The following is a 56,415-nucleotide window of genomic DNA, read 5'->3' on the forward strand; positions in this document are numbered from 1 at the left end:
CGCGAGCAGGCTCGCTCCTACAGGTAGTCTGTGGTGGATGGAAATGGTGCGCACGACATCAAACCCTTGTGGGAGCGGGCTTGCTCGCGAAGACGATTCCCCATTCAACATTGATATCGACTGACCCACCGCCTTCGCGAGCAGGCTCGCTCCTACAGGTAGTCTGTGGTGGATGGAAATGGTGCGCACGACATCAAACCCTTGTGGGAGCGGGCTTGCTCGCGAAGACGATTCCCCATTCAACATTGATATCGACTGGCCCAGCGCTTTCGCGAGCAAGCTCGCTCCCACAGGTAATCGGTGGTGGATGGAAATGGTGCGCACGACACCAAACCCTTGTGGGAGCGGGCTTGCTCGCGAAGACGATTCCCCATTCAACATTGATATCGACTGACCCACCGCCTTCGCGAGCAAGCTCGTTCCCACAGGGGATCAATCCGTGCGCGTCTGCCTCAGCTCTTCAATCGTGTCGATCAGCGCGTCATACGACACCGGTTTGCCCAGGTGCCGATCGAAACCGGATTTACGGGTTTTCTCGATGTCGCTTTCAGCGCCGTAACCGGTCAAGGCAATCGCCGGGACCTGCTTGATATGCGGCAGTTCACGCAAGGCGCGCATCAGGTCATGGCCGCTCATGCCAGGCATTCCCACATCGGACACCACCACGTCGTATCGACCGGTATGGGCGGCTTCCAGTGCCTGGCGCGGCTCCGTGAAGTCGATGACCTGGGCGTCTTCCATTTCCAGCAGCGTTTTCAGGGTGTCCAGCACGTCCCGCGAGTCATCCACCAGCAACACCGTGAGGCCGGCCAGACGTCCGGACTGTTCACCGGCCTGCCTCGATATTGCCGCTTTGTCATGGGGGTAGCTCAAGGGCAGCAGGACGGTGAAGGTGCAGCCCTGGCCCAGTCCCGCAGATTTGACCTCGACACTGCCACCGTGCGCCTCCGCCAACTGCCGCACCAGCGACAGGCCAATGCCCAAACCATCACGTTGGTGGGTAGAGTGCTGGTTGGCAGCCTGACCGAACAGGTCGAACACTTCATGCAGGCTCTCGGCACTCAGGCCAACGCCGCTGTCATGTACATCAAGCCGGGCCATGCCGCCATCACGGGTGCCGATCAACTGAATCTGGCCACCGGCAGGGGTGAACTTCAGCGCATTGTTCACCAGGTTCCAGATGATTTGTTCCACCCGGGTCGGATCGGCATCGATCACCAGTGCCGGCTGCCCGGCGTCGGGCAGTTGCAAAGTGACGTCTACGCTTGTGTAGTCGTTAGTCACCAGGCCATGGATATCGTGCAGCATCCTGTTCAAGTCCACGTCACTACGCTTGAGGCGGAGCTTGCCGGTACGCACCCGGGCGACGTCAAGCAAATCATCAATGATGCGGGCCTGACTGCTGACGGCGTCACAGATGGCTTTAACCGCTTTTGCCGCAGGTCCCGTGGAGACGATCAGCGGCAAGCGACGCAGCAGTTCGGCGTTGAGTTGAATCAGGTTCAGCGGGTGCTTGAGTTCATGGGACATCACCGCGAAGAACCCATCTTTCAAGTGACTGCTGCTCTTGATTTCGGACAATTCCTGGTTTTGTGCCTCGTGCAGGCGTATGCGCTCTTGACCCTGGCGCAGTTCTTCTTCGGCGGCGCGGCGCTTGGTGATGTCGATGAATGTCAGCACCGTGCCGTCGATGTGATTTTCGCTGGAGCGGTAGGGCAGGATGCGGGCGATGTACCAGCGGTTGTCGGTGCTGCTGACTTCACGCTCGATCATGTTCAAGGACTCGAACACCAGCGCCGCATCAGCGGCCAGGCCTTCGTAGTCCAGGCGATGGGTGATGTCGAGCAGCGAGCGTCCGGTGTCCACGGGCAACATGCTGAAGATATCGGTGGCCCGGGGTGTGAACCACTTGATGCGCAGGTTGCTGTCGATAAACACCGTGGCGATGTCGGTGGAGGCAATCAGGTTGGTCAGGTAGTCGTTGATCTTGTCAGTTTCTTCGACTTTGGTTTTCAGCTCGAAGTTGACGGTCAGCAACTCTTCGTTGATCGACTGTAGCTCTTCCTTACTGGTTTCCAGTTCTTCGGTGGCCGAACGCAGTTCTTCGTTGATCGCCTGCATTTCCTCGTTGGAAGCCTTGAGCTCTTCGCTGGAGACTTCCGAATGTTCGATGGTGTCCTGCAACTGCAACTTGGTCCGCTGCAGCTCCCGCTCAAGGTTGGATAACACCTGGTTTTCGGACTGCAGCACGGCGCCGGTCGCGGCGTCCGAAGGGTCGACTTCGAGCTCCTCGAAAATCACCAGGACAAACTCGCTGTCCGATTCTTCGTCGCGGTAAGGGTGGGTCACAAGGTCGACTTTATAGCTGCGATCCTCGCGTTTGATCACCACCGCCCGGGATTTCACCACTTGGCTGCTTTGTTGCGCCTGGAACAGCGTCGTGCGCGCTTCCAGGCGCAGCTCCGGAACAATCAGCGTCAGCAAATTGCGTGACAGCTCGCCGCCGACATGCCTCAGGTAACGGCCCGAGCTTTCGCTCATGTGCAGAATGTCGGCGTTGGCGTCGACGATCATGCTTGGCGGTGCGGAGTGTTCCAAGGCCCGCTGATGGATGTCGGCAAACGACAGTTTGCGCGGCGTACTGCTTTGCGGGGCCTGACGGGAAATGTCGGTTCGCACATAGCCTCCACGGGGCATCGTAGGGGGACGGCGGCTATTGGCGGCACCGGTCTTGGCCCGGAAGATCCGGTTGCGCTTGTCCACTGGGGCAAACAGGTCGTGGCAAGCGTCCGCACTCTCGGAGGTGCCCAGAAACAGGAAACCGCCAGGACGCAGGGCAAAGTGGAACATCTGCAGGATTTCGCGCTGGACTTCGCGATCGAGGTAGATCAGCAGGTTGCGACAGACAATCAGGTCCATGTGCGAGAACGGAGGATCGGACAATAGGCTGTGCTTGGCGAACAAGACCTTTTCACGAAGCTCTTTGCGAATCCGATAGTGCTGGTCTTCTTTGGTGAAGTAATGGCGCAGCCGCGTTGGTGGCACATCCGTGATGATGGCTTGCGGGTACAGTCCGCTGCGACCGACGCTGATGGCGCGCTCGTCGATGTCGGTGGCGAACAATTGCAACGTGGCCTGGCTGGACTCCAGTTGCATCTGATCACTGAGCAGCATGGCCAGGCTGTAGACTTCTTCGCCAGTGGAGCAGCCCGCCGACCAGACGCGGATTTCTTCTTTGTCCGGCTGTGTCGAAACTGCGGCGGTGACCAATTGCGGCACCACGTCCCGCTCAAGTGCTTCAAAAGCCTCGCGGTCGCGGAAAAAATTGGTCACGCCGATCAGCATATCGGCCAGTAACGCCTTGGTTTCTTCGGGGCTGTTTTGCAGGTAGTGGTAATAGGCGTTCAGGTCGGGCTGCGCCGTAACCTGCATGCGTCTTTCGATGCGGCGCAACACGGTGGCGCGCTTGTAATGCTTGAAGTCATGGCCGGTGCCGGCACGCAACTGGATCAGGATGCTGTGCAGCAATTGTTCGGCGGTCGCGGCGTCACGCTCGGTGACCGACGCGAAGGTTTGCAGGTCTGGATCATTGGCCGTGGGCAGGGTGATGGACTTCGCATTGCGCCACAACTCCAGCAGCTTTTGCGGCATTTCCACTACTGGCAAAACCAGGTCGACCATCTGCGTTTCGATGGCCGCCCTGGGCATGCCATCGAACTCGGCGTCTTCCGGTGCCTGGGCCAAGGTGACGCCGCCCTGTTCCTTGATCCGCGACAAACCCACCGCCCCATCCGAACCGGTGCCGGATAACACCAGGCAAAAGGCTCGCTCACGGTGCACGTCCGCCAGGTTACGGAAGAACAGATCGATGGCCGAGGTTCGACCCAGGCGCGGGTCGGATGCGCTGACCTCAAGGTAACCGTCGTTCATGGTCAGCCGATGGGCCGGAGAAATCACATACACGTGATTGCGTTCAATGGGCACCGTCTCGGTGACCTGCAGAACCGGCATGTGCGTCGATTCCTGGATGATCTTGTCGGCGATGCTTTCGTGATCCGGCGACAGGTGAAGAATGATCACGAACGCCATGCCGTTGTCCTGGGGCATGTTGTCGAAAAACAACTTGATCGCTTGCAGCCCACCGGCGGACGCGCCAATACCCACCACACCAAAATCGAGTGGGTGAAAGGGATGCTGCGGTGAATCAGCAACGGTGGACTTTGGGTCGGATGAAGTTGTCATGCATGTGCCTTAGAAAGCGACGTCCTGACGCCGCTACAAAATAAATAGGCTTGTGCCTGCTTCGTGAATCAATGGCAGGACGATCTTATGTGCTGCAGTCGCGATCAATTACTTGTATTAAATCAACGCGAACCGGATGGCGGAGAAATTTAGCATTCTATACGGGATACGGGTGGACGTTTCTTCGGGGGGACTGAGTTGACCAATCCATGCGCCCAAGTGCGCGGGCTCAGTCTGTTAAGCTTAGTCGATTATCAAGGGGGCAGCGGCGACGGGGGAAGGTTCCCGGTCGCGCTGATAAAAGACCCGGTGTACACCGAACCTGTGGGGAGGGAGCTTGCTCGCGCTGGGTCGCGAAGCAGCCCTAAAACCATGCACCGCGGTGTACCAGACAAACCGCATGTGATGGTTTAACGACTGCTTCGCAGCCGAGCGGGGGCAAGCCCCCTCGCCACAGGGGATCGGGTCAATGCCCACCCACCACCATATGCGTGAACGGCGCCACATACGCCTGCAACGTCACCAACCCACCGACCAGTATCGCCAGCACGATGGAGTGGAAAAACACATAGCGCAGAATCTCCCCTTCATGGCCGTACCAGCGAGTGGCGGTGGAGGCGACCACGATCGACTGGGCGTCGACCATTTTGCCCATGACCCCGCCGGAACTGTTGGCGGCAGCCATCAAGACCGGGCTGATGCCCAGTTGTTCGGAGGTCACTCGTTGCAAGCCACCGAACAGCACGTTGGAGGCAGTGTCCGAGCCGGTCAACGCCACGCCGAGCCAGCCGAGCAGAGTGCCGAACATCGGGTAGAAAATCCCCGTGGCGGCGAAGGCCAGGCCCATGGTCGCATCCAGTCCCGAGTAGCGGGTGAGGTAGCCCAGGGCGAGCATCGCCGCGATGGTGATCAGCGAAAAACGTACCACCCACAGGGTTCGCAGGTATTGGCGCGCCAGTTGCGGAATCGAATAACCCATCAGCAGACCACCCAGGATCGCCGCGAAAAAGATGCCGCTGCCGGTAGCGGTGAACCAGGTGAACTTGTAGATGGCCTCTTCAGTTTTCGGCGCCGGTACCACGGGCGGCACTTTCTCGACTTGCTGGTGCAGGGTGGTGAAGGTCACGGCCGGGGAGAAGATCGGATTCGCCTCACGCAACGGTTTGCCTTGCGGGTCGAGTGTGGCGGAATGAGTTTGCGGATCGACCACGGCGCGGGTATCGAACAGGTTCTTGAAACCTTGAGTGCCCCAGGCAAACACGAAAACCGTGAGGATGATCCACGGCATCCACGCGCGCATGACCGCCGGTTTGGCATCGCTGGCGAAGGTCGCACTGGCCTCGGTTTTTTGTTCATGCTCGGCATCGATTTTCGAGTTGTCGACGCGCCCCGACAGGGCGGCGGAGGTGTACACATTCGCAGGCTTCCACACCTTGAGGAAACCGGTCAGGCAGGCCATGGAAATCAGCGCGGCGATCACGTCCACCAGCATCGGCCCGTGGTAGTTGGACACGACGAACTGCGGCACCGCAAAGCTGACTCCCGCTACCAGAATCGGTGGCCAGATTTCCAGCATCTTGCGCCAGCCGGCGAACGCCCAGATCAACCAGAACGGCACCAGTACCGAGAAAAATGGCAGTTGCCGGCCGACCATCATCGACAGCTCCATTTCATCCAGCCCGGTGACCTTGGCCAGGGTGATGATCGGTGTGCCGAGGGCGCCGAATGCCACCGGTGCGGTGTTGGCGATCAACGCCAGGCCCGAGGCGGCCAGGGGCGAAAAGCCCAGGCCAATCAGAATCGCCCCGGTCACCGCTACCGGCGTGCCGAACCCGGCCGCGCCTTCAAAGAACGCACCAAAGCAGAAGGCGATCAGTAGCAATTGCAGGCGCCGGTCGTCGGTGATGCGCGCCAGGGAATCCTGCAGCACTTTGAACGAACCATTCTCGGTGGTCAGCCGGTGCAGGAAAATGATGTTGAGCACGATCCAGCCGATCGGCAGCAACCCGTTGGCCGCGCCAAACAACGCCGCCGTGCCCGCCATGTTTGCCGGCATGCCAAAGGCGAAGATAGCGATCAGCAAGGCAGAGGCCAGGGCCAGCAGCGCCGCCAAGTGTGCCTTGATATGAAAAAACGCCAGGGATGCCAGCATCACCACCACCGGCGTTGCCGCCAATGCAGTCGAGATCACCGGGTTGCCGAACGGGTCGTAGATTTGCTGCCAGACCATGTTCCACCTCTGCTTTTTATTGTTGGAAGCGCAGGTCCTTTGCGGGGTAGGTGGTTGGAGTATAGGTGGCATTTGGCCGCTGTCCTGACGCAGGGCGGTCGTCATCCCTGAACTAACATAAGCAGCGGGATTCGAACATTCACGATAAGAGGAATGCAGCTATGACCGAGCGCCATATGGTCCACACGGAAACCCTGTCGAATGGCTGCAAGATCGAGGTCAAGGCCAGGATCCTGCGGGACGGTTCGCTGGAGATGTTTATCGGCGTCTACGCGCCGGACGGCACGGCCATTGTGGAAGACCACGCGCCGAAGCCACACCTGCTGGATATGGAAGATGCGTTTGACTGGGCCATCGAGAAGGCCAGGACCATCGGGAACAGCCAGAAAACGTTGTAGTGCGCAAAGTTGATCGCGAGATTACACCGTCACGACTTGCCGCTTGAGTTTCAAATAAAGCGTCATCGCATGGTTGACGTTGGTCGTCGTCTTCGTAGGGGTGTGTTTTTTCGGCACCGCGTTGCGAGTGACGGCCGCGGTGATTAGCGTTTTTTCAGCCGAAGAATGGCTCTGTTAAATGAGCTGAAAGTGGATCTGGATGTGGAGCCATTCAGGCCATAGGATTCACCCATGCCCAGATCAACTGGCCCGTTGTCAGACCCCGATCAAAAATCCGAGAGCGTTTTCCTTAACCGAAAACGGATCACCATGAAGTTAATCCTTAGTTATTCGGCTGCCTGGAAATCGGCCGCCGTTATGCTGTCGGCTGCACTTTTATCCGCTTGCGAACCGCCCACCCGCGCGGACTTCATCAAGTACCCGTCGTTGCGGCAGAAATGGTCGATGATCTGTGATACCCGCAGTAATGCAGCCGAAGTCAACGCCGAGGGCTGCGACAACTTGCGTCAGTGGCAGAGCGCCAATCAACAACCTGGGTTGATGAATCAAAACCTGGGCAAGTGAGTATCCGGATGGACGCATTAGTGGCCCTTTAGTAGCATCGGCCACTTTCATCGCGCATGCGCTTCAAGGACGACCCATGTCAGCTTTCCCTGCGCACTTGTGGCGAGCGTTCGCCCTGTGCGTTTTGCTCAGCGGTTGCAGCATCAATGGCAGCTATCCCGAGGTCGATGATCCCGACCCCGCCAAGCTGCGATTTGTCGCCAATGTCGACAACGCCACCCTCGACTTCTTTAACGCCGGGCACTGCCAGGGCTACACCACTGGTTTGCTCAACAATCTGTTCGCCCGCGACTCCTCGCGGCGGGTGGGGATGAGCTTCGCGCCGCCAACCGATGCCCGGGGCTACCTGGAAATCAAACTCAAGCCAGAGCAGGAAGCCTACCTGCAGGTATGCGGCGCGCAGGCCTTCAATCTGATGCCCGCGCGCGGTGCCGAATATGAGCTGACGGTCGATTCGGTGAAGTCCCGGTGCGTGGTGTCCTTGCAACAGGTTGAGCGGGTGGATGGCAAAACGCGGCGTACGTCGTTACCCCTGGAGGACCGGGGCTTGAGGGCTTGCATGGGAACATCGGCGGTGTTCCCGGTGGTGCCGGTGTTATTGCCCGATACGCCCGAGCGTTTGGCGATGATTGGTCGCATCATCGATGCCAGCATCACCCCGGATATGAAAGGTGACTCGGTCGAGGTAGCTCGCAAGCGTATGACGCCAGAGCAGCTGGAGGCGGCGATCAGCGCTCGCAAGGCAAAGCTGTGGTTCACCTTTCCGGAGGATTATTGGGCCCTGTACCGCCGCAATCTCATGAACTACGACCATGAGTTGAGCCAGGTCCACGGGCAGGTGTTGGTGCTCTATCGGGAGGAATTTGGTTTGCGCTTGCGGCAACTCGACAATCAGACGCTCCAAGCGTGGTCGGGCCCGGTCGCTCAGGCACAGGTCGGTGCCATGCGCGAGTTTTACCTCAGCACCGACAAGAAACTGGCATGGGAGGCGTTCACTCGTTTGATCCCGCCGATGGCGAAAATGGACGACCAATACGGTGTCTGCCTGCGTTCGGTGACGTGCTGGAAATGGCTATTGCACTAGAACGTAAACGCCCGTGAGGAACGTGGTGCGTGCTGCGCCAACTCAACGTCGAGCAAATGCTCGACGAGCACATCATTCAAAAACCGGAACTGGTCGTTAAGCCCGACCACTTCGTTGCTGAAGTGGTTGGTGGCGGCCGGCATCAGCAAGTCTTCGAACTGTTTGTCGAACACCAGCGCGATCTCTTTGCGCGAGACCACCTGTTGCGAATAGTAGTTGCTGCCGAACACCGGGAAACTCACGGCCAGGTTAACGATGCGGATCATGACGGGTGCTCCTCGGTGTGGCCGATGTCCAGGAAGAAACGGGAAAACAGGGTCAGCGTGACGGCGGTCAGGGCCAGGCAGGTCAAGAGATGGATCAACATGATGTGCCCCTCCGATGCGGGGTTTGCGTTGGGTATGGGCAGATCGTGCACCGGTCGGTTTTTTCGCGGAAGGCATTCGTTACGATGGTGAATATCGATGTGAATGATGGTGAAGGTTTTTTCATCGTTCTGGCGCCGCCCTTGTAGGCGCCAGGCTTGCCCGCGAAGACGACCTCAAGATCACCTCACTCTCCAGACGAACGGACAAAACCCTCAACCTATACTCAACTCAATAGCTTTATGAGCACCGGGCATTTCGCTCGGGAGCGACTCCAGGACACCGCGATCTTGAACCTGCGTTCGCTGATCGTCGTCGTGATGATGGTATTGGCGGGATGCGTCACGTCTGCGCGTGCCCCGGTGGTGGCGCCAGTGGTGGTGGTTTCGCCGAGCACCTGGCAGCAGGTGGACCGGGAGATTGTCGCCGCGTCGCAATCGGCCACCGAGCAGACCAAAATCTACGCGCACGGCGCCATGGATTATTGGCGAACGCGGGTCTATCAACTGACCGAAGAGAACTTTATTCCCTGGTTCAGCAGTTACTGGACCCAGGAATGGCTGTCCATGAAGGTCAGTTGGTACACGCTCAGTGCTCAGGGCGAGCAAGATGCCTCGGCCAAGCGCCTGGCGGCTTATCTGCTGGAGCAATACCAGAAACGCGTGCTGGCACCCGTCGCAGTAGAGATCGATCCCGATGCGATTCTCGGTCTGGCCACGGCGTTCTACGTGGACATACTTCAGGAAGAACTGCAGAAAATCTCCCAGCGCCACGGCGTGCCGATGGCGCAGCTCAACGGGCGTATCCAGAAAATCCCGGCGATTGCCCTGGGGCCGCCACCAGCCCGGGACGCTTCGCTTTACCAAGTGGTGCATTCCGAGCCACTGAACGCGTTGCCGGCCTACGCGGCACTGATCGACAAAATCCACCAGGCGGGGGGTGACAAGGGCGTTAGTTCGACCGACACCGCCATGGCGCCGGTGGCCAAGCGCGCCAGTCAACGAATGGAAGCCGAGATGCCCACCCGCGGCGCCGCCAGTGCCGTGGCCGCGGCGGCGGGCAAACTGGCCGGGGGCTTGATTACGGTCGGGGTGGCGGGGATTCGCGCAATCATCCAGGCCAGCGACCGGCCGGACAGCGAAGCGCTGATCCGCAGCAGCCTGGGCAATACCTTCGACAAGGCCTGGACAAAACTGCTACAGAACCCAACTACCGGGGTGATGGCGGGCACACTGTACATGGCCGCGCAAATCGAGGGCAGCCTGGTGGGGAGCGCTGAAGTACCGTCGGTCAGTTCGGGCAGCGGCGCTGTCGATTGGAGCCCGGGCGGATCGACTACTCCACAGATCGACCCCTGACCGATGCCGTTCAGGATGAACACAGCCCCTGTGGCGAGGGAGCTTGCTGTGGCGAGGGGGCTTGCCCCCGTTGGGTTGCGAAGCGGCCCCAAAGCCTTCCGCAGAGGTGTGTCAGACACACCGAGTTTGCGGATTTTACGACTGCTTCGCAGCCGAACGGGGGCAAGCCCCCTCGCCACAGGTTTTGTGTTCGTCTGGTATTGGCCTTTAGCCCATGAAGGAGAACCACCATGTCTTACATCGATGGCTTAGTCGCCGCAGTCCCCACCGCCAACCGCGAAAAATTCATCAAGCACGCCGAGATCGCCGCCAGCATCTTCAAAGAGGCCGGCGCCCTGAGCATCACCGAATGCTGGGGCGATGACGTGCCCGACGGCAAGGTGACCTCGTTTCCGATGGCGGTGAAACTCAAGGAGGACGAAACCGTGATTTTTTCCTGGATCGTCTGGCCCGACAAGGCCACCCGCGATGCAGGGATGCAGAAAGTCATGGTCGATCCGCGCATGCAACAGGACGTCAACCCGATGCCGTTCGATGGCCAGCGCATGGTGTTTGGTGGCTTCAACATTGTCGTGCAAGCGTAAAAACTACTGCAGGATCATTCTGACGATGGGGTGATCCTGCAACTTTTCCGGTTGCGGATCTCACTGTCCGTCGGCCGCTCCCGGACGAACTCGAATCGCGGCTCACCTTCGCTATAGTGAACCAGCCAGCCCCATTCCAGCTCGGACTCGTCCTGACCGGGCTGCGGCGGCATCGCCCACCATGGCTCTTTGCTGATGATTTCTCGCATGGCGCCCTCCGGTTGATTCGGTTGGTTCAACTATAACGTGTATGTCAGGAGGTGCCAGGCGTGAGCGACGAATCCCATGAACCGTTCAAGCGTCTGTTTTTTGCCTTGAACTGCGCGGCAGAGCAGCGGCGGGCGATTGCCCAGTGGCGTGCGGCTTTAGAGCTGCGTAGCGGCCGGCCGGTGCCGGCGGAAAACTTTCATCTGACGTTGAAGTTTTTGGGGGCGGTGGGCGTGGCGCAGATTGCCGAGATCTGCACGGCGGCGGCGAAGGTTCGGGTGCCGGGAGTGCCTTTGCGGGTGGTGCTTGATCGACTGGATGTCTGGCGCAAGCATGGGGTGATGGTGCTCGCAACCGAGCAGGCACCGCCGCAGTTGCTGCGTCTGGTTTACGGGTTGGAACAGGCGATGTTGCCGTTTGGATTTGAAGATTCGCCAAAGGAGTTCCGACCGCATTTGACCTTGATGCGGGACTATCGATTGCCGGTACCGGAATCCGCTACACCACCGGAGTTTGTACTGCACGCCGATCTCTTCACGCTGTTCGAATCCCATAAGGGCCGCTATCGAGCATTGGCCGAATGGCCGCTAATTCCCTAGTACAAAAAAAGGCGCCCGAGGGCGCCTGAAATTCACCTTAACCGAGGAGCCAGGTGAGGCCGTTCGCAGGAGGCGCAGCGGTGGTAAGGCGCTGCTTGAACGGAAGACGGGAAAGCTGAAATTGATGTCGAATGTCAGGGCCTCTTCGCGAGCAGGCTCGCTCCCACAGGGGATTGTTGTCGTTCACAAGTCTGTGTTTCACCACGGACCCCTGTGGGAGCGGGCTTGCTCGCGAAAGCAGTAGGTCAGGCCCATTGATACTGGATGTGCCGCCGTCTTCGCGAGCAAGCCCGCTCCCACATTAGAGCGGTGTGAACACACATTCCTTGTGGGAGCGAGCCTGCTCGCGAAGGCGTCTTCAAGCGAATTACTTCCCGAGTTTTACGCGGGTCCAGCCGCGGGTCATGACCCGCTGAATACCAATCGGCATATCCGGAATCGCGTACAGCGTGGCCATCACGTCTTGCGGTGGATACGACCCCGGGTCTTCGCGAATCGCTTCATCCACCAATGGTGTCGCCGCGGCGTTGGCGTTGCTGTAGCCGATGTTGTTGGTGATCTCGGCGATGATGTCCGGGCGCATCAGGAAGTTCATGAACAGGTAGGCGTTGTCGACGTTCGCCGCGTCTCGCGGAATGGCGACCATGTCGTAGAAACTGCCGGCGCCTTCTTTCGGGATGCTGTAGTCGATCTTCACCGTGTCGCCGGCTTCCTTGGCGCGGGCCTTGGCCTGCAACACGTCGCCGGAGTAACCGACGGCCACGCAGATGTTGCCGTTGGCCAGATCAGAGATGTACTTCGAGGAATGGAAGTACGCCACCGACGGCCGAATCTTCATGAACAACGATTCGGCTTCAGCAATCTGTGCCTTGTCCTGAGAGTTCACCGGGTAGCCCAGATAGTGCAGGGCGGCCGGGAGCATCTCGGTCGGCGAGTCGAGAAAACTGATGCCGCAGGCTTTCAGTTTTGCAGCGTTTTGCGGCTTGAACAGCAAGTCCCAGGAGTTGGTCGGCGCGTTGGCCCCGAGCACTTCCTTGACCTTGGCCGGGTTGAAACCGATGCCGATCGAGCCCCACATGTACGGGAAGGCGTGAGCGTTGTCCGGGTCGCTGGCCGAGGCGTTTTTCAGCAGAACCGGGTTAAGGTTTTTCCAGTTCGACAGCTTCGACTTATCCAGCGTCTGGTAGACGCCAGCCTTGATCTGCTTGGCCAGGAAACTGTTGGACGGCACCACGATGTCGTAGCCGGATTTACCCGCGAGCAGGCGTGCCTCAAGGGTTTCATTGCTATCGAACACATCGTAGGTCACGCGGATCCCGGTCTCGTCCTCGAACTTCTTGACCGTGTCGGGGGCGATGTAATCCGACCAGTTATAAACGCGCAGAACCTTGTCGTTGGCCTGGGCAACCGTTGCCATGGCGCCCACTAAGGACAGTGTCAGCAGAGTCCTGCCAAACATTTTCATCGGTACAACTCCATTTCTTTTTTATTCAAGTACGCAAAGCAAAATTGCAATGAACATAAAACCTGTAGCGAGGGAGCGGGCCCATCATCTTGTAGGAGCTGTCGAGTGAAACGAGGCTGCGATCTTTTGATTTTTAGAAGCAATATCAAAAAATCGCAGCCTGCGGCAGCTCCTACATCAAGCCGCTGCCTCAACCATTTGCTTTTTGGGTTGTTGCCAGGACTCGCTGGCGGTTTGGTCCATCGCTTCCTGGATCGCTCGTTTGCGGGTGGCTTCGGCGCGGCGGCTGAAGTACCAGACCATGAACGTCACGATCGAAACAGCGAGCAGAATCAGACTGGCGACCGCGTTGATCTCAGGTTTAACCCCCAGACGCACCGCCGAGAACACTTCCATCGGCAAGGTCGTGGAACCCGGACCGGACACGAAGCTCGCCAACACCAGATCATCCAGCGACAAGGCAAACGACATCATCCCGCCTGCTGCCAACGACGGCGCAATCATCGGAATGGTGATCAGGAAGAACACCTTCAACGGCCGCGCACCCAGGTCCATGGCCGCTTCTTCGATGGACAGGTCCAGCTCACGCAAACGCGCCGACACCACCACCGCCACATACGCCGCACAGAACGTGGTGTGAGCAATCCAGATCGTCACCAGACCGCGTTCCTGCGGCCAGCCGATCAACTGCGCCATGGCCACGAACAGCAGCAACAACGATAGACCGGTGATTACTTCCGGCATCACCAACGGCGCCGTCACCAGACCACCGAACAGCGTGCGACCTTTGAAGCGGGTCACGCGAGTCAGCACGAACGCCGCCAAGGTCCCCAGCGCTACTGCCGCAATCGCGGTGTAGCAGGCGATTTCCAGCGAGCGCACCACCGAACCCATCAGTTGCGTGTTGTCGAGCAAACCGACATACCACTTCACCGACCAGCCGCCCCACACCGTCACCAGTTTCGAGGCGTTGAACGAATAGATCACCAGGATCAGCATCGGCAGGTAGATAAACGACAGGCCGAAAATCAGCATGAACTTTGAAAATCCGAAGCGTTTCATCCCCGTGCCTCCATCTCTTTGGCCTGGCTGCGGTTGAACAGCAGAATCGGCACAATCAGGATCAACAGCATCACCACCGCCAGGGCAGACGCCACCGGCCAGTCGCGGTTATTGAAGAACTCTTGCCACAGCACACGGCCGATCATCAGCGTCTCAGGGCCGCCCAACAGCTCCGGAATCACGAACTCACCGACCACCGGAATAAACACCAGCATGCAACCGGCGATGATGCCGTTCTTGGCCAGCGGTACGGTGATTTTCCAGAAGTTGTTGAAGTTGCTCGAACCCAGGTCCGACGCGGCTTCCAGCAGGCTGCCGTCGTGTTTCACCAGGTTGGCGTACAGCGGCAACACCATGAACGGCAGGTAGGCGTAAACGACCCCGATGTACACGGCGGTGTTGGTGTTGAGGATCTCGATCGGGTGATCAGTGATCCCGGTCCACATCAGAAACGCGTTGAGCAAACCGTTGTTGCTGAGGATGCCCATCCACGCGTAAACGCGGATCAGGATCGCAGTCCAGGTCGGCATCATGATCAGCAGCATCAGGACGTTTTGCGTTTCTTTGTTGGCCTTGGTGATCGCGTAGGCCATAGGGAAACCGATCACCAGGCACATCAGCGTGCTGAAAAACGCCACTTTCAACGAACCCAGGTACGCCGAGAAATACAACTCATCCTGAGTCAGCAGCGAGTAGTTGCCGAGGTTCAGCAGCAGCTGGAATTTCTGCTCGGCGAAGGTGTAGATCTCCGAGTACGGCGGAATCGCCAGCGCCGCTTCCGAGAAGCTGATCTTCATGACCAGGAAGAACGGCAGCATGAAAAACAGGAACAGCCAGATGAACGGAATGCCGATCACCATTTTGCGCCCGCTGGGGACCAACCTTAGAAATTGCTGATTGAAAGTTTTCATGAGCGCAGTACCACGCCGCTGTCGTCTTCCCACCACACGTAGACCTGGTCGTCCCAGGTCGGACGTGCGCCACGGCGTTCGGCGTTGGCCATGAACGACTGGACGATCTTGCCGCCAGGCAATTCGACGTAGAACACCGAGTGGCCGCCGAGGTAGGCGATGTCATGCACTTTGCCTTGGGACCAGTTGTAGCGCTGCTCGGGCTTGAGGGTGCTGACGAGCATTTTTTCCGGGCGGATGGCGTAGGTGATCGACTTGTCCTGCACCGAGGTGCTGACGCCGTGACCGACGTAAATCTTCTGCTCCAGGTCCGGGCTGTGGATGATCGCGTGACCTTCGAGGTCTTCCACAACCGTGCCGTCGAAGGCGTTCACGTTGCCGATGAATTCGCAGACCATGCGGCTGACCGGCGCTTCGTAAATGTCCACCGGGCTGCCGATCTGAGCGATCCAGCCGAGGTGCATGATGGCGATGCGTTCGGCCATGGTCATGGCTTCTTCCTGGTCGTGGGTCACCATCACGCAGGTCACGCCGACCCGCTCGATGATCTGCACCAGTTCCAGTTGCATTTGCGAACGCAGCTTCTTGTCCAGTGCGCCCATTGGCTCGTCGAGCAACAGCAGCTTCGGACGCTTGGCCAGGGAGCGGGCGAGGGCGACACGCTGACGCTGGCCGCCGGACAACTGATGGGGTTTGCGTTTGGCGTATTGGGTCATGTGCACCAGGCGCAGCATCTCTTCGACTCGGGCGTCGATTTCGCTGGCGGACAACCGATCCTGCTTCAGACCGAAGGCGATGTTCTGCGCCACCGTCATGTGCGGGAACAGCGCGTAGGACTGGAACATCATGTTGATCGGCCGCTCGTAGGGCGGCATGTCGGTAATGTCGACACCGTCGAGCAAGATGCGCCCTTCGGTCGGGCGCTCGAAGCCGGCGAGCATGCGCAGCAGGGTCGATTTGCCCGAGCCGGAACCACCGAGCAGGGCGAAGATTTCGCCTTGATGGATTTCCAGGGACACATCGTCCACAGCGGTGGTTTCGTCGAACTTCTTGGTGACCCGGTCGATTTTCACCAACACCTTTTTCGGTGCCTGGTGACCTTCAAGAGCCTTCCTGTAAGTGCTGGAGGCATTTGCCATGTGAAACTCCCAACAGGTTTCAGTCGTCGGGCCAACGCGGCCTGACTTAATAGTTGATTGCAAGCCCTGGGCGTACGACGCTAATCAATTCAAACGCGGTCCCTGTAGGAGCTGCCGAAGGCTGCGATCTTTTGACGTTGCTTTTTAAGATCAAAAGATCGCAGCCTTCGGCAGCTCCTACAGGGCGTTGCGCATGACTCACTGGCGCGCACTGCTCGGGCTTATTCGGCGCCGCCGTCCTGGCTGCCTGGTAGTACTTGTTGTTATCGCGGTGTGTTGTTGTCGTGAGGGACGGGCGCGCAAGGGCACGCCCGCCTGACTCACGGGGGCAGTAAACGGATTAATCGTGTTTTAAGTCAGCGCAAATTACGCCGCGCCGCACGCTTGCGACATGCATCGCCAAACGCCTGGAAAATACTCAGATAAGGAGGATTCGAAAGCACCTGCCATTCCGGGTGCCATTGCACACCGACGGCGAAGGTCGGGCTGTGGTCCACCGAAATCGCCTCGATCAAACCGTCCGGTGCAATCGCTTCGGCGCGCAGGCCCGGCGCCAGTCGATCGATGCCCTGGCTGTGAATCGAATTGACCATGAACTCGGCTGGCAGCTCCAGCGCTTCGAACACGCCGCCCGGTTGCACGGTGACCGCATGGGCCGGCGCGTACTGCACCGCCAACTCCGGACTGTCCGCTTCACGGTGATCGAGCATGCCGGGCAGCTCGTGGACCTTCTGATGCAGGCTGCCACCGAATGCCACGTTCATTTCCTGAAAGCCACGGCAGATGCCCAGCACCGGCACACCGGCGGCAATCGCTGCACGCAATAAAGGAAGAGTCGTGGCATCCCGCGCCGGATCGTGATCCGTGCCGGGTGCACTGGCCGGGCCTTGGTAGTGGAAGGGTTCCACATTCGATGGCGAGCCGGTCAGCAACAGACCGTCGAGCTGCGCGAGCAGGTCCTCGATTTCGGTCAGTTCGCCCAGGGAAGGAATGACCACGGGCAGCCCCAGAGCCGCGACGCTGACAGCACGCAAGTACTTGTCGCCGCTGACGTGGTAGGGGTGCAGGCCAATCTGTTTGACGCACGCTGTAACGCCGATCAATGGCTTGAATGCCATTTTTATCACCTCGAAGTTTCACACTTGAACGAGCTTTTCCGGAGCTTAGCCTTGTTGATTTTAATTAACAACTCTCATGTAAAAAATTCTAAACGCCGGTCGTCTGATCCTGAGGATTTACGCGGTGCGCGGGACGTATCTGGCACTCTCGTGCCCATAAAAGGCCCGAAAATAAAGGTTGAAAGGCCAAGTGTTCGCTATTGACTTCACTTTGCCTTTCGGATTGACTGGGCTCGCAACAAGGTAGTGAACATAATAATTAACAGCTAATAGGTGCATCATGTCGGTCCCTCTGCGTACCGTTCAACTCAACGAAGCAAACGCATTCCTTAAGAAATATCCTGAGGTTTTGTACGTCGACCTTCTGATTGCGGATATGAACGGTGTGGTGCGCGGCAAGCGCATCGAACGCACCAGTCTTCATAAGGTTTACGAAAAAGGCATCAACCTCCCGGCCTCGCTGTTTGCCCTGGACATCAACGGCTCTACGGTGGAAAGCACCGGCCTGGGTCTGGACATCGGCGACTCGGATCGAATCTGCTACCCCATCCCTGACACCCTGAGCATTGAGCCGTGGCAGAAACGCCCAACCGCGCAATTGCTGATGACCATGCACGAACTCGAAGGCCAGCCGTTCTTCGCCGACCCTCGGGAAGTGCTGGCTAATGTGGTGCGCAAATTCGACGAACTCGGCCTGACCATCTGCGCGGCATTCGAGCTGGAGTTCTACCTGATCGACCAGGACAACGTGAACGGTCGTCCGCAGTCGCCGCGTTCGCCGGTATCGGGCAAGCGTCCGGTGTCGACTCAGGTGTACTTGATCGATGACCTCGACGAATACGTCGATTGCCTGCAAGACATCCTCGAAGGCGCGAAAGAGCAGGGCATCCCGGCCGACGCCATCGTCAAGGAAAGCGCCCCGGCGCAGTTCGAAGTCAACCTGCATCACGTCAACGACCCGATCAAAGCCTGCGACTACGCGGTGTTGCTCAAGCGTCTGGTGAAGAACATCGCCTACGACCACGAGATGGACACCACGTTTATGGCCAAGCCGTATCCGGGTCAGGCGGGCAATGGTTTGCACGTGCACATTTCGATTCTCGACAAAGAAGGCAACAACATCTTTGCCAGCGAGGATCCCGAGCAGAACGCCGCGCTGCGACACGCGATCGGCGGTGTGCTCGAGACCCTGCCGGCGCAGATGGCCTTCCTGTGCCCGAACGTCAACTCGTACCGCCGCTTCGGCGCGCAGTTCTATGTGCCGAACTCGCCGAGCTGGGGCATCGACAACCGTACCGTTGCGGTGCGTGTGCCAACCGGTTCGGCGGACTCGGTGCGCATCGAGCACCGTGTTGCCGGCGCTGATGCCAACCCGTACTTGTTGATGGCGTCGGTTCTGGCCGGTATTCACCACGGCCTGACCAACGAAATCGAGCCGGGCCCACCGGTGGAAGGCAACAGCTACGAGCAGAACGAACAGAGCCTGCCGAACAACCTGCGCGATGCACTGCGCGAGCTGGACGACAGCGAAGTCATGGCCAAATACATCGACCCGCTCTACATCGACGTGTTCGTGGCGTGCAAGGAAAGCGAGCTGGCCGAGTTCGAGAACTCCATCTCGGACCTTGAGTACAACTGGTATTTGCACACTGTTTAACGGCCAGTGAAATCCCTGTGGGAGCGAGCCTGCTCGCGAAGAGGCCGGCACAGTCAGCATTGATGTCGCCTGATACACCGCTTTCGCGAGCAGGCTCGCTCCCACAAGGGATTGCCGGTGAACACGAGTTCTGTGAACACCGCTGATCCAATGTGGGAGCGGGCTTGCTCGCGAAGAGGCCGGCACAGTCAACATCGATGTCGCCTGACACACCGCCTTCGCGAGCAAGCCCGCTCCCACAGGGGATTGCATTGCAAGTTTTAACTGACGATCACCTATTCCTCTGCGTCGAGTCACAACAATGACAAACACTCGCAGCGACTGGGAACAACGCTTCCAGTCCTTATCCATCGAAGGCCGCGCGTTCATCGACGGTCAATATCGCGCAGCACTCAGCGGCGATACCTTCGAATGCATCAGCCCGGTTGACGGCCGTTTCCTGGCCAACGTCGCCAGCACCGACGAAGCCGACGCCAACGCGGCAGTCGCAGTCGCACGCCAGACCTTCGAGTCCGGCGTTTGGGCCAAACAGGCACCCGCCGAGCGCAAACGAATCCTGATCCGTTTCGCCGATCTGATCCTGGCCAACCAGGAAGAACTGGCCCTGCTCGAAACCCTCGACATGGGCAAGCCGATCAGCGATTCCATGAACATCGACATCCCGGCGACCGCCAACGCGATCCGCTGGAGCGCCGAAGCCATCGACAAGATCTACGACGAAGTCGCCGCCACGCCGCACGATCAACTCGGCCTCATCACCCGTGAACCAACGGGTGTGGTCGCCGCCATCGTGCCGTGGAACTTCCCGTTGATCATGGCCAGCTGGAAGTTCGCCCCGGCCCTGGCCGCCGGCAACTCGTTCATCCTCAAGCCTTCGGAAAAGTCGCCACTGACCGCGATCCGCATCGCGCAACTGGCGCTGGACGCCGGCATCCCGAAAGGCGTGTTCAACGTCCTGCCGGGCTACGGTCACACCGTCGGCAAGGCGTTGGCGTTGCACATGGACGTCGACGTGCTGGCCTTCACCGGCTCCACCGCGATTGCCAAGCAACTGCTGATCTACGCCGGGCAAAGCAACATGAAACGCGTTTGGCTCGAAGCAGGGGGGAAGAGCCCGAACGTGGTGTTCGCCGACGCGCCGGATTTGCGCGCGGCAGCACAAGCAGCGGCGGGGGCGATTGCCTTCAACCAAGGCGAAGTCTGCACCGCCGGTTCGCGGTTGCTGGTGGAGCGCCCGATTCGCGAGCAGTTCATTCCGCTGCTGGTGGAGGCGCTGCAAGCCTGGAAACCGGGGCACGCCCTCGATCCGGACACCACCGTCGGCGCGGTCGTCGATCAGCGTCAACTGGACAACGTGTTGCGCTACATCCAGGTCGGCAAGGACCAGGGCGCGCAACTGATCGCCGGCGGCAGCCGCACCCTCGAAAGCACCGGTGGCCTGTACGTGGAACCGGCGATTTTCGACGGCGTGACCAACGCCATGACCATCGCCCAGGAAGAAATCTTCGGCCCGGTGCTGTCGCTGATCACCTTCGACACCGAGGAAGAAGCGCTGGCCATCGCCAACGACAGCATCTTCGGCCTGGCCGCGGGCGTGTGGACCAGCAACCTGAGCAAGGCCCACACCTTCGCTCGCGGCTTGCGCGCCGGCAGCGTCTGGGTCAACCAGTACGACGGCGGCGACATGACCGCGCCGTTCGGCGGGTTCAAGCAGTCGGGTAACGGTCGGGACAAATCGCTGCATGCGTTCGACAAATACACCGAACTCAAAGCGACCTGGATCAAGCTCTAACACCTTTACAGCGGCGGTCGCAGGTCAGCCTGCGGCCATCGGAGAAACGTATGAAACCAACAACACATGTAAACAGCTACTACGCGGCCACCCGCAACTTCACCGGCGAATTCCCGGTACTTGAAGAACTGGTGGAATGCGACGTCTGCGTGATCGGCGCCGGCTACACCGGTTTGTCCTCGGCGTTGTTCCTCGCCGAAGCCGGTTACAGCGTCACCGTCCTCGAAGCCGCCAAAGTCGGGTTCGGTGCCAGCGGTCGCAACGGCGGCCAACTGGTCAACTCCTACAGCCGCGACGTCGATGTGATCGAAGAACGCTACGGCGACAAGACTGCTGAAGTCCTCGGCAGCATGATCTTCGAAGGCGCCGACATCATTCGCTCGCGCATCCAGCACTACGACATCCAGTGCGACTACAAGCCCGGCGGCATCTTCGCTGCGTTGAACAAAAAGCAACTCAAAGGCCTGGCTGAGCAGAAAAGCAGCTGGGAACGCTATGGCAACAAAAACCTGAAAATGCTCGACGCCGCCGACATCAAGCGCGAAGTCGGTTGCGACAACTACGTCGGCGGCCTGCTCGACATGCAGGGCGGCCACATCCACCCGCTGAACCTGGCCCTCGGCGAAGCCTCGGCGATCATCGGCCTGGGCGGCAAGATCTACGAACAATCGGCGGCGGTGGAAATCACCTACGGCGAACCGATCACCGTGCGCACCGCCAAAGGTGTGGTCCGCGCCAAGTACCTGCTGATCGCCGGCAACGCCTACCTGCCGCAAGACCTCGACAACCGTGTCACGCGTAAAAGCATGCCGTGCGGTTCGCAAATCGTCGTCACCGAACCGTTGTCCGAACAGGTTGCGCGCAGCCTGATCAAAAACAACTACTGCGTTGAAGACTGCAACTACCTGCTCGATTACTACCGCCTCACCGCCGACAACCGCTTGCTGTACGGCGGTGGTGTGGTCTACGGCGCCCGCGAGCCGGACGACATCGAACAACTCATCAAGCCGAAAATCCTCAAGACCTTCCCGCAACTCAAGGACGTGAAGATCGACTACCGCTGGACCGGCAACTTCCTGCTGACCATGTCGCGCATGCCGCAATTCGGCCGCATCGAGAAAAACGCCTACTACATGCAAGGCTACAGCGGCCACGGCGTCACCTGCTCGCACCTGGCCGGCAAACTGATCTCGGAAATGATCCGCGGCGACGCCGAACGCTTCGATGCTTTCGCATCCTTGCCACACATGCCCATGCTCGGCGGCCGCACCTTCCAGGCCCCGCTGACCGCCATGGGCGCCGCGTACTACGCGTTGCGTGATCGGTTCGGTATCTAAGCCTGCCGCAATCCCCCTGTGGGAGCGGGCTTGCTCGCGAAAGCGGTAGGTCAGCCACATCAATAGTGACTGATCCGCCGCCTTCGCGAGCAAGCCCGCTCCCACAGGAGATCCATGCCAGACACAAATCCTGCGCCCAACCCGGATCAAACCTGTGGGAGCGAGCTTGCTCGCGAAGAGGCCATATCAGCCACAGTAATGTTGTCTGAAACACCGCTTTCGCGAGCAGGCTCACTCCCACAGCCAACGCACCAAAACAGACCAATACCAGGCCCGCCAGCCTTTTTATCCCCCCACCCATCGAACCTGCTGAGCAACACGAACAAACGTGATTTAATACCCGCCTTTCACGTTTCTGGGACAGGGAAGCGGTGTTCCTCGCGGCCAAAAGTCGCCCGCCATCCACCCCCATAACCCCTTAAGTAGTTCACACATAAGGCTGTCATGGACACGGGCTCACGACTCAAATTAGTACGCGAAAGCTACAAACTGTCCCAGCGCGAGCTGGCCCGGCGTAGCGGCGTCACCAATGCCACCATCTCCCTGATCGAACAAAATCGCGTCAGCCCCTCCGTCAGCTCCCTCAAAAAACTGCTCGAAGGCATACCCATGTCTTTGGCGGACTTTTTTACCTTTGATCAGCCGCCGCGTGAGCATCAATACGTATTTCGTGCGAATGAACAGCCGGATCTTGGCCGTCATGGGTTGAGGTTGTTGCTGATTGGCGCCTCGGTGCCGAGCCGGCAGATGCGGTTATTGCGTGAGCAGTACGCGCCTGGGGCTAGTTCGGGGGAAGAGCCGATTGTGCATTCGGAAGGCGAGGAATGTGGGCTCGTAACCCGCGGCACTGTTGAGCTTACTGTTGATGGGCAGATTAGTGTGTTGAACGCTGGGGATGGGTATTACTTTCCGACGACGCTGCCGCATCGGTTTCGCAATATTGGGCAGGATGAGGCGGAAATCATCAGCGCCAACACCCCGGCTAACTTCTGATATCAAAAATGGACACTAACCTGTAGCAACGGTCGTTCGTTGCTACAGGCATTCTTCAAAGTAAATGGATTTACCGCATGACTACCCAACGCATCCGCGCACTAGCGCTCTGTGTCTTCCATCACGATGGAAAGATACTGGTCAACGAATTCACCGACCCCGTCACCCAACAAACCTTCTTCCGGCCTATCGGCGGAGGTATCGACTTTGGCGAAACCTCAGCCGATGCCGTAGTGCGAGAGGTCCAGGAAGAACTCGGTTTGCCGATCACCGATGTCCGATTGATCGGCACGCTTGAAAGCCTCTTTACTTACGCCGGTAAGCCAGGGCACGAGATTGTGCAGGTATACGATGCGAGGTTTGTGGATTCAGCGGTTTACGAATTGCCGTACTTGAACGCTCAAGAGAGTGATGGTGCTGCGTTTACTGCGAAGTGGCACTCGTCCGCGAGCTTTACTAGCAAATCGCCGTTGGTGCCTGATGGTCTTTACGATTTATTGAAGAAAGTTGCATTGCTGGACTGATGCTCATTAGGGATAGGGAACGCATTTGTTTTGCCCCCAAAATTGACAACCCGGATCATCCCAAACACTATCGCCCCATGACCTATACACGCCACATGAACATGATGTGTTCCTCCATGACCGCTTCCGGCGGGCCATGAGGTAACGCGTTCATAAGATTTGACGCGGTTACCCAAAGCCCCGCCAGAAATGGACGGGGCTTTTTAGTTGTCAGCGCTTCATGGCGTCGCACTGGTTCCGCAGATCGCTATTGGAAATCTGCCCGCAACTGCCATTGCCCTTCTTGGCGTAGCAAAAATTGCGCTGGTCACTGTCCGAGATCTGACCACAGCTGCCGTTGCTGGTTTCCGCATAGCAGGCATTGCGCATATCGGAATTATTGATCTGCCCGCAGCCACTGCCGCTCTTTTTTGCATAGCAATAGTTGCGCATATCGCTGTCGCTTATCTGCCCACAGCCAGAACCTCCTTTCTCTGCATTGCACGCATTGCGCAAATTCGAATCATTGATCTGCCCACAGCTACCGCCACTCTCCTTGGCATAACAATAGTTGCGCTGATCACTGTCTGATATCTGCCCGCAACTGGCATAGGCGTACCCGCTCAGCATCAATAACACAGCAATGATTACTCTCATTACGCACTTCCATGATTTGCCAGGAATCAGCCTGGCGCTGCTTGATCCCAAAAAAGGCGAAAGATCTATTTAAACAAAGATCTGCCACCTTATTTCCAGCGTCATTGAACAACAGTTACAAATCAAACGACGGCGCGTTCAACCAGTCCGCATGATCAAGGCGTCGGCAGTGACAACCGATCCAGAGCACAGTTATTGGCCGGTGATTGCCTGGCCTGAAAGAGTCGAGCACCAGAATCCAGATCGACGATGTTGATCTGACAACCGCTCAAGACATTAGGGCCGTCGGTGATGCCGCCCTTGATCACATAACGGGCGCCGGGCATGAACTCGGTAACAAAATCGACTGTGCACCTGCGGTTGCCGCTGGCCCCGCCCTCTAGCAACAGGTGGATCGGTTTGCCCGCTTCAATGGCTCGAAAACCTTCGGGTGTCGATGGGTCGCCACCCCAGACCGAGAACAGTTTACGAGCGGGTGTTACGGGAACCGACCGGCCGTACTTGCAGGCCATGGTCGGTGCTGCGCTAAGGGTCAGGTAGTTGTGACGATTGATCATTGCGTCCATTTCGCTGCGAATCTGCGCTTGGGGCGCATTGGCAGGGGCTTCGTATTGCGGGATCGGCGAGCAACCGGCAATCAGCAGCAGGAGCGAGCCTAAATACAGCGGTTTCATGGGCGTTGCTGTCCGTATCGGTTTGAGGAGATGGGCGGATTTATTGTTCGAGCTATGGAAATCCCAAAAAATAGATTCTTCATCTTTTGCCAAATAGGGCCGCAGAGTGCCATCAAGTTGATATCAGTGGAAGGGGGCGGGTGCCATTCGACTATTGGCCGATGCATCACTAGATTGGCACAGTGGGCTGTTGCTCCAGCTTCACGAAGGCGTTAAAAAACCGCAGAAATGCGGTTTTTTTTCGACTCGGTTCGGGTTACTGATTCGGTGCTGTATCAAACCCCCGCTGCTCGATCACCCGAAACACATCATGCACATCCCGGATCAAGATCCAGGCGATGTTGGTGACGGTGTTGATGTCGTTTTCGGCGTAGTCGGGGAGGGTGGTGCAGCCCATGAGGCTGAGGTATTTGAGGACGGCGTTGAGGCGTTCGCTGACGCAGTTGTGGAGTTCGCGGAGGGGGGCGTCGTTGTCGATTAGGAGGACGGGGTAGTCGGTGGCGAACTGGGACATGGGGGTGAAGCGGCGTGGCGGGTTTTGATTAGTCATGAATTTGAGTTCGATAAAGAAAATCACAACCGCCATAAACATGGCGGCACTTGATGCTCTTCTTTGAGGGCTGCGAAACCCTATCGCCAATTGCTGTGGCGACGGGTCGAATATAGGTGTCGACTTTGGGGCTCGCAACCGGGGTGTAGGACGGCTTTTAGGTCATCGTGGTGAAGGGGATTTGGCACGTTCGGCCACGAAACCCTTGCAGGCTGGGCACTCGGAAATGTCTGAGGAAATTGGAGATGGGGATTAGGACTGCTTCGCAGCCCAGCGGGAGCAAGGTCCCTCGCCACAAAGGGTGTTTTCCTACGTGGTTTTCAGACGTGAAGATCAAAAGATCGCAGCCTTCGGCAGCTCCTACGTGGGTTGGGGGATGGCGGGGGAACCGGGTGAGTCAGTCAGGAATGAAAAAGCCCCGAGTCTTCGGGGCTTTTGGGAAGGGCTTGGGTTTTTGGGGCTGCTTTGCAGCCCAACGGGGGCAAGCCCCCTCGCCACAGGAAGCGCCCTCGCTACAGAAATCGAGTTCGCTTTGGCCCGTTGGCTATTGCGCGCTATGGGTGCTGTGCTTCGGGCCGGCCAGTGCCCAGGCGATGAGGCCGATCAGCGGCACGAACACGATCACCACGATCCACACGCCTTTGTTGTCGATCTTGCTGCCGCTTTTGATCACTTTGTTGATCGCCCACAATTCAATCACTACCAGTATTGCCGCGAGTGCGATCCAGACGTATTCGATTTGCATTAGCCACCTCCTGAAAGTCATTTCTTTAGGTGGGCTGTGGTGGGGAGGGTTCATTAAATTTGTAGTTGGGGCAGAACACTAACCTGTGGCGAGGGGGCTTGCCCCCGTTGGGACGCGCAGCGGCCCCAAAACCTATCGCTACTGTGCAGCAGGCGCGCCGCGTGCAATGGTTTTGCGACTGCTTCGCAGCCGAACGGGGGCAAGCCCCCTCGCCACAGGGTGTTTGTGTTGACTAACGACCTGCGCTTAGCTGGCGGATAGCGCTGGAGTCCTTGGCGGAATCATCCGCTTCGTCCCGGTAGCTTCAAACGCCGAAGCCAACCGCAGCAACGTCGAATCGTCATACGCCCGACCGGCAAACGTCAACCCGACCGGCATGCCAATGTCCGCCATGACACCCATCGGCACCGTCACTGTCGGCACCCCCAAATGCCGGATCGCCAGGTTGCCGTTGGCGACCCAGATGCCGTTGCTCCACGCGATATCCGCCGATGCAGGATTCACATCAGCATCCGCCGGCCCAACGTCAGCAACTGTCGGGAACAGTACGGCATCGAGCCCAAGCCGATCCATCCAGTGTTCAAGGTCGAGTCGGCGGGTTTGTTCAAGCCCCCGAAGTCCATCAGGCACAGTGCTGATCTGGTCCCAAGGTATGATTCCGCGTTTGGCCATCCGCACGTACTCGTCCATGCCCGCCGCAAGGTCACCCTCGCGATTGGGCAACGTCCCCGGATCGTGCGGGAAGATCAGCGGCCCATCCACATCGACCAGGCGATTCAATTTCGGATCGCCATTCGCCCGCAGAAAATCATCAAATGCCCAAGCCGTCAGATCCCACAACTCATGGTGTAGAAACTCCTTGGAAACGATCCCGCGATTGAACACTGTCGGCGCGCCGGGACGATCGCCCTCGCAATTGGATACCAGCGGAAAATCAACTTCGATGACTTCGGCGCCCGCTGCTTCGAGTGCCCGACGCGCCTGTTTCCAGAGTTCGATCACCGAATCTCGAGTGTTGATGCGCTGGCCAGTCGGACCGCCGATACCCGGGGCTTCAGACGTTCCCGCTTCGGGATCAGCATTGATGTACATGCGAGGAATGCCTAGGCGTTTACCGGCGAGCGCATCGGGTTTCGCGGCAAGTTTGGCGTAGGAGGCAGGGCGCACCGAGGCAACGCTCGGAATCGGCACCCACGGTTGCATCCGCCACAGGTCACCGCGTGTGTCGGGGTCTTCCGCCACCACCACGTCGAGCACTTCAAGCAAGTCAGCCATGGTTCGGGCAAACGGCACGACCACGTCCATCGTCGGGGTCAGCGGCCAGTTGCCGCGCACCGAGATGATCCCGCGCGACGGGGTGTAGGCGCACAAGCCATTGTTCGATGCAGGACCGCGACCGCTTGACCAGGTTTCTTCCGCCAGCCCGAAAGCGGCGAAGCTGGCGGCGGTGGCCGTGCCGGCACCGTTCGATGAGCCGGATGCAAAAGGAGCAGTGAGGTAGTCAGCGTTATACGGACTCTCGGCCCGGCCGTAGACCCCGCGCTGCATCCCGCCGTTGGCCATCGGCGGCATGTTGGTTTTGCCGAGGCAGATCGCCCCGGCGGCGCGTAGACGTTCGATGGTGAACGCATCGCGATAAGCGATCAGATTGGCGAAGGCCGGACTGCCAGACGCGGCGGTCAGGCCCTTCACCAGGTAACTGTCTTTGGCGGTGTAGGGGATGCCATCGAGCGGGCCCAGCGTCTGGCCTTTGGCCCGGCGGGCGTCGGACGCTTGCGCTTCGTTCAGCGCTTCGGGGTTGCGCACCACAACCGCGTTGAGGGCAGTTGGCGTGTCGGGGCCGTCGTAAGCCTCAATTCGGGCGAGATAGGCCTGGACCAGTTCAACTGATGTGGTCTGGCCCGATTCGAGCGCAGCACGCAGCTCGGCAATGGAAACCTCGGTGACCTCGATCATGCTGTTCTCTCAAAATGGGTGTTCATAGGGGGATTCGGTGCACTGCGTTATGCGACAGCGTCTGGGTTTGCAAACTGTGCGCTATTTAACACCAAGCGAGGACTCGAGGCACGGCCGATATGGCGGGTCGCGAGGGGAGGCTCATCCGTCGAGCAGTGGCACCAGGCGCGGTTCGATTGAGTGAGGGAGCACTTCAAGCAGTGCCAGCGTGACCGGCAGTTTGAACCGCCGACGCCCGGCGCTGCCTGGATTCAGGTAAAGCCGATCACCGCGCCAGTCGATGCACGGTTTGTGCGAATGGCCAGTGATCACCAGCTTGATACTGTCATCCAGATTGGCCGCAACGTCGGCGATGTCATGCACCAGCAGCACCTTCCAGCCGTTGAGATCGAAACGCAGGTAATCGGCTAATTCGCGCGCCCAGGGAGCGTCCAGATCATTGTTGCCGCGCACTGCATGCACCGGTGCGATAGCGGCCAGTTGAGCGAGGATCTCCGGGCCACCGATGTCGCCCGCGTGAATGATGCGTTCACACCCTTGCAAGGCTGCGACGGCTTCGGGGCGGAGCAAGCCGTGCGTATCGGAGAGGACGCCGATTTTCATGGGACGCTCCTGCGCGATAGAGGAGGCTTAGCGACCATGCGCCGCGTTCGCCAGTTGCCCGGTGTCCACCCGCACGAAAGTGGAGTCGCCAATCGCGGTGAGCACATCGCCCGCGTAGACCTCGCAGGTCACCCGGGTTTTGCGTCCAACCTCGCCTTCGACTTTCGCCCGCAGGGTCAGCGTCACGCCCATCGGCGTCGGTTTGATGAACTTGATCCCGAGGTTGCCCGTGACGCAATCGATGCGCGGCAGGCTTCCCGGTTCACGCTGTTCCGAGCGGTAGTGATAGGCCATCGCCGTCCAGTTGGAATGGCAATCGACCAGCATCGCGATCAGGCCGCCGTAGACCAGATCCGGCCAGCCGCAGTATTTGGCATCCGGGATGTGCTCGGCGATGACATGCACGCCGTCCTCATGCCAGACACTCTTGACGTGCAGCCCATGGGGATTACGGCCACCGCAGCCGTAGCACACGCCTTCGGGTGCGGCGATGTCTTGCAGGGGCGTTTCGGTATGAAGCATGGCGGGGTCATCCTGAACAATGTGAGCCAGACGTTGGCGGATTTTAACGCTAATCCTGGTCGGGGAGTCCGTGGGTGCGATCAACCAGCCGAATGCTGTTGCGCCCGCCACGCTTGGAGGCATAAAGCGCCGCGTCGCCTTGCTCGATCAGTGCTGCCAGGCCGGTTGGCGGCTGATCGAACAGGTTGGCACCGATGCTTAGCGTCACCGGTTCGGGCGTGGTGAATGTCTGTGAGGCGGTTTGTTGAAATTGCTCGCGTAACGTATTGCCTAGACCGACGACTTGCTGGTTTGAGGTGTTGTTCAGCAGGATGACGAACTCGTCGCCGCCGAGTCGGGCGGCCAGCGCCTCTTTGGGCTGCACCGCGCGAATCATCTCGCTCAGCGCGACGAGCAGTCGGTCGCCGGCGGTATGGCCGTACAGGTCGTTGACCAGTTTGAAGTTGTCGATATCGATCAGTAACAAGGCGCCGGGGCGAGTCGACGAAACGTCCTCCAACAGACGCGCTGCCCGCATTTCGAGGGCGCGGCGGTTGTACAGGGCGGTCAATGGATCGCGTGCAGCGAGGTGGGCAATCTGTTTTTCCCGCCGATAGCGCTCGGTGCCGGTCATCGACAGGGCGATCAGCATGATCGCCATCACGCCTTCGACCAGCGAAATCTGAATGATCGCGCCGCGCAACGCAGCCAGATCGATGAGCGTGCCTGGAATCACCGCCGTCAGTGCCTTGGCCACATAGAAAATCCCGTGGGCCAGCAGTACATAACGCAACTGCACCGCGCCCACGCTCAACGACTTGCCATGGGGGCGCAGGAGGAAACTGGCCCTGAGCGTCGACAGCGCGACCAGCAACGAGTTGACCAGCAGCATGACTTTCGACCAGGTAGGGCCGTCCGGCACCAGCAGCATGGCCAGCCACGCGATGAAAATCAGCGCCCAGCCACGGGACAAACGCGTCTGGGTGAAGCGCGCGACACCCAGCAAGAACAGGAAATGGGCGGTCACCAACAGGCCGTTGGCGAACCAGATACCGATCAGCAAAAAACCGCTGCTGCGTAACAGGGCGAGGGTGGAGCCCACGGTGATCGTGGCAAACCCTGCGCTCCAGAACAGCAGCGAAGGCTCACGAATACTGCGCCATTCGATCGCCAGGTACAGCGCGGCGGCCGCTGCAAGGGCGACCGAGAGTGTCAACATCGTGAGCGGGTCGAGCGGCATGTCCTGACGGGCCTGTCTTTTGAGCAAAGAGACGGCGATTGTAAGCGTTTGGGGCTGGTTTTCGCAGAGGGCTGCGCGTCAGTACTCAATAGTTTTGTTTTGTGCCTTCACGACTCTGCGAGCGGTCTCAACGTAATTCGACAAGGTCTGTCGACGGCTATTGCCTGACCATTGGATTTACGGATGAAACCAACGATGCCTTTCCAGTTCCACGCCAAGAAAATTACCGCCATAACCGCCATGACGCTGTTTCTCACTGGCTGTGTCGGGGTCGAGGTTTCTACGCCCGGTCCGCAAACACAACGCGCTTCCTTGACCGACCCGCAATCAGACAGCGACCAGACCACGCGGGCATGGTGTGGTGTGACGCTGTGGGCGGTGATTGTGCCGATCCCGTTGATATTGCCCGTCTGTAAGCTGCAAAAAGGGCAGTCCATGACATCGCCCTTGTACGCTTGTGGCCCGCTTATGCTGCTCGGGCCGATTGTTCACGGTTATGAGGGAAATGCGTTGTGCGGCACATTTCCAAAATAATCCCATGAGCAAGACGATGCTGCTTCGATCAGGCGATTCGGCGCAGAGAAGCTTCTGCTAGTCTGCCGGGCCAGCCGGTCAACAAAGCAAGGCTCAATCAATGTTCACTATTCGTGTGATGACTCTGGACGATTACGATGCCGTGATCGACCTGATGAGGCGTACGCCAGGCGTTTCCCTGCGTGATGCGGACTCTCGTGAGTCGACCTCGAAGTACCTGGAACGCAATCCCGGGATGAGCTTCGTGGCTGAAGTCGGTGGCGTTCTTTGCGGTTGCGTCATGTGCGGACACGACGGCCGCAGAGGGTATTTGCAGCATTTGGTTGTCCTGCCTGAGCATCGGCGGCAAGGCATTGGCAATGCATTGGTAGAGCGCTGTCTTTCAAGTCTTGAGCAACACGGAATACTTAAATGTCATCTCGACGTTTTCAAGACCAACGAACCAGCCGCCAACTATTGGCAACACCAAGGTTGGCTGCTCAGGACAGACATCGATCGGTATTCGTTTACCCGGCCGGGTAATGAAAACGCATGAGCGAGTGCCCCGGCGTTTTCCGTTAGCACAACTACAAAGCCTGCAATACCGGTCCCGTGAGAAAGACCGGGCCTGTGCCATCCCATTGAACCGTTGCGGCGCCGCCAGATCATCCGAAAAGTCCTCGTGACGAGGCATGGGGTGAGTCGGTGTCAGTTCCGTACGGCCCAGAACATTGTCTGGACCCTGATATGCGGATGGCTTTCCAGAGGTTCCCACTCATCCATGAAAGTGAAACCCTGCCTCAGATAGAAGTTCGCAGCCCTGGCATTGTCAGGAGAAACGTCCAGAAAAACGCGATCATACCCTTGACCTATCGCGCGGGATTTCACAGCCTCTACCAACTGAGTGGCCACGCCAGAGCCCCGTGCAGTGGGTTCAACCCACATTCCGATCAAGTTGTAGCGATTCGACTGGCTGACGGCGGCACCAATCATTCCTGCCGGTTTATCGTTCTCGATGGCCAACCAGAATTGCGTTCCGCTGACTGACGAGGCGCGATCTTTCCACTGTTCGTCAGTGTAATGGGCGGCGGTTTGGTAACTCACACCAAACGCTGTCGGCGTGTCCAAAAGCGCGGCGAGACGGACTTGCTTCAACAGCCTCCAGTCTTTTTCTTCCGTGAGTCGAATATCCATGTCGTTCCTGAGAGAGAGAGCGAAACTTTATCGTCGCATAAGAATGTCGAGGGGGAAAACGTAAGGACTGCCCAGCACTAATGTGGCATGTCATGGTCAATAAACCCCGCACGACCGTCAGCGGTCATACTGCCCGGAGCCGACCGGATCCACATCGGTATTTTGATCAAGGACAGTGAAAGCATGCTCGCCGCAAAATAATCAGAACCGCCTCCGCCTGGTTCCGTAAATCGGGACTCGCCGTACGTTTACTCCTCAATCCAAATCGAAGAATTTAAAGCATGCACCTACGCAAAATTGCAGTTGGGCTGTCGGCCCTTGTTTTGCTCTCGACCGGGGCACAAGCCCGCAGTCTGCTGGATCTCCTCAAGCCACCTACACAGCATCAGACACAAACGTCGCACTCGGGCTCGATCAGCCAGAACGCGGCCCTGGACCTCTATTCAAACAAACAGAAACAGGCATCGTTCGATGGCTGCGCCGATTTGTTTCCGGCAGCGAAACCGATCAACCCGGCCACTGTGCCGGCAACCATGAAACCCCTGGCCTTGTGTTCCGACAACTTTGCGGTGCTGTACTCGCAAACCAGCAGGACGCCGCTGGTAGTGGTCGAGCGACTTAATGCCGCCCAGTTGCAGGATGCCAAAGGCGAGGAGCGCACCAACCAGTTCTACCCGGACCCACGCATTCCCAAGAGTGGGCGGGCAGAGTTGAGCGACTACCGTAGTCAACATCCGGCCGTGGACCGTGGTCATCAATCCCCGGCAGCCGATGCACCGAACTCCAATGCCATGGCCCAATCCTTCGCGCTGTCGAACATGGTGCCGCAAGACCCCACCAACAACCGCAAGATCTGGAGCAAGGTCGAGGCAGATGTCCGCAAGTTTGCCAAGCGTGCCGACGGCAATGTGTATGTCTTTACCGGACCGCTCTTTGACTCGGGGCACAGCACCATCGGCGACAACAAGGTCTGGGTGCCGACCCGCTTGTTCAAGCTGGTTTACGACGCATCGTCCAAGCGTGCCTGGGCCTACGTACTGCCCAACGCTGAAACCCGTATCGAGCGACCGATGGACTATGACGCGTTCGTGAAGAGTACCGGGCTCAAGTTGCTGGGGAATCTACCGGTGACGGGTTCGGTAGGGCGCTCATAAAGAAAAAGGGACAGGTCTGTTTTCTCGAAAATGGACCTGTCCCTTTTTTTGCTAACGCCATTGGCTCAATGCCGATGCATCCAGTGCTTGCCACGCTTCGGCATTACCTAGTTGATCTTTCGTCAGCCAGTGCCCAGCGCACGGGCGCAGGGCTTCGGCGGAGAGTGCCAACAGGTCGCTCAACGTCATTGTGCTGATTGAACCTCGGTCTCTGTCATCCTCCGCTTCCCAGTCGCGCAGAAACAGACGCACCTTCAACACGTCGGCTTTAAAACTTTCAAACTGCGGTCGATTGCGCAGCCGCTGTGGTGAATGTCTCAAGGTTCGCTCCTGGACATCCAGCAGCAGGATCTGCCAGGCCATCCGACCTTCAGGGTCATCGTCGACATCGGTATGTAGCCGAGTCAGCGCGAGATAACGTGCATCCTCGGACCAGATCATCGAAGGCGCGAGATCGTTGATCGCGCAACCCGACGCCGTCAGCAAGTGCCCGCCCAGGCGAGGACTTTGAACGCGCAGCCAACTGTCGGCGTATTCAGTTTCACAACCGAACAGCCACGCGGCATCTTTACCGATCGGTGCTGGCTGGACAAAGTTGCCATCGGCGATTGCAGACTGTGGCTGCTTGACCAGGCGCCAGTCGGGGAGGACGGTCAGGCCTTGTGGGCTGACATTCAGCTCGCACTGCTCATAGTAAAGTCGCGAGTCCGGCCGATGCTGACAAAACTCAGCGGCATCGTTCGCCTCGGGGGGCGATTGATCGAAGCGCTGCAACGGGGTGCTTTGCCGATTCTGATCCAGGCGACCGCGAATCACCGCCAGGCTCAGTCGCGGTCCACGAAAGTCCAACAAGCGTGCGGCCAACAGCGCAGGGCTGTTCAGCAATTGTCGTTCCTGTGCGTCGGCCACCACCACCTGACCTGCCGTGGCGGGCGGTAGGGTGAACGGTATCAACGCGATGTAGCGCCCGGTGTCTGAAACCCGATGATCGAGCAGCCAAACGCCCGGTAACGCCCAGTCGCCAATCCTGCAGGTATAACCCCCGAGCCCCACGCTGTTGTCTTGCTGCCAGCTGAATTGAGCCCGGGTTTTACCAATCACTGACGCCGACTCAACCATCGTCGCGCCGCGCTGCTCATCACCTGCCAGTGGCACGGCCAACTGCACGCGAGTCAACTGCCGCTCCGCGACCTGTATCCGGCCGTTCGGTGCATGACCGACCTGAGTCTCACAGTCGCTGTGGATGCTGTACAAGCCATAACCATGGCGACCGCGATCCGGCTGTGGGTAGTCGAAGTAGGACGAAAGCCGCAGGTAGTGGTCATCCAGCGCCACAGGTTCACTCCAGCCCAGGGAGGGTTCGCTGTCGGCGGGCACCCACGGGCAAGGCAGTGTTTGCCAGCCTCGGTCGGCGTGCCAGAGCCAGTAGTCGGGGGCTTGCTCTTCACCCATCCGTGCACGGCAAGCGAAAGAGCGGCTATCGGGATTCCAGATGATCGCGGTATCGGCCCTGATCAACAACGAAGTGGGCTCACCGTTGATGTCCACACGGTATTCCGGGTACCTCAGCGGGTCGCAGGGCTGCGGCAATTCGCGCAGGCTGGTCGGCAGCGCCAAACGGGCGTCCAGACGTTGCTGACCATCAGGGGACGTATGCCGCAGCGTTTCGAGCGCCAGGTTTTTTTGCCAGTCACCCGGCTCAAGCCAGAGGTCAGCAACGGGTACCAGATCGATCCTTTCAGCTGTCGCCAGCAGTTGCTCCAGATTGATCTCCCGAGCGCCGTTGTCGACCAGAGGGCTGTAACGCCCGCTCAGGGTGCCGTCATTAAAGGCATCCAGTTCCCAGAATTCATCGCACGAGCACTGGTAGAGCTGATGCAGTTGTCGATCCAGAATCACCAACCCCCACGCCTGGCGCGAAGGTAGAGGTGCGGCGAAATAACGCCCGTCATTGGAGAAGCGCGCCGACGATCCAAGGCTCTGTAGCAGCACGCCATCCGGGAACAGGTAATCGCACAGGACGGGCCCGCCCATGGCGATTTCACTGTAGTTGAACACCCTGATGGGCTCGCCCTCGGGTGTTTGTCGCGGTTCATCCCCACCCCAAGCGCTCGCGCCGCCGGAAGACTGACCACCCGACAGTGGTGACGACTTGGCCGGCGTTTTATCGACCAGGCCAAAACGTTTTTCCAGATGACTGACACATGCCAGCCCGAAGAACATCACGACCGCAGCCCCCGCGATGTCCCAGTACGGCGGCAACGCCCGACCCAGATTAAAACCCAGGCCTATGGCAGCGGAGGTCATTAACCTGGCAACCCCGCGGCCGGTTCGTAGCCAGCCGACCCGCGCCGTCAGCCACATCAAGGCAGCACACCCGAGCACCACTCCGAACGCCCACGGCAACGGTATGACCGTCACGAGGAAAATCGGGATCAACAGCACGGCGATTTGCCAAAGCAGATCGAGCAATAATCGAGGCAGGCTTTTTTCGTCAACGTGTTGATCGGAAGAGTGGGGCACCGTTACCTCGGCGATAGAGTGGGGATTTCATACGCGCAGGTTTTGCGCGGAAAATGCTGGATTATCGGCGATCAAAGTGACCGGCGGCTCGGCCGATACTTTGGCATCGATTGAATCGGGTGGCGATGTTTCTCAGAGACTACCGGCGGGGCAGTCCGCTTGGCTGAACTGACGCTCATACAGAATGACGTGCTGAGGAAACAACTCACGATAGAGAGGATGCGCTATACCGAAAATGTTGACCTCGACGCAGGGCGGAGGGAGCTCTTTGGAGTAGTCCAGAATGCTCAGGCCCGCACAGGGAATGACCACGCCCCCTTTGGTCTGGACAGAAAGTGCCAGAACGGTCTGATCGCAGTGGTTTGTACAGCACTCATTCTGGATAGTTGCGTATCCATCGGCAGGCTCGAATTGGCCTGAAACGACGCCCATGGGGGGATCTCCGTACTCGAGTGCTGAGTAGCCCACCAAAGCCACCCCGCTATAAATTGAGAATCGTGTCATGAGACTGCCTGTTTATTGCGATAAGCATTTGACCCGGTCAATCAGCAAAAACGGGCAAGGCTCTCGCTGCGGATGAGACCTGCCGTGGCCAGGTTCCGGATCTTGTTCACCAGTATTTCTCGCTCGGACTTTGCCGTAACTGGATCGAAAATTTGATATTGGCGATCGCACCAAAACTCTATCTGGCGAAGCCAGAAAGACTGCGCGACGGGTTCTGTTTTCAAGCGCTCCAGCAGATAGGCCAACTGCTGCCATCCCGGCCGCAGTTGAAGAATGGCTTGGCGGCGCACCATCGACAACTCATGCCAATCCCGATCCAATTTTGCGTCCAGTCCAGCATTTAATGACGTCCAGGGACGCTTGTTGAGTTGAGTGATCACCACCCGGAACACGTTGTCCGACGGATCATCAAGCGCCCCAAGCAACTCGGGTAATTGGTAATCGCCAAGCAGGCGCACGGCTGCCAATCGCACGGTGGAATAAGGGGAGCGCAGCGCTTCTGTTAGCCATCCCTCGGCGAGTTCGGCATTCAGCTCCGCCGCGAGGCCAAGAATACCAAGCCAAGCCCGTTTTCCTGTGGGTAGATCCTGGTTCAGTCGCTCAGTCAGGACCGCGAGTGCATCGACATTGTTACGTGGCGCTGACCAGCGCGCCAGGCTACGGATCGAGGGCGACGCATCGAGTAAAGCATTGCGCAATACCGGCCTCGGATCGTCGAGCAAGGGAAGTAGCGCATGCAGCACGCAGACGCGTACTTTGGCGCCCGGTCGTGACAGGGCTTCGAGTAATAATGGCAAAGCTTGGTCAACCGGCAACTCCTGGCAGGCTGACACCGCTGCTAACCGTACGGTCAGTTCTCGATGGGCGAGGGCGCTGCGCAGGAGCGTCTCCGGTGCGGTGTCTTTTTGCAGCAAAAGCACAAACAGATAGCGCGCAGCTTTACCTTGGCGCACAAGGAAATTTGCGAAGACTTCATCTTGAATTACGGGCGACTGCAGCGCTGCGCGCACGGCCAATAGCGTGGGAGCATGATCGACTCTCTGGCGCGCAGCCAACGCCATGAGGGGTTCCAGCGCGAACAACAACGCCTGAGCGTTGGAGGGCGATAGGTAGTGATTCAGTCCCGTCGCCGCCAGATGACGAACCTGTGGAACCCAATCATTCAGCCGCTCGATCAAAGCCACTAACGCTTCGGGAGACGGCTGGCTGCACAACTCCCTCACCGCGACTTCTCGAATGAAGCCGTTGTAGTGACGGCTGAGCTCTATCCATGTTTTGTTGTTACCGCCGTCCGCAAGTAGATCCAATGCTTCGTTGCGTCGATGTTCCTCCCAGGAGGAAGCAGGAACCTGCTTGTCCTTCAACCTGTTTAGCCAGCCTCGTATTGTGTTCACGCTTCAATCCTTTCTGTGCGCTTATGTTTCTGCTGATTTACCGGCCCATCACCGGGTAATGCTTGATACGACACGCATAATCTTTGCCATCGCCTTTGCAAATGCCATCCAGATATCGGTAATCCACGCGCACCGACTGCCCTTTGGTGGGCCATTGCCGACGTGGAAGCGTGGCTTGGTAGTCCGTCGTTTCCGGGGTGAACGTGAGCGTCGCCCCGACTTCTGGACATTCGACCGTGGTCGAGGCCGGGCTGACTTTCAGGATGCGGGCTTGTAGCTGCGCAAAGGGGTGTTTCACGACCTCAGTGATCCGTAGTTCAATTCTGCAAATTTGCCATGCTGATGCCTGTGCGGGTTCGCACAAGACGGCGAGCGACAAAACAAATAGTACGTAACGCGGCGCACGATTTTTCATCATTGCTCTTGTCTGGAATACGGATGACGAAGGTATTAACAGCCGTTCACTGTTTGCTCGGGGCAACACTTGCAGGCCAGACAACGGCCTGTGCGACGATCACATGTACCCCGTTGAAAGTGGCCGCAGGGGAACCATGAAGCATGTAGTCCAGTTTCAAGGCGTCGCTTACACGGTGGCAGAAAGTGGCGTCATCGGGTCCCGTCAGCACTCGGTAAATGGGAAGCCCTTCAGGCGGTAAACTCATATGCCAATGTCCTCAGAGGTTTAATGGCGCGGATTGTTTTGGGTGTCTGATACGTTGTCCCGCACCCGGTGATTCTGGCAGCAACTCTGCACTGGATGGTTTTATTTTGTGCCGTGATGACCTTGCACTCGATCTGGGAGGCATCTCTCAAGGTTATAAGGGATATGCACTGTGTGGAAGATTTGCAAAAGTGTCATGACAGGTCCTGCCGAGCCTCCGCCCGCACCACCATCCAGATCCCAACCCCAGACACCACCATCCCCGACACCATTTGCCACGACAGCGGTTCCCCAAACATTGCCCAAGCCCAAACCATCGTAATCGGCGGGCTCAGGTACAAAACGCTGGCAACCCGGGTAGCGGTCGCGCGTCGCAGGCACACCCAGTAAAGCCCATATCCGCCCACGGTCGATAACCCCACCGTCCACAGCACGCTCAGTGCAAATCCTGTGCTGGGTATTGGCGCCAGACTGCCCTGGACTCCCTCGACAATGGCAAATGCGACGCTCGACACACAACATTGCAGCCACAGGTTAGGCAGTAGATCCAGCGACTCTGATGCGGGCAAATGCTTCTGCCACAGCGTCGCAATCGCGAGGGACAACATGCCGAGCAACGGCAGGCCATACGCCCATAAAGGCGCGTTGCCCCACGCCAGCGCACCGTGGGTCACCAGCACCACGCCGACGAGGCCGATGACCAGTCCGGCCCAGACTTGCCAGACCAGTCGTTGCCCAAGCACCACCGCAGCGAGCAGCGCCATGCCCATCGGCAGCAAGTCGGCGAAAAGCGCGGCGAGGCCTGCCGGCACGCCCAGGGCGATGCCTTGTGTGACACCGGCCAGATAGCCTGCCATGGCCAACAGACCGATGCCGGCGTTTTTCAGCAGCGCGACGAGTGAGGTCTGGCGTAGTTGCCTGGCAACGAAGGGAAGCAGCACAAGCGTGACCACCACGCAGCGCCAGAACACCACCAACAAGGCGGGTGCGTAATCGATCGAGAATCGCGCGCCGATGAACCCGGAACTCCAGGTCAGCAGCAATGCCGCCTCGAGTAAAGGCAATGGAATCGCCTGGCGCCAGTCAGGCGTGGCTTGCGGGTGACCGGTAATCGGAGTGTGCTGGTTCATCGCCACAGGCTACGAAACCGGCGTAATCTAATAAATCAAAATATAGTACAGCAGTCATTCACGAAGGTTGAACAATGACAGCGATACTCGATATAGAACTGGTCCGTACTTTTCACGCCGTGGCGCGGATAGGGAAATTCAGCGCGGCGGCTGAGCAACTGCATAAAAGTCCGGCGGCGGTGAGCGTGCATATCCAGCGGCTTGAGGCGGTGGCCGGTGGGCGTTTGTTGAATCGCGATAATCAGTCAGTCTCCCTGACCGCACTGGGCAAGCGTCTGCTCTTGTCCACGACCGAGCTGCTGAGCACCCATGACCGGGTGTTGGCCGATCTGCACGGCACCCATCTGGCTGGGCGTATTACCCTGGGTGTCCCTGATGAATATGCGGTCCATGTCATCCGCGACATCCTGCCGACATTCGCGGCCGCTTGGCCCAATGTGGTGTTGGAACTGAGGACCGCGCCAAGCTACACGCTGCGTGACCTGGTTCAGCGTGGCAAGCTTCAGGCTGCCGTGATTGCCCAACCCAAGGGGCAACCGAGTGCGCAAGTGCTCGTCTCGACCACGCCTGTGTGGGTGGGGCCGACGAACACGACGGTGGCCTCGATGGACCCGCTGCCACTGGCCGTGCATGCGGCGCAGTGCCCGTATCGGCAAGCCATGATCGAGTCGCTCAAGCAAAGCGGCCGGCGGTCACGAGTGGTGCTGGAAAGCCCGTCCAACCAGGCGGTCAAGGCCTGTGTCGAGTCGGGATTGGCGATCAGTCTGATCGACCGCGCCATGGTGACCGAAAACATGCAGATCCTCGACGGTTTGCCCGTCATACCAGAGCATGAAGTGGTGTTTATACGATCGTTGTCGACACAAGACGATGAAGCGATAAACCTGCTTGCTCAGGCCATGCAACAGTACTTTCGGTTGTAGTCAGCGAGCACGCGGTCACCCCATGGATACGGCAGCGCCGTTGGTGGGGTCCCCTTCAGCCAGCATCTGTTTGAGGCGTTCACGCTCTCCAATTCCGGGTAGCACGCCAGTCGTAGTCGCCTCCAGCACCGTGATGCCCTCTGCGTTCAATAGCCGGACTTCGGCTGTTGCGTGACCGCGTTCATCGATGTCCGCGATCAGCCAGTGGCAGGTGATCTGTTCTCCCGCATACACCGGTCGTTTAAACGCGAAACTCATCCCTGTGGCCAGCCAACCGATTTGCCCGCCAATTTCGGTAACGAGGCTGGCTGTCAGAAGGCCGTGGGCGATGGGCGCCTTGAACCGGCGCAGCTCGGCGTAGTGCGCATCGCAGTGAACAGGGTTGTAGTCGCGAGAAATGTGCGCAAATTGACGAATATCCTCCTCTGAAAAACAGCGAACAATGGTGAACCGGTCTCCGATCTGGAGACCTTCGGCAGCACGTTGTCTTGGGCTCTTCATAAAGACTCCTTGGGCGATGTTGTCTCGCTGAAAAAATCGATTAACCCAGCATCTGCTCACCGAGCAGGACAACCGCAATGACGATCATCGCAGCCCCCGAGAATCGACTGACGAAACGAGCCGCGGCTGGACGTGCTTGCAGGACCACCTGAGAACCAAATCCCACCAGCAAATAGATCACGCCACAACTGATGGTGTGAATGAACCCCAGCGCAATCATCTGCATTGGCACAGGCCAGGCAGCGGCCGTGTCGGTAAATTGCGGCAATAGCGCCAGGAATAGCAGGAACACTTTCGGATTCAGCCCGCTCACGCAAAGGCCCTTGATCGCCCAGCGCTTCCAGGAACCGGACGCCTCACGCTCATCAGCGTGCGGTGTAGCGGGGCGCATAAGCATGTTGATGCCCAACCACAGCAGATAACCTGCTCCGGCAACGGTCAGCACCGACAAGGCCACAGGATGGTTGGCCACCAGCGTGCCGACACCACCGGCAACAATCACGGTGGCTATCAAATGGCCGGACAATAGCCCGCCCACGGCTGGAATGACGACCCGCCCCTTCAACCCGGCCGAAATAGCGTAGGCCCAATCTGCGCCCGGCGTGATGACGAACAGAATCGACACCGCCCAGAAGGCCAAGAAAACACTCACGGTCATGGCGCTGGCCACGGCTGCTGAAAACACACGACGTTTTGCATCATTCCGCTCCGAAAACTATTTATACGAAGAAGAATAATGAAATATGGTTAGAATTTATTTTCAAAGATGGTCATGAAAACACTGTGTAAGGGGAGATTCTTCCAAATGGACAGGATTGATCGAAAGATTCTTTCTGAGCTTCAAAAGGACGGCCGTCTTTCGGTCACCGAACTCGCCGAGCGCGTGGGCTTGAGCCTTTCCCCTTGCCATCGACGCGTACGGGCACTGGAAGAGTCGGGTGTGTTGCTCGGCTATAGAGCACTGCTGGATCCCGGCGCCTTGGGCCTCAACTTTTCCGCCATGGTGTTCGTCACGCTTCGTGAAGGAGACAGGCGAGCTGTCGAGGCTTTCGAAACAGCACTCGTAGACATCCCGCAAGTGGTCGATGCCCAACGGTTGTTCGGCGAACCGGACTACCTGCTGCACGTCATTACCCAGGACTTGCCGGCCTTTCAACGGCTCTACGATGAGAGCCTTTCGACGCTGCCGAATGTTCAGCGGTTGACCTCGACACTTGTGATGAAGCGGGTTGTGCAGGATCGGCCGTTGCCTCTGTAATGAGAGAGGCGGGTGATGGGGTTTGGATTGTGAGTGGGCGAATGTCTTTTTTGTGCGGATGGCTACTAGTTGTGAAGGACGTAGTCGGCCTGCAGCTAAAGTCTAGAAGCGGCCATCCAGGTTGAGCGCTATCCAGAATGACTTTTGGTGTCGATATCAAACCTGCTGTCTCGACCGCAATAAAACGGCAAAAAAAGCAGCTGCAGTTAAATCCAGAATATTGACTAAAAGAAAATGGACATGAAGAAGCTAAGTAATGATTTCAGTGGAGCACTCCGAACGTTTGCGTATTTCATGGCAAGTGGAAGCCACTACATGCTTGAAAACGTGGAGTACCTCGACATTTATGGCTCTGAGCCGAGTGCAATTGAGATGGTCTTTGCGATATTCGCGAACGTAATAGAGATGGACAGTGAAGGCAACGTGCTCAATTTCACCTACGCCCAAAGGAGAGCGACTGACTACTTAAGGTCATACTGCGACCCATCTTTCAAAGTAATGCCGCCTCTTGAAGACTGGGAAACTGAGCTCTATGGGCCGCCCTCACTCGGACGCTAAGAAATGACTTTGCTCGCAGACTGTGCGGTCACCTTCGACGGGCGCTGACGCCAACGCTTGACTCTGTCCCTTAGGGCAACCCGCACCCTGTCTTATCTGTTTCAGGTTCCGCCGTCAGCGGATAAGGCAATGTATGAATACGCTATCGATGGTCACCGGCGCCAATGGGCATCTGGGAAACACCTTGGTCCGGGCGCTGCTCGCACGAGGCCAACAAGTGCGCGCCGGGGTCCGTGACCCGGACCGAAGCACAGCCCTGAACGGGCTCGACTGCGAGATGGTACGCGCCGAACTGCAAGACCCCGACTCACTGCGCAAGGCCCTGCAAGGGGTGGACGTGCTGTACCAAGTAGCGGCAGTGTTCAAACACTGGGCAAGGAATCCACACGCCGAGATCGTCGACGTCAACGTGCAAGGCACGCGTAATGTACTACTCGCCGCCGCCGACAACTTGGCAAGTTCACCTATGTACATATAACGTCCTCTCCCTCATCCAGCTCCAGCCCGCAGCTTACTAGCTGTGCTCAGATGTTGTCTTGGTGCACCCGCTGTTCATACAGGTTCCATCAGCGTCACCGTCCTGTAAGGGAAGAGGGGGAGACAGATTTGTTTTCCATCTATGGATCGATCTTCCTTGGCCGATTTCTGCGGGCTTTCACCGGCAGTTTTCGGTCAGTCACGACGGGCGGAAATCGGCCAGAATCAGCCATTCAAAGGTGCCTGCCAATCCAGGGGCGATTCACCGTGTCGATCCGCTGTTTGCACGTTAATCATTGACTCCGCCCCCCGCACACTCTTGGTTTTTCAAACGCCAACTGGTAGCGTGCTGCACCTCGCTGTATTGCCCGATCCCTTTCGTCATCGTTGCCTGTCCAAGGCAGACGCACGCGGGTACCTGCTGCGCCACTCAAGGGCGCTGCGCAGGACGCATCGGGCGATGCACAGTCATTCGCAAATGGAGTTCACAATGACGCAAAACAGCACCGTGCTGTCCGGCATCCAGCTGGATCAATTCATGGACCGTCTTGAGGTCGAGCATCAGGAACACGGTGCCGACTACCTGCTGGGCCAGCTGCGCGCCCAGCCGCTCAAGGCGGCCTCGCTGGAGTCGATCGACCGTCTGCACGTGCTGTGGGTCAATGCCGGTGACGCTGACGCGGCCAAAGCGGTACTGGCCGACGACGGCCAGGCACTGATCGAGGCTACGCCTGACGAGGCGCGCAACGAACTCAAGGTCAACCTGCTGATCTACCAACTGCGACTGGGCAACTACTTCAAAGACGAGCAGGGCCTGCTGCAGGCGCTCGACACCCTGCAGCAATTGACCAACGAGCGGCTGCTGTTCGACATCGAGCAGTACCGGCGCTACCGCATTTTCGACGACCTGCAGCACACCACCCTCGACGTCGCCCTCAAGGCCATCGAGGTGCGTCACACCCTGGCCCTGATCAACCCCGGCCGTCGCGCCCTGCGGGCCTGGGACGATGCCGATCAACACCGGCGCCGGGCCCGGGTGCTGGCCGCCCATGAACGTGACGAAGAGGCTCGCGACGCCGCGCTGGCGGCAATTGCCGCGTTGCGTACCGCCGGCGAAGATCAGGATGTCGACGGTAACGACTGGCTGTGGCTGGGCGATGCGCTGATCGACATCGTGCCGTTGCGCCTAGCGATGTTCGAGCAACCTGTGGTGCGGTTGATCGCCGAATTGTCGCTGCCCCAGCGCCGGGAATGGGAAGTGCGCCTGGCGCGTCTGGCCGCCCGTTCACTACAGGCCCAGGGCGACCTGGCCGGCGCATTGAAAATCTGTGAAGTGGCGGCCCTGAGCCTGGAGTCCAGCGGCGGTGACAATTTCGTTGATTTCCACTTTCCCTGGCTGCTTGAGAACGGCCAGATCGACGAGGCCGGGCAACGTGCGTTCATGGAAATCTATGAAAGGCGCGGCGAAATGTGGCCGGGCACAGCCTTCTGGGTACACGATCGCCTGCTCGATGCCCAGGACCAGTCCGCGTGGTGGCCGTTGTGCGTGATGCGTGCCTGTGACGATCAAGCGGTGCTGGAGCGGTTCATTTCCGGCCTGCCGTGGCGTGACGAGTCGACGCCGTCCCAGGGCCCGCTGCTCGATGCACTGCATGCCGCGCGCCATGACCTTGAGCAAATCGACAACGTCTTCGCCCTGGCCCTTGCAGAAGCCCGGCGCCGCTCGCCGAACCACCCGTGGATCACCCGCCTGATGGCGGTGCGTGAACACCAGGCCGGGCGCATCGACGCCAATACCGAACTTACGATGCTGCGCGAGGCCGTCCCGGCCGGCGATATGCAGGACAACCGCAGTGCCTTCAGCCTGTTCAGCGCTCATGCCAGTGTGTTCGGCATTATCGATGCCTTGCGCCAACCCTTGCCGCCAATGGCCAGTGGCATGTACTACTACCAGTTCGCGAACGCCATCGACGACCTGGTCGAAGCGCAAGTCGAGAAGCTCTCGAGCGAGGAGGCAAATCAGGCCTGGTCGCTGCTGCGCGAAGTACAAAAGGTTGCCTACGAACACGGCCAGGCCCGTATGGAGCAATGCTTCGCCAGCGGTCGCGGGCACCGCTTCGATGCCTGCGCGCACCTGTACTCGATGCTTTGCAACAACCTGGCGATCAACTATCGCTGCTACAACGACCAACGCATGTATGAGCAGGCCCTTGAGCTGCATACCCGCGGCATCGCTGCCAGCTCGTTCGCAGAACATTATCAGGGCATCCTCCACAACCGCATTCTGCTGGAGGATAACCCGGGCATCGCCGAAGCCGCCGAACAGCTCTGGCACTACGCAGCCGACTTTGGCTACAGCCGCCACGACCCGGAAGAATACCTGCAGGACGTTACCCGCGCCCTGTACCGCCTGGACCGCGAACGCGAGATTCTGATCTGGCTGGAGCGTATTCTCAAATGGCAAGAAGAGCGCGGAATCAGCGACAAGGAGCTGGAGTATTCGCCGCTGTTTGTACGGACGAAAGTTGCCATGTACCTGTCGTACAGTCTGCCGGAGGCGGCCACCAGCCTGTGGCTACGTTACGCGCCGCACATCGATGAACGCGATGAACCCTCCCTGCTGGGCTGCGCCGGTGATGTGCTCAAGGGCCTCGGGCGCAAGGAAGAAGCCCTGGCCTATTACCAGCGCGCCATCCTGCGCAGTGATCCGAACAACGACGTTGACCGGGGCAACAATGAAATCTTCCGCCGGATCATCGCCGAGCTGCAGGCTCCGGAAAAACCGGCCGGCAAGGCCTGGTGGCAGATATGGAAGTGACGCCGGAGCTGCGACAGTCCGGTTACGCCCCGCGCAACGTACTCAATGCCGATCAACTCAAGCGCGGCATTGCCGAGCGCAGCAAGGCCCGCGGTGATGCGCCAGAGGTGGGCAAATGGTTGCTCAACCATTTCTACCGTCATCTGGTCGGTAACTTCCAGCCTGCGCGGCGGATCCTGACTCTGGAGCAGGCTGTCGAGGCACTGGGAACCGAGCCGCCGTCATGGGTGGCCAGGCATTTAAGCGACGCCGGTAAAGATTCGCAGCAGGCGCTTGCGCCGCTGGTCTGGGTCGATCCGCAGCAGGCGCCACTGCTGGCCCAGGAGGCCTTGTTGGTGGAGTTCCTGACCTCGCGTCAGGGCTCGGCGCTGGCCGGCAAGCTCGACCGTATCAACTGCCCGCAGGCGCTTGCGCTGTGGCAAAAGGAACACGCGCAGATGGCTGCGCGGGTCGAGCAGGGCTGGCGCCAGAGCCAGCCCGAGGCCTTGCTCACGCGGGTGACCACCGCTGAGCACGTATTGCAGGAGCTGCGCCCCGAGAGTTCTTTGCTGCGCGCGGAAATGGCCTTTGAAAGCTACGTGATGCGCCACTGCCTGGGCCAGTTCGCCGATCGCCGCGCCTTGACCGGCGGCTACGGCGAGCGCTATGCCGAAGCGGTGGAGCAGCGGCGCATGCGCGTGTTCAGTTTTCGCGACGGCCAGGGCCAGCCACACATCACCATCAGCCTGCTCGTCCAGGCCGACGGCACCTTGACCGTCGAGCAGGTCAAGGGCAAGCAGAACCGGCCGCCGGTCGAGCGCTATTACCAGGACCTGCTGCAGTGTCTGAATGCCCTGGGCACCGACCAGCAGACGCCCGCCGACTGCATCGCCATCGGCATCGTGCGCACCGAAGCCGGCTGGCTACGCATCGAAGAGGTCAGCGACCCGACCGCCCAGACTCGTCTGGTGGCCCGTTATCCGCAACTGCACGAGCGCCTCGATGCGCCTTCGGCCATGGTCGAATGGCTGGTGGCCGGGCGTCAGCCGCAGCAGTTCTTGCAAATTGCCCCGCAGGCGGTGTCGGTCAAGTACGCCACCCGGCATATTTTCAGTAAACGCATTGAGCGTCAGCCTGATGACCCGTTGTACCTGACCGAAGGTGTGCCGTGGCCTGACATGACCGCGCCCCAGGCCGAGGAAATCCAGGCCTGGCAGGCCCGGGCAAGGTAAGGAGAACAGCATGTTTTTGTTTATCGCAGTTGTTGTTTCAGCCTGGTTGTTGTGGCGAGCATTCCGACCACGCGGCGCGCCGTTGTTCAGCCAGCGCAAGCACTGGTCGCTGCTGCTGGCCAGGCCCATGGCCGATGCGATGGAAATCGAGGGCTTCTACTCGCCGGCGTGCGATCACTTCACCGAGCAGGCGCAGACGATCGTGCGTGCTGCGTTGCTGCATCAGGCCGGGATACGCAGCAATTGCAATGACGAGGCGGCGCGGTCGCACTTCAGTGCGACCCTCGAACAGCAATGGTACAGCCTCGACCTGCAGGCGCTGACGGCCGGCGATGAGCCGCGTGCGGCCATGGCCTTTGCCTGCGCGCGGGTGGCGTTTCTGGTCCGTTGTGCGTTGCTGATGCGTTGGCTCGAGCCCGATCTCGCCTGGCGTGTGCTGCTGCTCAATGCGCAGCGGGCGCAGGACTGTTTCGACAGTTGGGAAGATTTCGGCAAGGCCTATAAGCTGGGGCGTGAGCAGTGGGTGGCGGCGTTTCGCGTCGACTCGCTGGGCGAAGCGTTCAACGAGCAGTATCTGCGCCAGTTGCTGGCGCCCGGCAGCGGTGCCTGGGCCAATATACCCTGGCATACGCCAGCGGCGTTGAACCCGGCTCTGGCGTAGCGGCGCAGCTGTTGGTTCAAGCATCCGAGAGGGGGCATTGCGATGAGCGGCTCCACCTTCCGCCAGTTGGAGTATTTCATCGCCGACGAGCAGGGCAGGGCCAGTGTTGCGTCGCGCCCTCTGGAGCGGGCTTTTTTAAGAAAATTGATGGGTTATCGGTTAAATCGCTCGACCAATGAATACTGAGTTTTAGCGGTCTGGGTCAGTTCCTTGCTCAGCTCTGCCGAATGCCTGGCCTGTTCAGACGTCTGATCCGCCAGGTTGGCAATGGTTGTAATATTGCGGCTGATTTCCTCGGCCACGGCGGTTTGCTCTTCGGTCGCAGCGGCAATCTGGGTAGTCATGTCCGTGATGTTCGCCACCGCTTCACTAATGCCGACTAATGCTTTATCTGCCTCAAGCACCCACGCCACGCCTTCTTCGGCCTGGCGATGACCGCTTTCCATGGTTTTCACCGCATTGTTGGACGAGACCTGCAGCTTGGAAATCAGCCCATGAATTTGCGTCGTGGACTCCGTCGTGCGCTGCGCCAACTGGCGCACTTCATCGGCGACCACCGCAAAGCCTCGTCCCATGTCGCCCGCACGCGCGGCTTCGATGGCGGCGTTCAGCGCCAGCAGGTTGGTCTGGTCGGCAATGCCCTTAATCACATCGACCACCGTGCCGATTTCATTGCTGTCCTTGGCCAGTTGCGCGACTGTCAGCCCGGTTTCACCCACCACCACCGAGAGGCGCTGAATGGCTGCGCGGGTGTCCCGGGCCACATCGCGTCCGCGTCCGGTCAACAAATTGGCTTCCTGAGTTGCGTCGGCGGTGCGCTGGACATGACTGGCGACTTCCTGTGTGGTGGCCGCCATCTGATTGACCGCTGCCGACACCTGCTCGGTCTCGACCCGTTGGCGGTCAAGCCCACGGGAACTGTCGGCGGCGAGGCCGTCGGATCGGCCGGCCAGACTGGTCAGTTGCTCAGCCGTATCCTGCAGCCGGGTGAGGCACGTCTTGAGCCGCGAGGCCTGGCTGACAAACGCTGTTTCAAGGCGTGCCTGGGGGCCACGTTCGTCGCTGTACATTTTGGCCAGCAACGCGTCGCAAGTTGAGGCTTCAGCCATTTCCAGCAGATGCAGCGCGCCGCGGTTTTGCCGACTCGACACCCACAGCCCGAGTGGCACCGATACCCCGACAGCCAGGATGATCGCCTCCGACATGCCGAGGAACACACCGCCCAATGCACCCACCAGGCCCATGGTCAACACCGGCAGCCAGGCGAGCAGGGCGGGTTGCCATTGATCACTGGCCGGGACGGCCGACTTGCCCAGGCTGATGCGTTTATAGAGGGCTTCAGCGCGACGGATCTGCTCGGCTGTCGGCTTGACCCTGACCGATTCATAGCCCACAACCTCACGCCCCTCGAAAATCGGCGTGACGTAGGCATTGACCCAGTAGTGGTCGCCGTTTTTCGAGCGGTTCTTGACGATGCCCATCCACGGCTTGCCAAGCTTGAGCGCGCCCCACATATGGGCAAAGACGGCGGAGGGCACGTCGGGGTGACGAACGATGTTTTGAGGCGCGCCGATCAGGTCGGACTTGTTGAAACCGCTGATCTCGACGAAGGCGTCATTGCAGTACGTAATGACGCCCCGCGCATCCGTTGTGGAGATGAGTTTTTGTTGAGGCCCAAGGGCAACCTCGCGCTGCGTAACCGGTTGGTTGTTTCTCATCTGTATTGCTCCTATGCCCTAAGGTAGAGGGATCGGCTGCAATATGAGAAAGGTTAATGGGTAATTCTAAAAGGGCAGGTTATACGTCCGAAAAGAAGGTGTGGCTCCTTAAAGGCTACTTCTGGCTGTGGATTCAATCGGTCAACGCGTTATTCCAACTAAGGTTACCCATCGGCTTCACGGACAGCTCCACGTACAGAAAACGAACCCTGTGGCCACATCGCGCAGGCATTTTCATCCTTTGGCCATTTGTCATATTCGGTTTCACATCAATGCAGATAATAGGCAGCCCAACGCGTTTTCAATGAGGCTGCCCTGTGTTTCAACGTCTTCTGTGTTCGCTGTCCGTTTTGAGCCTGTCCATCGCCGCTGCCCAGGCCGCCGAAACCACGACCCTCGATACTCCACGCCTTCGCAGCATCGACAATTTCCGTGATATTGCCGGCACCACCACTGCGTACTCCACGGCCAATGACGGCACGATGCGCGCCGGTGTGTTTTACCGCTCCAATGCGCTGACGCCGTCGGCGGCGGATCTGGCCACGTTGAACAGCCTTGGCATCAAGGCTGTTTACGACCTGCGCACGCCGAGCGAGATCGCTGCCACGCCCGACACGCTGCTCACGGGGGCGACTTACGAGAACATCGACATCATCGGCAGCACTACGTCGGGCTCGAACATCACCACGGTCTCGTTCAAAAGCGCCGCCGATGCCATCGCCATGATGCAGCAGACCAACCGGGCGTTCGTCAGTGACGCGGGGATGCGCGGCCAGTTCACCCGGCTGTTCAATGAGCTGGCCAGTGTCGACGGCGCCGCGCTGTTCCATTGCACCGCCGGTAAAGACCGGACGGGCTGGACCGCCGCCGTACTGCTGAGTATTGCCGGGGTCGACAGCGCCACGATCATGAGCAATTACCTCGCTACCAACGACTACACCGCTGCACGTATGAAGGCGACGTTGGCGGCGATGCCGGCGAGTATGGCCGCGATCTATGCGCCTTTGCTCGGCGTCGAGGCCAGTTACCTGCAAGCCGGTCTGGATCAGGTCACGGCGCAGTACGGCAGCATGGACAACTACCTCAAGCAAGGCCTGGGTTTGTCCCAGGAAACCCTTTACGTACTGCGCGGCAAAATGGTCGAGTACAACAGCCTGCCGGGCCAGGCTGGCCTGATCGGCAACGCCGCCGCTGGCGCTCAACTGTTGCAGCAGTTGCAGAACAGCAATCTGTCCGGCACCTACAGCGCCTATAACTATTACCTGCAGTCAGCCATCGATGCCGGCAGCCTTGGCGGTGTCGAGTCCACCGTCGGTGGGCAGGTGCATGCGGACGCCGCCAGTTACCTGTTGCGTCAGGGCGCGATGATCGATCAGGCAGCGGCGCCATTCAGCAGTGGCACGGACCTCAAAGTCGGCCAATACCGTTTGTGGAGCACGGCGCTGGCGGGTTATCTGGGTACTGACGGCTCGTCTCATGTCGCCAGCAGCAACGAGCACAGCCAAGGCTTGATGGTCGGCCTGACCCAGCGTTTCTCCGAGCAACTCAGCGCTCATGGCGGTTTCGGCTACAGTCGCGGCAACGTCGGCGGGGCGGGTGGCGAGGCGGATACTGACCTGACCTTTTTTTCCGTGGGCGCACGCTTTGCACCGGACGGTCTGGAGCGCGGGCTGTTTGTCGATGCAGACCTCAACGCCGGTTGGCTCGACTACGACAGCAAACGCGACCTCGGCGGTGGCCTTGGTTCGGCCAAGGGCGATAGCCATGGCAATCTCTCCGGCGCAAGCCTGGCGCTGGGCTACCGTTTGCCGCTGAACGGGATGATTCTTGAGCCAAGCCTCGGTGTGCGCGTCAGTCACCTGGACTTGTCGGGCTTCAAGGAGAAGGGCAGCGAACTGGCCCTTGACGTCGATGGCATCCAGGCCACCCGCCGTAGTGCGGTGGCGAATCTCAAGGCATCGTTCGCGCCGATTGGCATGGGGGCGTGGAATCTGGTGCCGGGAGTCGAGGTGGGCTACGAGCATGTGCTGGGTGAACACACCGTCGACAGCGAAGGTCACCTGTTGGGCCTGGACATCGAACAGCGAGCCGCCTTCGACAACCGCGATCAGTTCACTGGTGGCGTCAATCTCATGGCCAACCTTGGCGCACTGAGCGTGGGCGCGGAAGTCGGTGCCAGTGGCGGCGGTGACAGCCATGGCTTCAGCGGCGGCCTTAAGGCCAGCTATCTGTTCTGATGGAATTGCAGATTGCCCTGTAAACACCAATCCCCTGTAGGAGCAAGGCTTGCCCGCGAAGAGGCCGGCACATTCAGCATTGATGTGGCTGACCCACCGCTTTCGCGAGCAAGCTTCGCTCCTACATTTGTTCGGTGTCATTCGGGGGGATTGCATCCGACACCTGATCCTGTGGGAGCGAGCCTGCTCGCGAATACGGTTTTCCATTCAGCAACAATGTTGGCTGGTCTATCGCTTTCGCGAGCAGGCTCGCTCCCACATTTGTTTCGTGGTGCGATCCAGTCAGCGCCGGCGGTTTTTCGCTTCCGCCGGGCTGACGCCGTAGGCGTTCTGGAAGTACTGGCAAAACCTGCCGACGTTGCTAAAACCGTAGCGCAAAGCCACATCGGTCACGGACGTCGCAGCACTGTTCACCAGTGCATCGTAGGCACGCTCCAAACGCACTTGCCGCTGGTAGGCCACAATCGAAGTACCCACGAACCGCCGAAACCCATCCTGCAAAGCACGCTGACTGACGTTGCTCAGCCGCGCCAGATCCGTGCCGCTGACCAGATTATCCGGATGATCCTGAATGTACTCGACCGCCAGCTTCACATGCCGTGGCGCTATCTGCGGGGCAGGGCGCCGAAGGGCTTGGGTAAAGTTGTGTGGCCAGGCCTCCAGCACCGCGTCGACCAGAATCTCCCGCAGGCGCGATGGCATCAGCGTGCCGGCGTTGATCAGCAGGTCGAACTCGGTTCCCGTGGCCAGGTCGATCAAGGCCTTGATGCCCTGAAAAGCCGCAGTATTCAGATCCACCTCCGGCGCGAAAACCAGCTTGTTCAAGATCGGCTTGCCCAGCAGCGTCGACAGTCGCTCGGTGAGTAGCCCTCGTTTGATCGACATCCCGTGCTGCGCATGATTGTCGATAAAGCGCATTGAGCGCACATCGGCCTTGTCGATGGCCAGGCCGACATGGGCAACGCCCACTGACTCGGTTGCGTGATTGAAGACGATCTTGCCGGCAGTCGGGATGACGAAAGTGATTTCATCCACGGGATCGGGAAACGCTACCGTGAAGTCGCCCCGGTAATGCATGCGCCGAAAACTTACGCCTTCGTGTCGGCCGTAGACTCCGCCGATGATGATATGCCCCGGTGGGGGCGGCGTGTCGGCGTAGCGGTTGCCGAACATCTTTGAGAACAACGCGCCAAAGTCGTCGCAGCGCATGTCGTTGGATCTGAGGATGATTTGCTGGCGTGTCGAGGTTGAGAACACCTTCAGGGGCACCTTGGGTCGGGCAACGGGGCAGGGCGGGACGCGCGAGGAAGATAGCAGGTGGGCGTGACGAGATTGTGACGCCCGCGGTTTTCACCATGCGCTCAGTAACCCGGCACCCAACGCGACCAACGCCGTATTGAGACAGACCAGCGCGAAGCCAAACCGGACCAGTTCGCTTTCTTCCTTTGCCTGGGTTTTAGCCAGTCCGAGGATCAGCATGACGATCGACAGTGAGCCCAGCGCTGCATGTCCTGCAGCACTGTTCTGCACCGCTGCCAGCAAGAGTCGAGAGGGCTCGGGCAGCATTGCGATGGCTGGCATGAAGATCGCGTTGCCGCCCACATTCGACCCGGTCATGTAGCCTGACAGCGCGCCCAGCATGGCAACCAGCGACGTCGCGGCGGTGGACGACAGGCCCGTCAGCAATTGCATCAAACCCGCCAGGAAGCCGGCCTTCACCATCATCTGCGACATCGCGAGGAAGAAGAAAATGGTCAGCAATGGCCGCTTCGCACGCGTCGCCAACGCAGCAGGCAGGCTGATGTCGGAGCCTTCCGGGCGTTGGATATTGCGCGCGTGAAACCCCAGCCCGATCAGCACCAGAATCAGCGCCACCCCAGGTGATGCCAGTGGCTTCCAGGTGACCTGGGCGCCTTGAACGATCCAGAGGTCCTGCCAAGCGGTGATCGTCCACAGCGTCTTCAACGCGACAATGCAGACAATCAGCACCAGATATGGCCACGCCTGACGCGGCCACTGCACTGCACCGTGTTCGCCATCACTGCGGCGCTGGCGCCACAGCCCGGCAGACAGCACCGCAACTGCCGTCACCAGGCCCGCAGCCACGCCGGCCACTTCCGGCCCCAGCCACCGACTGGCACTGTAGAGCACCGCCACAAACAGCAACCAGAAAGCGCCGAGCCCGCGCCATTCTCGCGACTCACGAACGCCTGCCAGATATAGCGCCATCGCACTGAGCAGCAGAAAAACCGGTGCGCTGATCAGCGCCGAGGTCGACGCCAGCGCGGTGGCGTCCAGGTGAGCCAGCGAGGCGCCAATCACCGAGGCCAGGCCCAGCGTTCCCCACGGCATGATTGCCATGCCGGCAAGCGCTATTCGCAACGCGACTCGACGTTCGAAGAGGCTGAGCAACAGGGGCACCGTTGCGATCAATGACACACCGAAACCGGTCATCGCTTCCAGCAACGGCGCCAGTCCGAGGACGATAAACACCAGCTGATCACCGCGCCTCAGGCCCAGTGATCGCACCCATTGGCTAAGCGCCAGGTTGACGCCCAGGCGTTCGATAAAAATCACGAAGGCCAGCCCCGGTACGATCACGAAAGCCGTACTCGCAAACAGTACCGCCGTATCTCGGGCGGCCGCCAGCATACTGCCCGGGTGCCACGCATCAGCAGCGCCGGCGAACCAGAGCACCATGACGAGGAGAGTGCCGACGATAGCGGCGTGAACGGGCGGCCGGCGCAGCACCACGAGCATGGCTGTCACCAACAAGACCGGGGAAAGATGAAACAAAGCGACCATGCCAAAAATATCCTTGTGAGTTCCCGAGCAGGCTGCGTGTGCAGGCTGTGGGCAAGATAATATTTCGCATGACTGGATAAAGGGTCGCGGTTTTCTGGTAGTTTTCGAGAAAATTTCTCGCGGCCTACTATGATAAAAAACGACGCTGCATCCGACTTGCTGGACAAATTCGACCGCGCCATCCTCGACCTCGTCCAGCGCGACAACACCACACCGCTGCGCGTGATGGCCGAGCAGGTCAATCTCTCCACGGCTGCCGTTCAGCGCCGCATCAAGCGAATGGAAGAACGGGGTGTCATCACTGGCAATGTCGCCATCGTCGACCCTACCGCCGTCGGCCGACCAATCACGATCATTGTGGAAGTGATGGCCGAGCGCACCAGTATCGAGGCGCTGGAGGCGATGAAGGCACACTTCGCGGTGCCCGAAGTTCAGCAGTGCTACTACGTCACCGGCGAGGTGGATTTCGTCCTGGTGTTGACCGTGGCCAGCATGCAGGAATACCAGGCATTGGCCCGGCGATTGTTTGCCGAAAACGCCAACGTGACGTGGTTCAAGACCATCGTGGCGCTGGATCGTGTGAAAGTAGGGCTGGCGGTGCCGAGCTAAACCAGCGTCGAGGTTTGACGTTCCGGACAGGGCCCGACGCTGGCTTGCGCCTTGTCCACCAGCCTTTGCACCCACTCGGCGTCCTGCTGATTGACCACGGCGTAGCGCTCGGGAGGGAAAAAGGTCCAGTGATGGGCGACCTCGGCAAGGCGCTTGAGCTCATCGGCAGACAGCCAATAGGGCGTGTTCATCAATGGCATCTGCGCGCCGCTGAAACGTCGGCCGAGAGCGAGATTGGTGCCAGGAGCGAAGGCGATCGTCAGTTCCTTGCCGGGTTGCATGTGCTTGTCCGGCGCGGGCATTGTCCCGACCCGTCCGTAATTGAAATTGCCCGGAAACTGTTCTTTGAGCACCAGCCAATGGCCCGCAGTGGTTTTCGCCACGACCCATTGCGACACACCGCTGTCCTGCACGCATTCCAGCTTGCCGTTTTTCCACTGCATAAGGGTGTTGCAGTCCGGGTCGTAATCGGAAGACCACAGGTTGATTCCGGATTCCAGGGAATGGCGCTCAAGCTCGACCAGACCTTCATCCGGCATCGACTGCCAATAGCGTTTGGTCGGGTCGCGGGTATCGCGCAGATAGTTGCGTAACACCCAGGTCGCCATGAAGAGCAACGTCGCGAGCGCAAGCCAGACAAAGGAATCTCCGACGATCTGGTCGATATCCAGGCCAGAGGCAAACAACGATCGATAGAGCAACAGGCCCAGTAAAAACGCGATACCCGGCAGAACAGGACCAAAACACAGCGGCGGTAATAACACAGCGATCCAACTGAAGCGATGCCCGGAAGCACGCTCATACGCCCAGGCTTTCTCCTGAGCAAGCATCAGCACCTGTTCCCGTGGGGCAATGCCAGGATCGGGCGTCTGAAAGCGTATGTATCGCGTGTAGGTATCGTCGCTCATGGATCAGCTTTCAGAGGAGCTGATGGTGTCCTGATCGCCTTCAGCCTCCAGCTTCAACCGGTCGGCCTTACTGATGTACTTATCCTTTTTTTGCGGTGCCAGTTTGGCACTGGCCTTTTTGGCT

General features: G+C 59.1%; 53 protein-coding genes and 2 pseudogenes (1 of these 55 only partly in view). 23 read left to right on the plus strand and 32 right to left on the minus strand.

The window, feature by feature from the left end:
* Positions 1-432: 432 nt before the first annotated feature.
* Both ACWIKB_RS22120 and ACWIKB_RS22125 read right to left on the minus strand, forming a co-directional pair.
* A complete protein-coding gene (locus ACWIKB_RS22120) occupies positions 433-4,242 on the minus strand; it encodes a CheR family methyltransferase (RefSeq protein WP_475269397.1) in 3,810 nt (1,269 codons plus the stop codon).
* 466 nt (positions 4,243-4,708) lie between these two features.
* Positions 4,709-6,472: an L-lactate permease gene (locus tag ACWIKB_RS22125; RefSeq protein WP_475269398.1), complete on the minus strand. Its 1,764-nt coding sequence runs from the start codon at positions 6,470-6,472 to the stop codon at positions 4,709-4,711.
* Positions 6,473-6,633: 161 nt separating this feature from the next.
* Here ACWIKB_RS22125 and ACWIKB_RS22130 point away from each other — a divergent pair, with 161 nt between their 5' ends.
* The 3 genes from ACWIKB_RS22130 to ACWIKB_RS22140 all read left to right on the plus strand — a co-directional run bounded on the left by ACWIKB_RS22130 (position 6,634) and on the right by ACWIKB_RS22140 (position 8,518).
* Entirely contained in the window at positions 6,634-6,870 is a 237-nt protein-coding gene (locus ACWIKB_RS22130; RefSeq protein ID WP_475269399.1) for a hypothetical protein, read from the plus strand.
* Positions 6,871-7,179: 309 nt separating this feature from the next.
* Positions 7,180-7,434, plus strand: coding sequence for a hypothetical protein (locus ACWIKB_RS22135; RefSeq protein WP_475269400.1), 255 nt, complete (start codon positions 7,180-7,182; stop codon positions 7,432-7,434).
* 76 nt (positions 7,435-7,510) lie between these two features.
* Positions 7,511-8,518: a hypothetical protein gene (locus tag ACWIKB_RS22140; protein ID WP_475269401.1), complete on the plus strand. Its 1,008-nt coding sequence runs from the start codon at positions 7,511-7,513 to the stop codon at positions 8,516-8,518.
* Here the strand turns inward: ACWIKB_RS22140 and ACWIKB_RS22145 are convergent.
* Positions 8,515-8,784, minus strand: coding sequence for a hypothetical protein (locus ACWIKB_RS22145; RefSeq protein ID WP_475269402.1), 270 nt, complete (start codon positions 8,782-8,784; stop codon positions 8,515-8,517). The two genes, ACWIKB_RS22140 and ACWIKB_RS22145, sit on opposite strands and share 4 nt — an antisense overlap.
* 389 nt (positions 8,785-9,173) lie before the next feature.
* Between ACWIKB_RS22145 and ACWIKB_RS22150 the strand changes: the two genes are divergently transcribed.
* Both ACWIKB_RS22150 and ACWIKB_RS22155 read left to right on the plus strand, forming a co-directional pair.
* Complete coding sequence (locus ACWIKB_RS22150) at positions 9,174-10,241, plus strand: hypothetical protein (RefSeq protein WP_475269403.1); 1,068 nt, start codon at positions 9,174-9,176, stop codon at positions 10,239-10,241.
* Between the two features lie 230 nt (positions 10,242-10,471).
* Positions 10,472-10,825, plus strand: coding sequence for a DUF1428 domain-containing protein (locus tag ACWIKB_RS22155; RefSeq protein WP_475269405.1), 354 nt, complete (start codon positions 10,472-10,474; stop codon positions 10,823-10,825).
* Positions 10,826-10,839: 14 nt separating this feature from the next.
* Here ACWIKB_RS22155 and ACWIKB_RS22160 read toward each other — a convergent pair whose 3' ends face one another.
* Positions 10,840-11,034, minus strand: coding sequence for a hypothetical protein (locus ACWIKB_RS22160; RefSeq protein ID WP_475269406.1), 195 nt, complete (start codon positions 11,032-11,034; stop codon positions 10,840-10,842).
* A 60-nt stretch (positions 11,035-11,094) separates the two neighbouring features.
* On the opposite strand from ACWIKB_RS22160, the gene thpR reads away from it, so the two are divergent.
* The gene (gene thpR, locus ACWIKB_RS22165; RefSeq protein WP_475269408.1) at positions 11,095-11,631 is read left to right on the plus strand and encodes an RNA 2',3'-cyclic phosphodiesterase; all 537 of its coding nucleotides are present in this window, start codon (positions 11,095-11,097) and stop codon (positions 11,629-11,631) included.
* 367 nt (positions 11,632-11,998) lie between these two features.
* Here the strand turns inward: thpR and ACWIKB_RS22170 are convergent, their stop codons facing one another.
* The 5 genes from ACWIKB_RS22170 to ACWIKB_RS22190 form a co-directional block, all read right to left on the minus strand.
* Positions 11,999-13,096 carry a polyamine ABC transporter substrate-binding protein gene (locus ACWIKB_RS22170; RefSeq protein WP_475269409.1) on the minus strand — a complete coding sequence of 366 codons (1,098 nt, stop codon included), beginning with the start codon at positions 13,094-13,096 and terminating at the stop codon, positions 11,999-12,001.
* Positions 13,097-13,273: 177 nt separating this feature from the next.
* Complete coding sequence (locus ACWIKB_RS22175) at positions 13,274-14,158, minus strand: ABC transporter permease subunit (RefSeq protein WP_475269410.1); 885 nt, start codon at positions 14,156-14,158, stop codon at positions 13,274-13,276.
* Complete coding sequence (locus tag ACWIKB_RS22180; protein WP_475269411.1) at positions 14,155-15,069, minus strand: ABC transporter permease subunit; 915 nt, start codon at positions 15,067-15,069, stop codon at positions 14,155-14,157. The genes ACWIKB_RS22175 and ACWIKB_RS22180 overlap by 4 nt, the downstream gene beginning before the upstream one ends.
* Complete coding sequence (gene potA, locus ACWIKB_RS22185) at positions 15,066-16,208, minus strand: polyamine ABC transporter ATP-binding protein (protein WP_475269412.1); 1,143 nt, start codon at positions 16,206-16,208, stop codon at positions 15,066-15,068. Before potA ends, ACWIKB_RS22180 begins: the two co-directional genes overlap by 4 nt.
* A 356-nt stretch (positions 16,209-16,564) precedes the next feature.
* The gene (locus ACWIKB_RS22190; protein WP_475269414.1) at positions 16,565-17,326 is read right to left on the minus strand and encodes a gamma-glutamyl-gamma-aminobutyrate hydrolase family protein; all 762 of its coding nucleotides are present in this window, start codon (positions 17,324-17,326) and stop codon (positions 16,565-16,567) included.
* Positions 17,327-17,606: 280 nt separating this feature from the next.
* Here ACWIKB_RS22190 and ACWIKB_RS22195 point away from each other — a divergent pair, with 280 nt between their 5' ends.
* The 5 genes from ACWIKB_RS22195 (at position 17,607) to ACWIKB_RS22215 (ending at position 23,629) form a co-directional block, all read left to right on the plus strand.
* Complete coding sequence (locus ACWIKB_RS22195; protein ID WP_265039182.1) at positions 17,607-18,983, plus strand: glutamine synthetase family protein; 1,377 nt, start codon at positions 17,607-17,609, stop codon at positions 18,981-18,983.
* Between the two features lie 301 nt (positions 18,984-19,284).
* Positions 19,285-20,775, plus strand: coding sequence for an aldehyde dehydrogenase (locus tag ACWIKB_RS22200; protein WP_475269415.1), 1,491 nt, complete (start codon positions 19,285-19,287; stop codon positions 20,773-20,775).
* A gap of 50 nt (positions 20,776-20,825) precedes the next feature.
* The gene (locus tag ACWIKB_RS22205) at positions 20,826-22,112 is read left to right on the plus strand and encodes an NAD(P)/FAD-dependent oxidoreductase (RefSeq protein WP_475269416.1); all 1,287 of its coding nucleotides are present in this window, start codon (positions 20,826-20,828) and stop codon (positions 22,110-22,112) included.
* Between the two features lie 444 nt (positions 22,113-22,556).
* Positions 22,557-23,105, plus strand: a complete 549-nt coding sequence (locus ACWIKB_RS22210; RefSeq protein WP_028623608.1) for a cupin domain-containing protein — start codon at positions 22,557-22,559, stop codon at positions 23,103-23,105.
* 77 nt (positions 23,106-23,182) lie between these two features.
* Positions 23,183-23,629 (plus strand): NUDIX hydrolase, encoded by a 447-nt coding sequence (locus ACWIKB_RS22215; RefSeq protein ID WP_475269417.1) that lies wholly within the window; start codon positions 23,183-23,185, stop codon positions 23,627-23,629.
* A 210-nt stretch (positions 23,630-23,839) separates the two neighbouring features.
* On the opposite strand, the gene ACWIKB_RS22220 is transcribed toward ACWIKB_RS22215, so the two are convergent.
* The 8 genes from ACWIKB_RS22220 to ACWIKB_RS22255 all read right to left on the minus strand — a co-directional run bounded on the left by ACWIKB_RS22220 (position 23,840) and on the right by ACWIKB_RS22255 (position 30,534).
* The gene (locus tag ACWIKB_RS22220; RefSeq protein WP_475269418.1) at positions 23,840-24,265 is read right to left on the minus strand and encodes a hypothetical protein; all 426 of its coding nucleotides are present in this window, start codon (positions 24,263-24,265) and stop codon (positions 23,840-23,842) included.
* 155 nt (positions 24,266-24,420) lie between these two features.
* On the minus strand, positions 24,421-24,939 hold the full coding sequence (locus ACWIKB_RS22225) for a hypothetical protein (protein WP_475269419.1): 519 nt from the start codon (positions 24,937-24,939) through the stop codon (positions 24,421-24,423).
* Between the two features lie 256 nt (positions 24,940-25,195).
* The gene (locus tag ACWIKB_RS22230) at positions 25,196-25,489 is read right to left on the minus strand and encodes a fructose-bisphosphate aldolase (protein ID WP_475269600.1); all 294 of its coding nucleotides are present in this window, start codon (positions 25,487-25,489) and stop codon (positions 25,196-25,198) included.
* Positions 25,490-26,033: 544 nt separating this feature from the next.
* Positions 26,034-26,234, minus strand: a complete 201-nt coding sequence (locus ACWIKB_RS22235; protein ID WP_163914171.1) for a PLDc N-terminal domain-containing protein — start codon at positions 26,232-26,234, stop codon at positions 26,034-26,036.
* A gap of 246 nt (positions 26,235-26,480) precedes the next feature.
* The gene (locus ACWIKB_RS22240; protein WP_475269420.1) at positions 26,481-28,190 is read right to left on the minus strand and encodes an amidase; all 1,710 of its coding nucleotides are present in this window, start codon (positions 28,188-28,190) and stop codon (positions 26,481-26,483) included.
* A 141-nt stretch (positions 28,191-28,331) separates the two neighbouring features.
* A complete protein-coding gene (locus tag ACWIKB_RS22245; protein WP_475269421.1) occupies positions 28,332-28,793 on the minus strand; it encodes a metallophosphoesterase family protein in 462 nt (153 codons plus the stop codon).
* Positions 28,794-28,820: 27 nt separating this feature from the next.
* Positions 28,821-29,315 carry a PaaI family thioesterase gene (locus ACWIKB_RS22250; RefSeq protein ID WP_475269422.1) on the minus strand — a complete coding sequence of 165 codons (495 nt, stop codon included), beginning with the start codon at positions 29,313-29,315 and terminating at the stop codon, positions 28,821-28,823.
* 49 nt (positions 29,316-29,364) lie between these two features.
* Positions 29,365-30,534, minus strand: coding sequence for a GGDEF domain-containing protein (locus ACWIKB_RS22255; protein WP_475269423.1), 1,170 nt, complete (start codon positions 30,532-30,534; stop codon positions 29,365-29,367).
* Between the two features lie 183 nt (positions 30,535-30,717).
* On the opposite strand from ACWIKB_RS22255, the gene ACWIKB_RS22260 reads away from it, so the two are divergent.
* Positions 30,718-31,068, plus strand: a complete 351-nt coding sequence (locus tag ACWIKB_RS22260) for a hypothetical protein (protein ID WP_475269424.1) — start codon at positions 30,718-30,720, stop codon at positions 31,066-31,068.
* Between the two features lie 100 nt (positions 31,069-31,168).
* Complete coding sequence (locus ACWIKB_RS22265) at positions 31,169-31,603, plus strand: GNAT family N-acetyltransferase (RefSeq protein WP_475269426.1); 435 nt, start codon at positions 31,169-31,171, stop codon at positions 31,601-31,603.
* A gap of 152 nt (positions 31,604-31,755) precedes the next feature.
* Here the strand turns inward: ACWIKB_RS22265 and ACWIKB_RS22270 are convergent, their stop codons facing one another.
* Positions 31,756-32,241: a GNAT family N-acetyltransferase gene (locus tag ACWIKB_RS22270; RefSeq protein ID WP_475269427.1), complete on the minus strand. Its 486-nt coding sequence runs from the start codon at positions 32,239-32,241 to the stop codon at positions 31,756-31,758.
* A 281-nt stretch (positions 32,242-32,522) separates the two neighbouring features.
* On the opposite strand from ACWIKB_RS22270, the gene ACWIKB_RS22275 reads away from it, so the two are divergent.
* Positions 32,523-33,395 (plus strand): DNA/RNA non-specific endonuclease, encoded by an 873-nt coding sequence (locus tag ACWIKB_RS22275; protein WP_475269428.1) that lies wholly within the window; start codon positions 32,523-32,525, stop codon positions 33,393-33,395.
* 51 nt (positions 33,396-33,446) lie between these two features.
* On the opposite strand, the gene ACWIKB_RS22280 is transcribed toward ACWIKB_RS22275, so the two are convergent.
* From ACWIKB_RS22280 to ACWIKB_RS22305, 6 genes are all read right to left on the minus strand, one after another.
* On the minus strand, positions 33,447-35,918 hold the full coding sequence (locus ACWIKB_RS22280) for a hypothetical protein (protein ID WP_475269429.1): 2,472 nt from the start codon (positions 35,916-35,918) through the stop codon (positions 33,447-33,449).
* A 132-nt stretch (positions 35,919-36,050) separates the two neighbouring features.
* Complete coding sequence (locus ACWIKB_RS22285) at positions 36,051-36,350, minus strand: hypothetical protein (RefSeq protein WP_475269430.1); 300 nt, start codon at positions 36,348-36,350, stop codon at positions 36,051-36,053.
* A gap of 113 nt (positions 36,351-36,463) precedes the next feature.
* Complete coding sequence (locus tag ACWIKB_RS22290; protein ID WP_475269431.1) at positions 36,464-37,816, minus strand: PBS lyase; 1,353 nt, start codon at positions 37,814-37,816, stop codon at positions 36,464-36,466.
* A gap of 37 nt (positions 37,817-37,853) precedes the next feature.
* Complete coding sequence (locus ACWIKB_RS22295) at positions 37,854-38,114, minus strand: hypothetical protein (protein WP_475269432.1); 261 nt, start codon at positions 38,112-38,114, stop codon at positions 37,854-37,856.
* Positions 38,115-38,277: 163 nt separating this feature from the next.
* Positions 38,278-38,478: a DUF1737 domain-containing protein gene (locus ACWIKB_RS22300; protein WP_475269433.1), complete on the minus strand. Its 201-nt coding sequence runs from the start codon at positions 38,476-38,478 to the stop codon at positions 38,278-38,280.
* A gap of 193 nt (positions 38,479-38,671) precedes the next feature.
* Positions 38,672-39,607 carry a DMT family transporter gene (locus ACWIKB_RS22305; RefSeq protein ID WP_475269434.1) on the minus strand — a complete coding sequence of 312 codons (936 nt, stop codon included), beginning with the start codon at positions 39,605-39,607 and terminating at the stop codon, positions 38,672-38,674.
* A 74-nt stretch (positions 39,608-39,681) separates the two neighbouring features.
* On the opposite strand from ACWIKB_RS22305, the gene ACWIKB_RS22310 reads away from it, so the two are divergent.
* Entirely contained in the window at positions 39,682-40,530 is an 849-nt protein-coding gene (locus ACWIKB_RS22310) for a LysR family transcriptional regulator (RefSeq protein WP_475269435.1), read from the plus strand.
* Between the two features lie 15 nt (positions 40,531-40,545).
* Here the strand turns inward: ACWIKB_RS22310 and ACWIKB_RS22315 are convergent, their stop codons facing one another.
* Entirely contained in the window at positions 40,546-41,031 is a 486-nt protein-coding gene (locus tag ACWIKB_RS22315; protein WP_475269436.1) for a MaoC family dehydratase, read from the minus strand.
* Between the two features lie 40 nt (positions 41,032-41,071).
* Complete coding sequence (locus ACWIKB_RS22320) at positions 41,072-41,689, minus strand: LysE family translocator (RefSeq protein WP_475269437.1); 618 nt, start codon at positions 41,687-41,689, stop codon at positions 41,072-41,074.
* A 147-nt stretch (positions 41,690-41,836) separates the two neighbouring features.
* Between ACWIKB_RS22320 and ACWIKB_RS22325 the strand changes: the two genes are divergently transcribed.
* The 6 genes and pseudogenes from ACWIKB_RS22325 (at position 41,837) to ACWIKB_RS22350 (ending at position 48,014) form a co-directional block, all read left to right on the plus strand.
* A complete protein-coding gene (locus ACWIKB_RS22325; RefSeq protein WP_475269438.1) occupies positions 41,837-42,289 on the plus strand; it encodes an Lrp/AsnC family transcriptional regulator in 453 nt (150 codons plus the stop codon).
* A 240-nt stretch (positions 42,290-42,529) separates the two neighbouring features.
* The gene (locus ACWIKB_RS22330) at positions 42,530-42,847 is read left to right on the plus strand and encodes a DUF7677 family protein (protein ID WP_475269439.1); all 318 of its coding nucleotides are present in this window, start codon (positions 42,530-42,532) and stop codon (positions 42,845-42,847) included.
* Positions 42,848-42,995: 148 nt separating this feature from the next.
* A pseudogene (locus ACWIKB_RS22335) lies at positions 42,996-43,295 on the plus strand (NAD(P)H-binding protein); the annotation flags it as partial.
* Between the two features lie 519 nt (positions 43,296-43,814).
* The gene (locus ACWIKB_RS22340; RefSeq protein WP_475269441.1) at positions 43,815-46,142 is read left to right on the plus strand and encodes a hypothetical protein; all 2,328 of its coding nucleotides are present in this window, start codon (positions 43,815-43,817) and stop codon (positions 46,140-46,142) included.
* Positions 46,133-47,353, plus strand: coding sequence for a hypothetical protein (locus ACWIKB_RS22345; RefSeq protein ID WP_475269442.1), 1,221 nt, complete (start codon positions 46,133-46,135; stop codon positions 47,351-47,353). The genes ACWIKB_RS22340 and ACWIKB_RS22345 overlap by 10 nt, the downstream gene beginning before the upstream one ends.
* A 10-nt stretch (positions 47,354-47,363) precedes the next feature.
* Positions 47,364-48,014, plus strand: a complete 651-nt coding sequence (locus ACWIKB_RS22350) for a DUF1266 domain-containing protein (protein WP_475269443.1) — start codon at positions 47,364-47,366, stop codon at positions 48,012-48,014.
* Between the two features lie 152 nt (positions 48,015-48,166).
* On the opposite strand, the gene ACWIKB_RS22355 is transcribed toward ACWIKB_RS22350, so the two are convergent.
* Both ACWIKB_RS22355 and ACWIKB_RS22360 read right to left on the minus strand, forming a co-directional pair.
* On the minus strand, positions 48,167-49,258 hold the full coding sequence (locus ACWIKB_RS22355; RefSeq protein WP_475269601.1) for a methyl-accepting chemotaxis protein: 1,092 nt from the start codon (positions 49,256-49,258) through the stop codon (positions 48,167-48,169).
* Positions 49,259-49,465: 207 nt separating this feature from the next.
* Positions 49,466-49,732 (minus strand): annotated as a pseudogene (locus ACWIKB_RS22360) (PAS domain-containing protein); the annotation flags it as partial.
* Between the two features lie 317 nt (positions 49,733-50,049).
* Between ACWIKB_RS22360 and ACWIKB_RS22365 the strand changes: the two are divergent.
* Entirely contained in the window at positions 50,050-51,969 is a 1,920-nt protein-coding gene (locus ACWIKB_RS22365) for a tyrosine-protein phosphatase (RefSeq protein WP_475269444.1), read from the plus strand.
* A gap of 282 nt (positions 51,970-52,251) precedes the next feature.
* On the opposite strand, the gene ACWIKB_RS22370 is transcribed toward ACWIKB_RS22365, so the two are convergent.
* Both ACWIKB_RS22370 and ACWIKB_RS22375 read right to left on the minus strand, forming a co-directional pair.
* Positions 52,252-53,178, minus strand: a complete 927-nt coding sequence (locus ACWIKB_RS22370) for a helix-turn-helix transcriptional regulator (RefSeq protein WP_475269602.1) — start codon at positions 53,176-53,178, stop codon at positions 52,252-52,254.
* A 141-nt stretch (positions 53,179-53,319) separates the two neighbouring features.
* The gene (locus ACWIKB_RS22375) at positions 53,320-54,774 is read right to left on the minus strand and encodes an L-lactate permease (protein ID WP_475269445.1); all 1,455 of its coding nucleotides are present in this window, start codon (positions 54,772-54,774) and stop codon (positions 53,320-53,322) included.
* Between the two features lie 129 nt (positions 54,775-54,903).
* Here ACWIKB_RS22375 and ACWIKB_RS22380 point away from each other — a divergent pair, with 129 nt between their 5' ends.
* Positions 54,904-55,383 carry an Lrp/AsnC family transcriptional regulator gene (locus ACWIKB_RS22380; protein ID WP_475269446.1) on the plus strand — a complete coding sequence of 160 codons (480 nt, stop codon included), beginning with the start codon at positions 54,904-54,906 and terminating at the stop codon, positions 55,381-55,383.
* Here ACWIKB_RS22380 and ACWIKB_RS22385 read toward each other — a convergent pair.
* Positions 55,380-56,291 (minus strand): hypothetical protein, encoded by a 912-nt coding sequence (locus ACWIKB_RS22385; protein ID WP_475269447.1) that lies wholly within the window; start codon positions 56,289-56,291, stop codon positions 55,380-55,382. The two genes, ACWIKB_RS22380 and ACWIKB_RS22385, sit on opposite strands and share 4 nt — an antisense overlap.
* Before the next feature lie 3 nt (positions 56,292-56,294).
* Positions 56,295-56,415, minus strand: the 3' portion of a protein-coding gene (locus ACWIKB_RS22390; protein ID WP_475269448.1) for a DUF2986 domain-containing protein. It continues 41 nt past the right edge of the window; only the last 121 of its 162 coding nucleotides appear in the window; its start codon lies off the right edge, out of view; its stop codon occupies positions 56,295-56,297.

The organism is Pseudomonas sp. 5Vm1k, from assembly GCF_056161485.1.

Excerpts from the sequence above, each read along its gene's own strand:
- ACWIKB_RS22120 (WP_475269397.1), bottom strand. The coding sequence starts at position 4,242 with ATGACAACTTCATCCGACCCAAAGTCCACCGTTGCTGATTCACCGCAG.
- ACWIKB_RS22125 (WP_475269398.1), bottom strand. The coding sequence starts at position 6,472 with ATGGTCTGGCAGCAAATCTACGACCCGTTCGGCAACCCGGTGATCTCG.
- ACWIKB_RS22130 (WP_475269399.1), top strand. The coding sequence starts at position 6,634 with ATGACCGAGCGCCATATGGTCCACACGGAAACCCTGTCGAATGGCTGC.
- ACWIKB_RS22135 (WP_475269400.1), top strand. The coding sequence starts at position 7,180 with ATGAAGTTAATCCTTAGTTATTCGGCTGCCTGGAAATCGGCCGCCGTT.
- ACWIKB_RS22140 (WP_475269401.1), top strand. The coding sequence starts at position 7,511 with ATGTCAGCTTTCCCTGCGCACTTGTGGCGAGCGTTCGCCCTGTGCGTT.
- ACWIKB_RS22145 (WP_475269402.1), bottom strand. The coding sequence starts at position 8,784 with ATGATCCGCATCGTTAACCTGGCCGTGAGTTTCCCGGTGTTCGGCAGC.
- ACWIKB_RS22155 (WP_475269405.1), top strand. The coding sequence starts at position 10,472 with ATGTCTTACATCGATGGCTTAGTCGCCGCAGTCCCCACCGCCAACCGC.
- ACWIKB_RS22160 (WP_475269406.1), bottom strand. The coding sequence starts at position 11,034 with ATGCGAGAAATCATCAGCAAAGAGCCATGGTGGGCGATGCCGCCGCAG.
- ACWIKB_RS22170 (WP_475269409.1), bottom strand. The coding sequence starts at position 13,096 with ATGAAAATGTTTGGCAGGACTCTGCTGACACTGTCCTTAGTGGGCGCC.
- ACWIKB_RS22175 (WP_475269410.1), bottom strand. The coding sequence starts at position 14,158 with ATGAAACGCTTCGGATTTTCAAAGTTCATGCTGATTTTCGGCCTGTCG.
- ACWIKB_RS22180 (WP_475269411.1), bottom strand. The coding sequence starts at position 15,069 with ATGAAAACTTTCAATCAGCAATTTCTAAGGTTGGTCCCCAGCGGGCGC.
- potA (WP_475269412.1), bottom strand. The coding sequence starts at position 16,208 with ATGGCAAATGCCTCCAGCACTTACAGGAAGGCTCTTGAAGGTCACCAG.
- ACWIKB_RS22190 (WP_475269414.1), bottom strand. The coding sequence starts at position 17,326 with ATGGCATTCAAGCCATTGATCGGCGTTACAGCGTGCGTCAAACAGATT.
- ACWIKB_RS22195 (WP_265039182.1), top strand. The coding sequence starts at position 17,607 with ATGTCGGTCCCTCTGCGTACCGTTCAACTCAACGAAGCAAACGCATTC.
- ACWIKB_RS22200 (WP_475269415.1), top strand. The coding sequence starts at position 19,285 with ATGACAAACACTCGCAGCGACTGGGAACAACGCTTCCAGTCCTTATCC.
- ACWIKB_RS22205 (WP_475269416.1), top strand. The coding sequence starts at position 20,826 with ATGAAACCAACAACACATGTAAACAGCTACTACGCGGCCACCCGCAAC.
- ACWIKB_RS22210 (WP_028623608.1), top strand. The coding sequence starts at position 22,557 with ATGGACACGGGCTCACGACTCAAATTAGTACGCGAAAGCTACAAACTG.
- ACWIKB_RS22215 (WP_475269417.1), top strand. The coding sequence starts at position 23,183 with ATGACTACCCAACGCATCCGCGCACTAGCGCTCTGTGTCTTCCATCAC.
- ACWIKB_RS22220 (WP_475269418.1), bottom strand. The coding sequence starts at position 24,265 with ATGAGAGTAATCATTGCTGTGTTATTGATGCTGAGCGGGTACGCCTAT.
- ACWIKB_RS22225 (WP_475269419.1), bottom strand. The coding sequence starts at position 24,939 with ATGAAACCGCTGTATTTAGGCTCGCTCCTGCTGCTGATTGCCGGTTGC.
- ACWIKB_RS22230 (WP_475269600.1), bottom strand. The coding sequence starts at position 25,489 with ATGACTAATCAAAACCCGCCACGCCGCTTCACCCCCATGTCCCAGTTC.
- ACWIKB_RS22235 (WP_163914171.1), bottom strand. The coding sequence starts at position 26,234 with ATGCAAATCGAATACGTCTGGATCGCACTCGCGGCAATACTGGTAGTG.
- ACWIKB_RS22240 (WP_475269420.1), bottom strand. The coding sequence starts at position 28,190 with ATGATCGAGGTCACCGAGGTTTCCATTGCCGAGCTGCGTGCTGCGCTC.
- ACWIKB_RS22245 (WP_475269421.1), bottom strand. The coding sequence starts at position 28,793 with ATGAAAATCGGCGTCCTCTCCGATACGCACGGCTTGCTCCGCCCCGAA.
- ACWIKB_RS22250 (WP_475269422.1), bottom strand. The coding sequence starts at position 29,315 with ATGCTTCATACCGAAACGCCCCTGCAAGACATCGCCGCACCCGAAGGC.
- ACWIKB_RS22255 (WP_475269423.1), bottom strand. The coding sequence starts at position 30,534 with ATGCCGCTCGACCCGCTCACGATGTTGACACTCTCGGTCGCCCTTGCA.
- ACWIKB_RS22260 (WP_475269424.1), top strand. The coding sequence starts at position 30,718 with ATGAAACCAACGATGCCTTTCCAGTTCCACGCCAAGAAAATTACCGCC.
- ACWIKB_RS22265 (WP_475269426.1), top strand. The coding sequence starts at position 31,169 with ATGTTCACTATTCGTGTGATGACTCTGGACGATTACGATGCCGTGATC.
- ACWIKB_RS22270 (WP_475269427.1), bottom strand. The coding sequence starts at position 32,241 with ATGGATATTCGACTCACGGAAGAAAAAGACTGGAGGCTGTTGAAGCAA.
- ACWIKB_RS22275 (WP_475269428.1), top strand. The coding sequence starts at position 32,523 with ATGCACCTACGCAAAATTGCAGTTGGGCTGTCGGCCCTTGTTTTGCTC.
- ACWIKB_RS22285 (WP_475269430.1), bottom strand. The coding sequence starts at position 36,350 with ATGGGCGTCGTTTCAGGCCAATTCGAGCCTGCCGATGGATACGCAACT.
- ACWIKB_RS22300 (WP_475269433.1), bottom strand. The coding sequence starts at position 38,478 with ATGAGTTTACCGCCTGAAGGGCTTCCCATTTACCGAGTGCTGACGGGA.
- ACWIKB_RS22305 (WP_475269434.1), bottom strand. The coding sequence starts at position 39,607 with ATGAACCAGCACACTCCGATTACCGGTCACCCGCAAGCCACGCCTGAC.
- ACWIKB_RS22310 (WP_475269435.1), top strand. The coding sequence starts at position 39,682 with ATGACAGCGATACTCGATATAGAACTGGTCCGTACTTTTCACGCCGTG.
- ACWIKB_RS22315 (WP_475269436.1), bottom strand. The coding sequence starts at position 41,031 with ATGAAGAGCCCAAGACAACGTGCTGCCGAAGGTCTCCAGATCGGAGAC.
- ACWIKB_RS22320 (WP_475269437.1), bottom strand. The coding sequence starts at position 41,689 with ATGACCGTGAGTGTTTTCTTGGCCTTCTGGGCGGTGTCGATTCTGTTC.
- ACWIKB_RS22325 (WP_475269438.1), top strand. The coding sequence starts at position 41,837 with ATGGACAGGATTGATCGAAAGATTCTTTCTGAGCTTCAAAAGGACGGC.
- ACWIKB_RS22330 (WP_475269439.1), top strand. The coding sequence starts at position 42,530 with ATGAAGAAGCTAAGTAATGATTTCAGTGGAGCACTCCGAACGTTTGCG.
- ACWIKB_RS22340 (WP_475269441.1), top strand. The coding sequence starts at position 43,815 with ATGACGCAAAACAGCACCGTGCTGTCCGGCATCCAGCTGGATCAATTC.
- ACWIKB_RS22345 (WP_475269442.1), top strand. The coding sequence starts at position 46,133 with ATGGAAGTGACGCCGGAGCTGCGACAGTCCGGTTACGCCCCGCGCAAC.
- ACWIKB_RS22350 (WP_475269443.1), top strand. The coding sequence starts at position 47,364 with ATGTTTTTGTTTATCGCAGTTGTTGTTTCAGCCTGGTTGTTGTGGCGA.
- ACWIKB_RS22355 (WP_475269601.1), bottom strand. The coding sequence starts at position 49,258 with ATGGGCCTGGTGGGTGCATTGGGCGGTGTGTTCCTCGGCATGTCGGAG.
- ACWIKB_RS22370 (WP_475269602.1), bottom strand. The coding sequence starts at position 53,178 with ATGCGCTGCGACGACTTTGGCGCGTTGTTCTCAAAGATGTTCGGCAAC.
- ACWIKB_RS22375 (WP_475269445.1), bottom strand. The coding sequence starts at position 54,774 with ATGGTCGCTTTGTTTCATCTTTCCCCGGTCTTGTTGGTGACAGCCATG.
- ACWIKB_RS22380 (WP_475269446.1), top strand. The coding sequence starts at position 54,904 with ATGATAAAAAACGACGCTGCATCCGACTTGCTGGACAAATTCGACCGC.
- ACWIKB_RS22385 (WP_475269447.1), bottom strand. The coding sequence starts at position 56,291 with ATGAGCGACGATACCTACACGCGATACATACGCTTTCAGACGCCCGAT.